The sequence below is a fragment of the Marinovum sp. J2-8 genome (genome assembly GCF_055808435.1).
This window is the reverse complement of sequence record NZ_JBVVRZ010000004.1, coordinates 57,672-113,427: the sequence shown is the minus strand read 5'-3', so window position 1 is coordinate 113,427 and position 55,756 is coordinate 57,672. Positions and strand designations below refer to the sequence as shown.

Here is a 55,756-nt window from a genome sequence, read left to right as displayed (position 1 = left end):
GGCCGCGCGAGGTGCAGAACCCGTTCTGGTTCACCTGGCACCGGGTTCTGACGAGTGCGGGTCTGGTGTTGATGGTGCTTGGCGCGGTGCTGATCCTTGTTTCGGATCACGACAGCGCCGGTGGCCGCCTGCACGCATGGCTTGGCTGGAGCCTTGCCGCCCTTGTCGGTGTTCAGCTTTTGGCTGTGCTGTTGAAAGGGTCGGGCGGCGGGCCGCACATGCAGGGCCCCGGCGTGGCGGGGGGCGACCATTTTCTGATGACCCGCACCCGGATCCTGTTTGAGCGCGTGCATAAATCAACAGGATATCTGGCGATTGTCGTGTCCGTTGGCAGCATCACCACCGGGATGTGGATCGCCAATGCCTATGTCTGGATGTGGCTCGCGCAGATCGGGATTTGGGGCGGGCTCACGATCGGGTTTGTCGTGTTGCAGCGCATGGGCCGGGCCATCGACACCTATCAGGCGATCTGGGGGACGGATGCGTCGTTTCCGGGCAACCAGCGCCCCCCTATCGGTTGGGGTATCCGGCGCGGTCCCATCGTGGCGCAGGACCAGACCGTCAGCATCAAGAAACGCCGCGCCGCCGCGCGCGGCCGCCCCACGAAACCACATTGAAGGCCTGTGCAGATGTTTGCCACCATGATCGAGACCCTGGATCTCAGCCAGTTTGATCTCGTTGTTATTGCGCTCGGGGCTGTTCTTACGTCGGTTGTGCATGGGGCGTCGGGCATTGCGGGCGGGTTTTTGATGGCGGCGGTTCTTGTTCCGATCCTCGGGGTCAAGGCGGTGATGCCGGTGCTCAGCGTCACGATGCTGATCACCGGCGCGACGCGCAGCTTGATGAACCCGCGCTTGATCGACTGGCGGACGTTGATCACCTTGATCGCGCCTGCGGTGCCGGCGGTTTTGATCGTTGGCAGTTTCTATGGCAATCTGTCGGGCAGTTTCGTGGCGGCGCTGCTGGGCTGTGTCATGCTTGTGTCGCTGGTTGTGCGGCGGGTCGCGGACCGGTTGAAATTTCACGTTGGCCGCCGGGATCTGGCAATTGTCGGGGCCATCTGGGGCGGGTTGACCGGGGCGTCCATCGGGCCCGGTCTGTTGGTCATCCCGTTTCTGCTGAACTATGGCCTGCGGCGCGAAACGCTGGTGATTACCATGTCGGCCTCGGCCATTGTGCTGCATGTTTTTCGCATCACGGCCTACACCGGGGCCGGGCAGCTATCGACCGATTTGGCCCTGCTGGGGGCGATGATCGGCCTGCTTTCGCTGCCGGGCAACTGGATGGGGCGGGCGGTTTTGCGCCGGATCTCGGATGATCAGCATGTGCGCTGGCTTGAGATATTGTTGCTGTTGGGCGCGGTCAATTTTTTCTGGGTCGCGATCAGGTAGGCGCGCCAAATTCGGCCTCAAAGGCGGTTTGCCAGTCCCCGGCGGAGCGGCGCAGATGTTGCACCAGCTTATCCAGGACAACGCCGCCGCGACGTTCCTTTGAGACAATGCAGCAGAAATCAATCCGAATGTCCGGCCGCCAGGGCAGGATGCGGATGTTTTGCGCGCGAAAGGCCGTGGCGGTCAGCGGATCACAGACCAACACCCCCAGCCCGGCAGCGGCCAGCCTGAGCCCGGTCAAAACCAGATGCACCCGCACCGGCGGGGGCGGGGCATCGTCCACGTGGTCGCGGCGTTGCAGGCGGCCGCCGATTGTGGCGGTGGTTGCGAGGATCAATTCCTCGCTGGGGACATCATCAATCGACAGAAAGGGCCTGTCAGCCAGGCGGTGAAACGGCGCGACCACCGCCACCGCGCGGGTAGAGACCAAAGGCACGACATCCAGCGCCGAATTGGCGATGGGCATCGCGCAAAATCCGATCTCGGCCTCGGCATTTGCGACCACCATTTCGATGTTTTCCCGCCGCACCCGTTCCAGATGCAGGGTCGAATGGGGATTGGCCTCGCGCAGGGCGGCAACCGCGTTGATCAGTATGTCCGAGTTGAGGGCCGGCGTCGTCGCGGCGACCCGCAAACGGCGGCTTTCGTAATGTCGTATGCCGCGCGAAATCTCTGGCAGGGCGTCCAGCGTGGTCAGCGTTCTTTCGAGCTGTTCGAACAGAAGCTGCCCTTCCTTGGTCGGCGTGAGCCGCCCGCCGCTTTTGCGATCAAAGGTGCGAAAGCCCAGCGATTCCTCAAGCAGTTGCAGCTGGCGGCTGATCGTGGGCTGGGCGACGTGAAGGAATTCAGCCGCCCGCGTCATATGCCCGATCTTCATCAGGGCATGAAAGGCGCGCAGCTGCTGAACGTTGATATTCTTCACAAAACGTCTCTCGTCCTGGATGTGGATGGCGGATCATTGGCAGGTTACACCAGATGTTCCGCCCCTGTCCGCAAGAGTTTACCGGTCAGGCCACGATCTCGACCCAGGCCGGGGCGTCCCTGGTCGGCAGGGTCAGAACTTTTTCGGGGTCTTTGTTGGCATCGCGAATGTCATAGAGTTCGACCTGTTTGTCACCCAATGCCGCAAGGACAAGAAAATGCCCGTTCGGGGTGATGTCGTGACAACGCGGGTTCTTGCCGGTTTGAACAAGCCGACGCCCGGAAATCTGCCCCCCCAGCGTGTCAATGTCGAACACCGCCAGCGTGCTGCCGCGCCGGTCGGCGGCAAAGAGCCGTTTGCCATCCGGCGAAACATGGATTTGTGCGCCCCAGGGGGCCTCGTCCAGATCGTCGGACACATAGCTGGCCGACATGATCTTAACCAGCCCGCCGGTTTTGGCGTCGATCCGATAGGCGGTCACCTCGCCGTTCATTTCGTTCATGAGATAGGCGTAGCGCCGGTTCGGGTGATAGGCGACATGCCGCGGACCTGCGCCGTTGGGGCGATAGGTGGCCGGCGGCGAATTTTCCGACAGCGTGCCGCTGCGATCATCAAATGTCAGGTTCAGCACGGTATGCGACAACATGCAGGGCACGGTGACAAAGCGATTGGAATAATCGGCCAGCATCTGATGCGCCCGGAACGGCGTTTTCATGGTGTCGGTGGGATAATCCTGAACAACACCGCGATCCCCGATCGGATAGACCGCGATCATGCTGGACGGAAAGGATGCGCCGAACAGGAACCGGCCGGTCCGGTCGGTTGCAATATGGGCCATACGCGCCGCCACCGGGGTGGTGGCAATCCGGTTCAGACGGCGCGTTTCCGGGTGAATCGCAAAGGTTTCGATCCAGTTCTGTTCGCCGCTGTCCCCTTCTTCGAAGGTTGACGCATAGAGGTATTTTCCATCCGGCGACCGCGCCAGCGGCAGACCCTTGCCCCGAAGGTCGACGGTTTGCACATGGTCCAGCGTGCCTGCGTTGGCGTCCCCGATAAAAACCTCGATTGCGCTGCCCTTCAGGCAGGCAACATAGGCGGCGAAAGGCGATTTTTCGGTCATCTGATCCTCGTCGGTGTGATGGTTTCAGCCCCAGCGCCGGGCAAAATCCCGTGGCAGGATATGCATGACATCGGGCAAAAGTTCGGTGGTAAAGGCCCTGTCCTGTTCGAAGGTGTCGAGCGAAAGGCGGATCACCTGATCCATGCGATGCGGCACATAGAGGTAGTTGAGGTCTGCATCCGCCTGCATCGTGATCGGACGTTCCCCGACATCATGGCGGTGGAGTTCCGCCCCCGTCGCCGCGTCAAACCACGAAACGGACTGGCCCTGATTGTTGATTGTGATCAGGCGGTTGCGCTTGCTGTCATGCATGATGCGCATCGGGTCTTTCGGGGTGGCAAAGGTGTTCACGACCTCAAGGCTTTCGGTGTCGATCACCGAAATCGTATCGCTGCCCCGGTTGGTGATATACAGCCGCGTTTCATCGTCGCGCAGCCAGCGGCCTTCGGGTTTGACACCGGTGCGGATCGACACAGGCGGGGCGTCGTCATAGGGGTCAAAGGCAGTGACGTCACCAGAGACCAGATTGACCGAAAACGCCTGTCGCCCGTTTTTGCGCAGGGCAAACAGATGCGCACGTTCGCCGCCGACAGGTTTCGCATGGTCATACGGGCCGAAGTCGCGCGGGTTTTCCCACACAAGCAATGTGTCGGTCTGTTCGGACAGCACATAAAGCCGCCCGGCCTCGTCCAGTTGAATCCCATGCGGGCGGGCATGTTCGCCAAGGGCAAAGGTATGCACGATGGCGCCAAGCGCAATGTCGACAACGAACACGGACCGCCCATGGTCGCCCGGTGTCTTTGAATTCGGGACGCCGTAGTGGCCGACATATGCATAGCGATTGTCGGCGTCGGCGACGAATTCATGCGGCATTTCCGGCAGGCCGAGACGGTGCAGCCGCGTACCGGTTTCGATGTCATACCAGCTGATGCAATTGCCGCCTTTTTCGACGATCATCATGATCTGACCCATATGCGCCCCCTTTCAAATGCCAAGCAGGGCAGACAGTAACGCCTTCGTTTGCAGACAGAAAATTGTAATTTCGCCCAAAGCTATACGCATTTGGAATGAATTTGGTGGAATTCGCCGGTTGGGCAATGGATTCCCCGAAAGCTATGCGTTTTGTGCATTGGGGAACCAAAAACTCCAATTTTTCATATGAATTAAGGGCTGGTACGCTTCCCCCGGGAGAGACGTCGGCGCGCCATCGGAGACTTGGCGCAGGGCCGGCACACAAGGGAGGATCTCATGATGAAAAATCTGATGACACGACTGGCGCTGACGGTTGCGCTGATGTTCGGCATGGCCACCGCCGCGCTGGCGCAGGGGGATTGGCCCAGCAAACCGCTGACCGTGGTGGTCACATTTGGCGCCGGCGGCAACGCCGATTTGCAAACACGGCTTGAGGCGAAATACCTGGAGCCGATCCTGGGCGTGCCGATCAAGGTCGTCAATGTGCCGGGCGGCGGCCATGTGCCCGGCGTGATGTCGTTTCTGAAGGGCGACACAGACGGATATACCTGGATGCGGTTTGCGCCGCCCTCGACCGTGATTGCCCCGCTGGTGCGGCGGGCGCCCTATGATCCGCTGACGGATTTTGCCCCGGCCTGGATGAACACCCAAGGGTCGACCGTGCTTTATGTGCGCTCTGACAGCCCCTGGACCACGCTGGATGAATTCATTGCCGCAGCGCAGGAAACCGATCTTGTGATGGGGATCAACAACATCGGCGCGCCGCCGCATCTGTCGGCTGTGAACCTGTCGAACCAGTTCGATGTGAATTTCAAGATGCTCGCAATGAAGACGATCCCGGCGTCCCTGACCGGTCTGATCGGCGGTCAGGCGGATGCCGCCATCGGGCAGACCACCCATGTGGCGATGTTCCCCGATGAGCTGCGGCCGCTGGTCATTCTGGATGAGCGCAAGGATTATTTCGACACCCACCTTCCCGGTGTCAAAACGCTGGAGGAGCTGCACCCCGGTATGACGGCGGGCAATTGGCTGAAATCCGGCTGGACGGCCAAGGCCGGGACCGATCCCGCGATCATCGAAAAGATGACCGCCGCAGGCAAACAGGTGTTCGAGAACCCCGATTTTCAGCGGGAATTCGCGGGGCTGAGCACGCTGGTGCCGGTCTATGGCACCAAAGAGGTGCTGGCCGATATCGAACGCGGGCTGACCTTCTATGCGCCGCTGCTCGACAGTCTGGGCATGCTGAAGAAATAGACGAACCTCCCTGGTGGCCCCGGGCCTGCGGGCATCCCGACGGGCGTGGGGTCACATTTTTTCAACGAGGTACATCATGACCAATCGCGCTGCCAATATCGGCTTCAGCCTTGTGGTGATCATCGCCTGCATCGTGTTCGCACAGATGGCGTTGCAATTCGAAAACCCCGGCGCATTGGCCGGTGCGCAGGTTCCGACCGAGGTTTTTCCGCTGATGATGCTGGGGTTTACCGCGCTTTGTGCGCTTATCAATATCGTCAACTTCCTGCGCGGCGATCCCGAAGGGGACGCCGACAGGCCGTTTGATTTCCGGCCCGCCGTGGCGATGCGCGTCATATCAATTGTCGCGCTTTTGTTGATCTGCGTTTTCTTGTGGGACTGGATCGGGTTCATCCCGATGTCGGTTGTCCTGCTTCTTGGCATTGCGGCGATCATGCAGGTGCGTTCGCCGGTCGCCTATATCTTCCTCGCCGCTTTTGGACCCCTTGTCTGGGCGGCCTTCAACTTTGGCGTCGGGACGCCGTTGTGACCTATGGGATTTGATGCATTCTTAACCGCGCTGACGCAGATTGCCGATCCATTTGTGCTGGCGCTTCTTGTTCTTGGCGTTTTTCTGGGCACGATCATCGGCATTCTGCCCGGTCTTGGCGCGCCGATCGCGATCACCATCGCGCTGCCATTCACGCTCTATATGGAGGCGGCCCCGGCCTTTGTTCTTTTGCTCGCGATCTATTCGGCGGCGATGTACGGCGGGTCGGTTTCGGCCATCACGCTGGGCATTCCCGGCACCGGGGCGGCGGCGGCGGCGGTGGAAGACGGCCATCGCATGTTCAAGGCCGCCGCGGCGGCGAGGCATTGGGCCTGTCGCTGACGGCTTCGGTCATTGGCGGGTTGTTTTCCACCGTGGTGCTGGCGCTGTCGGCCCCGTTGCTGGCCAGCATCGCCATCAAATTCGGCCCGAGAGAGTTCTTTGCGATTTCGGTCTTCGGGATCATCGTTGTGGTCCGTGTGGCTGGGCGAAGTACGGTCAAGGGGCTGATGGCGGCGGGCATGGGGGTGTGGCTGACGACCTGGGGCATCGACGAATTGAACGGCGCAGAGCGCTATCTGTTCGGCAGTTACAACCTCTATGAGGGCCTGCCGTTTGTGTCCGTTCTGGTCGGGGTGTTCGCGATTTCCGAACTGTTGCTGAACGCACAGCGCAAGACGGATCCGCCGGTGTTCGACAAGGCCAGCCTTGCCGCCAGTTTTCCGTCGTTCAAGGTGTTGAAGGATCTGCGCGCCACGCTGGCGCGGTCGTCCATCGTTGGCACGGTGATTGGCATTCTGCCGGGGGAAGGGGCGGCCATTGGTGCCTTTTTCGGCTATGCCGAGGCGAAGCGGAAATCGAAACATCCAGAGCTGTTCGGCACCGGCATCCCCGAGGGCGTCGTGGCCCCCGAAGCCGCGAACAATGCGACGGTTGGCGGTGCCTTGATCCCCACGCTGACGCTTGGCGTGCCGGGAAGCCCGGCGGCGGCGATCCTGCTTGGCGCGCTGTTGATCCAGGGCCTTGCGCCGGGACCGCGGCTGTTCAGTGAAGCGCCGGATTTGATGTATGCGATCTTTGTCGGCCTGTTTCTTATCAACATTGTGCTGATCTTTGTGGGGCTTTTCACAATTCGCATGGCCGCGCGGATCATCATGATCCCGTTGCATATCATCGTGCCGACGGTGATGCTTTTGTGTCTTGTCGGGGTCTACAGCGTAAAGAATGACCTCTTTGGCGTCTGGGTTTTGATCGCGGTCGGGGTGTTCGGCTATATCCTGCGCAAGCTGAACTTTGCCGTGGCGCCCTTTACCATCGGTTTTGTCCTTGGTCCGATTCTGGAGCGGTCGTTTCGCCAGTCCTATCTTTTGGCTGATGGGACGTTGATCGGGTTCTTTGAAAGCTGGATTGCGGTCATCATCTATGTGGCGCTGTTCCTGAGCATCGCGGGCGGGCCGATCATGGCGGTGGCGCGCAAACGGATGGGCAAGGTCGAAGACCAGTAGGCCGACGGGATTTGTCAGAGACGAAGATGGGAACGGTCGCAAAGCCGTTCCCATTTGCATTTTTATGCAGGGCGCATGTCGGAGACTTTTGAACGTATCACAGCGGTGTTGGCCGTGTAGTCACGACCCTTTGCCGCCTTCTGTCGCCTGTTCCGGGTGCGGCAAATGTTTGCATTCCTCGAACACGCGCAATTGGCAGGTGCGGCAAATGTCGCCATCGGCCTGGGCTGTGATGCGGGCGATGGCCTGGCCCTTGCTGAGGTGCAGATTGGCTTCGCCCAGGATGTCCAGCACATGGGCGCGGCGCAGCGTTGACAAAACGCCCTTGTAGGTTGCCACGATATGCACGTCGCCGCCGGATTTGCGGGCGCTGCGGATCAGCTTTATCAGGAAATCCGCGCCGGACAGGTCGATGGAGCCGACGCCGCGCAGATAAAGGACAATCCGTGCCCGCGTCCCGAATTGGGCCTCGATTGTCTCGATGCGCTTTGCGATGGCCTCGACCGAGGCAAAGTAGATCGGACCTTCGATCCTGAGAACGGCGATCTGTGGACATTGCGGCAGGTTGTATCGCTTGGCCCCGCGCAGGGTTCTGCGCCCGTCGGTGATGGCCGGGGCCAGGACGGCGACCAGCGGCGAGGCGCTTTTGCGCAGAAACGCAAAAAGCGAGGTGACGACGCCGACGACAATGGCGAATTCCAGCTCGACCGCGATCCCGGCCAGAAAGGTCAGGCAGAGCACAACCGTGTCGCTGGTGCGGGCATCAAGGATGTGTCGGATCTCGGCGAAATCCACCAGACGCCAGGCCACAAAGAGGATGGTTCCGGCCATGACCGGCACCGGGATATAGGCGATGAAGGGCGCCAGCAAAAGCAGCAGCGCCAGCAGGAACAGGGCGGCAAACATGGCGGCAAGCGGCGTTCTGGCCCCGCTTTCGGCGTTGAGCGCCGAGCGCGTGAACGACCCCGATCCGGCGTAACACTGAAAGAAGCCGCCAATCATGTTTGACAGGCCCTGGCCGACGATTTCCTGATTTAGTCGTATTTTTCGTTGCGGCGGTGGGCAAAATCGCGGCCAATCGACACCGCTTCGAGCAGCGCGATAAAGGCGATGGCCATGGCCGCCGGGGCAAGTTCGGCCAGCGGGACACCGGCGAAATCCGGCAAATGGAAATTGGGCGTGACCGAGGGCAGGGGGGCGAACATCGCGATCCCGCTGGCCTCTGCGCCCAGGGCCAGACCGATCAGCGACCCTGCGACCAGCGCGATCAGGTAATGCGGCAAGCGGCGGCTTAGTTTTGAAACAAGGATCAGCACCACCAGCGTCGCGACCGACAGCAAGACCGCGCGCCAATTGGTCTGGTCCGCCGCTTCGGCGACGCGCAACACACGCTCGACAACGCCGCCGCCCCGTTCGACCGAAAGCCCCAGCGCCGGGGCCAGCTGGGATGCCGCGATTAAGAGGGCCGCGGCGGCGGTAAAACCGACGATGACCGAGTGCGAGACAAAGGTGATCAAGGCCCCCAGCCGCGCCAATCCGGCGGCCAGCTGGACAAGGCCGACCATGACCGTCAACGCCAGCGCCATTTCGATATAGGCCGGCGTGCCGGCGGGGGCGAATTGCGACAGCGAGGCAAACAGCACCGCCGAAATTGCCGTGGTCGGCCCCGACACCATGACGCGCGACGATCCGAAAAACGCCGCGATCACCGGCGGGATCATCGCGGTAAACAACCCATAGGCGGGCGGCAGGCCCGCGATGATGGCAAAGGCCACGCCCTGGGGCAGGACAATGGCCGCATTGGTGAACCCCGCCGCCGCATCGGCGAGGGTGGATTTCCGGGACACCGCGCCAAACCATGGGCGGCGCGGTGACAGGTAGTCGGTCAGGTTGGACATCGGCTCTCGCACACGGGTCATGCCGCGCATTGGGGGGGATCAGGGCACTTCGATCGCGGCGGGTTTCACGACGTTTTCAAGAAACGTCTTGCCCTCGGAATGGGACATGTAGCCCGGAGAGGGGAAATCCATTTCCAGATCCCATGCATCACCGGTGTCCTGCATGTTGGCGAGTACGCGGGCGTCCAGTTCGGCCTGAACCTCGGCATAGGCCGGGTTGTTGACAAGGTTCACCACCTCGTCCGGGTCGGCATTCTGGTCGAAGAGATACAGCGGGCGATCCTGCTTGCGGACATAGAGCCAGTCCTTGGTGCGAATGCCGCGTTCCGGTTTGACATGGCGTTCGCTGCGGCCGCCGAAATCGGCTTTCATCAACTCGAATTGCACATGATCGCGGATCGGGTCATCACCCGCCCCTTCGAGCAGCGAGAGGTAGCTGCTGCCCTGCACGCCCTCTGGCACCTCGGCACCGCAGGTTTCCAGCAGCGTCGGCATGGTGTCCACACCCACGTCGATCAGCGAGCTTACCCGCTTGCCCGCGGCGAAGCGGTCGGGATAGCGGATCAGAAGCGGCACATGCGCCGAGGCGCGATAGGCCTGCCGCTTGATCCCGCAATAGGATCCGTGCTGGCCCAGCATGTCGCCGTGATCCGAGAAGAAGATAACAATTGTATCCTCTGCCAGACCTTGGGCATCCAGCCAGTTCAACATGCGCCCGACGTTGTAATCGACGTTGGAGATCATGCCGTAATACTCGGCCACGAATTTGCGGATCTGCGCCTCGGACTCGATCTCGGGGTCTTGTCCTGTAACCTTGTCGGTCTTGGACAGTTCGCCGAAATTGGCGTCGCCGTCGAAATCCAGCGCGGTGCGTTCCTGTGCGCGGCGCTTTTGCAGTTCGGGGTTGGGCGTGCCCTTGGGCAATGTGATCTTTTCCGGGTCGTACATGTTCCGCCAGTTGTCCGGCATGTCCATCGGGAAATGCGGCGGGCCAAAGCAGACATAGGCAAAGAACGGGTCATCCGACGCACGGGCGCTTTCCATGAATTCGATGGTGTGATCGGTCTGGAAATCCGGCTCGTAGCGTTTGCAGCGATAGGGCTGATCCGTGTCACGATAGAATATCGCATCCATGTAGTAATGGCCGCGATTGTAGCCGACGAAATGGTCAAACCCCATCCGATCCGGCCCCGGCGGCACGAACCCGGGTTTTGGCCCGCCAAAAAGATGCCATTTGCCGATATAGCCCGATTTATAACCCTGATCGTTCAGGATCGGGGCGAGCGAGGGTTGATCTGTGTTGATCGGAAAATGGTTGGAATAGAGGCCTGCCTGATGCGCATATTTGCCGGTCAGAAGCGAGGCGCGGAACGGCGTGCACAGCGGATAAGAGGTAAAGGCCTCGTCAAAGCAGACGCCCTCCATCGCCAGCCGGTCCAGATGCGGTGTCTTGACGTCGGGGTTGCCGGAAAAAGATGCGCAATCATAGCGCATCTGATCGGCATAGATCATCAGGATATTGGGTTTCTTGGTCATCTCTTGCCTCATGCCGTGGACGGGCGGTTGACGCCGCGCACATAGCTTTGCGATGCGTCAAAGAAGGGTTGGTAATCCCATTGATAGCCGGTGTTTGTCGACAGCGCCTCTTGCAGGAAGACGCGGGTCTGCTTCAACCGGGCGGCGCGCTGGGTGACGGCCTCGACGTCGTAACGTCCCAACAGGCGATCTTTCAGGGTCGCTTTGGTGTCGGCATGGGCCGGGTCAGCGGACAGATCGTGTTGTTCGTCGGGGTCGTTGGCCATGTTGAACAGAAGTTCCGGCGCATTGCGGGTCCAGACATATTTCCAGTCGCCCTGCCGGATTGCCAGCCAGGGTTCAATGACGCCGGGACCGTAATATTCGGCAATCGCCTCGTCCTTGGTGCTGTCCGATGTGTCCATCAACAGGCCGAGGAAACTGGCGCTTTGGTCGCTGCCGAATTCGTCGGAGGCCGCTTTTGCGCCGCCCAGTTCGGCGAATGTCGGGCAGAGGTCCGCCAATGTCACGCATTCCGCAACCCGGCCCGGTTTGATCCGTTTGGGGTTGTGCCAGATCATCGGCACCTGCAACGAGCCTTGATAGAAGCTGCGCTTGAACCACATCCCGCGTTCGCCCAGCATGTCGCCATGATCCGAGGTAAAGACAATGACCGTGTCGTCATACAGGCCAAGGTGCTTCAGCTCGGCAATCAATTCGCCGACATAATCATCGAGATGCGAGATCATGGCGTAATAGGCGCGCCGTGACAGTCGGATGGTGTCTTCGTCCGGCGGGAACTGGTCAATACCGTGGTGGATTTTCAGCCATTCGGTCGTGGGGTGGGGCGTCTCGTCCTCGGGGATGCGGGGCAGGGCGATGCCGGTGTCTGCGTAACGTTCCCAGAATTCGGGAACCGACTGATAGGCTTCGTGCGGCTGGGTGTAAGATACGTGAAGGAACCACGGCTGATCGTGGTTTTCCAGCACGTCATGGCGGAAGAATTCCAATGTGCGGAACTGCACCTCGGCATCATAAAGCAGCTGGTTGTTGGTCCGGCAAAGGCCGCTGACGGCAAGCTTTTTGACCGATGTGCCTTCGCGGTGGACCGGGCCCCAGGACCATGGGATCGTCCAGTCAAAGCCGGCCGGATACATGTCAGTGGTCAGCCGTTTGTCGAACCCGTGCAATTGATCGGCGCCGATGAAGTGGCATTTGCCCGCACAGATCGCCCGATAGCCCGACGAGCGCAGGAAATGCATCATTGTGGGCATTTCAGAGCTGAATTCCGCACCGTTTCCCCAAACCTCGTGGGTCGAGGCCTGACGCCCGGTGAATTGCGAGGCCCGCGCCGGGCAACAGATCGGCGAGTTGGAATAGGCGTTTTCCATCACCACACCGCCCGCCGCCAGCGCATCAAGGTTCGGCGTCTTGGCCTGGGCATCGTCGCGGTACATCGACAGGACAAAAGCGGTCAGCTGGTCGGCCTGAATGAACAGGATATTTGGTTTGTCGCTCATGCCGAAATCCCTTCGTCGATGGTGAGGCCACGGGCCGTCAGCGCGGCACGGCGGGCAAGGTCATGGGCCTGCATGATGGCGCTTGGACGGGCGACGCCCTTGCCTGCGATGTCGAATGCGGTGCCATGGGCCGGCGTGGCGAGGATGAAGGGCATGCCGCCAAAGTAGGTCACGCCATCATCGAAGCCCATCAGCTTGGTCGCGATCTGGCATTGATCGTGATACATCGACAGAACGCCGATGTGGCCCTCTTCCTTGACCGTCAAAAAGATCGTGTCGGCGGGGTAAGGCCCCGAAACATTGAGTTGCAGCTTTTTCGCCTTTTCGATGGCGGGGCCGATGATGTCGATTTCTTCGCGGCCAAAAGCCCCTTCGTCGCCGTTGTGCGGGTTCAGACCAGAAACGGCGATCCTGGGGTTGGCATAGCCAAAGCGGCGCAGCTCGCGGTCAAAATAGCGCAGGACCGACAGGATGGCGTCTTCGGTGATCTCGCCCGCGATCTGTGAAATCGGGATATGCGAGGTGACGCGGGTGGTCCAAAGGTCGCCGATGGTGTTCATCTCGGTCGAGCGTTCGGTAAAGCCCATGTAATCGGCGATGCCGGCCTTGTAGCCTTCGTAATGATAACCCGCCTTGTGGATCGAGGCCTTGTTGACCGGCGCCCAGACAAATGCGTCGAGCATGCCCGCCTTTGACAGATCAGCGGCGTAACAGCCGATCTGATAGTCGGCCAACCCGGCCTGTGCCGAGGTCACGCCGACAGCGATGTCGCCGAATTCCAGCTTGTCATAGTGGTGAAAGACCACCGGTTCGGGGCTGTCGACCGCATCCTGAAAGCTGTCGAATGTCGGCAGGTCGGCGTCAATCCCGGCCACCTCGCGGCCCATGTCGAACACCTTGCGGTGGCCGACGATGACACGTTTGCAGCCTTGGGTGATCTCGGGATGGGCCAGCGTGCGTGCCACCAGCTCGGGGCCGACGCCGCCAGCATCACCGAGGGTCGAGAAAATTACGGGTCGATCAGTCATCTGCCTGTCCGTTTCGTCTGAAATTTGGGGTTTGCGCCGCACGGGGTGCGGCGCAGGAATTATTCGTCGTTGCCGGTCAGCAGCGCGGCCTGATTGGCGCGATAGGCCCCGATTGCCTTGGCGATCAGCGGACCACAGACCCCGAGCACCGAGAGCAGAAGAAACACCAGCGCAATGGGCTGTTGCAGGATCGCCCAGAGGTTGCCGTCATAGATCAGGTAGCTTTGCTTCAGCGATGTTTCGATCAGTTCGCCCAGGATCAGGCCCATCACGATGGGTGCGGGGGCAAACCCGTGCCGGTTGAGGAAGAAGCCGAGAATGGCAAAGAACACCATCACGCCGACATCGAACATGCTTTGTTGCAGGCTGAAGGCGCCAAGCGCGGCAAGGCAGATCACACAGGGCCACAGGATCGTTGTCGGGATCAGGGTGATGCGGCTGAAGAATTTGGCGCCGACCATGCCGTAGATCAGGAAACAGATATTGGCCCCCAGCATGGCACCGAAGATCCCGGCCAGCAGGTCGGGTTGTTCGGCAAAGAGCGCGGGACCGGGGCGCAGGCCCAGGATCAGCATCGCGGTCAGGATGATCGCGGTGGACCCGCCGCCCGGAATGCCGAGTGCAAGGGTCGGCACCATGGTGCCGCCGGTCGCGGCATTGTTGGCGGCCTCTGGCGCGGCCAGACCTTCGATTGCGCCTTTGCCGAACTGATCCTTGTTCTTGGACCAGCGCATTTCCTCGTTATAGGCGATCATGGCAGCAACCTTGCCGCCCTCGGCGGGCAGGATGCCGATGAAGGTGCCGATCCCGGTGGCGCGCAAGACGGTTTTCCAGATCGCCTTGAAGTCCTGAAGCGAGGGCAGTTTTGTCACGCCGTCGGCGACAAGTTCGCGTTTGACCTTGGTCTGGGTGGCCTGGCGCAGCAATTCACCACCGGCAAAAATGCCGATCATGATCTGGACGACGGCGATGCCTTCGTAGAGGTCAGGCTGGCCAAAGGTGAACCGTTCGACACCCGTGGTCAGATCGGTGCCCACGGTGGCCAGGATCAGACCAAATGCCCCGCCGATGAAGTTCTTGACCATCGAATTGCCGCTGATCGAGGCCAGCATCGACATGCCAAACACCGCCAGCGCAAAGAATTCGGCCGGTCCAAAGTGATAGGCGACCTGCGCCAGCAGGGGCGTGGCCACGATCATCACCAGAATGCCGAGGATGCCACCAATCGCGCTTGAGAAGGTGGCGATGCCAAGCGCGCGGCCGGCCTCGCCCTTTTGGGCCATTGGATAGCCGTCGAAGGTGGTCATGGCCGCGGCTGGTGTGCCGGGGGTGTTGATCAGGATCGCGGTGATCGACCCGCCGTATGTGGTGGCGCAATAGACAATGGCACAGAGCGCGATGCCGGTTGTCGGGTCCATGCGCACCACAAAGGGCAGCATGAGCGCAATCAGGATCACCGAACCGAGGCCCGGCAGCGCCCCGACGATCAGGCCCACCAGCGTTCCGCCGGCGATGATCATCAGGTTGTAGGGGTCCGCAAGGAATTGCAGGACAAGAAGGAAGGGTTCCATTTTTCGGACCTCAGGGCAGGGGGACGTTCATGATGAGACGGAACAGCACGTAGACAAAGCCGGTGAAGCCCGCGAAGCTGAGCGCCATAAGCTTCCACCGCCGTTCGCCCCACAGAAGGGAAAGCGCGGGCAAAAACAGCACCAGCGCCGGAAAGGTGCCGATCATCGCCATCAGGATCGGCAGCACGATCAGCAGGCCGGCCGTCAAAAAGACAATGGGCGGGATGGATTTCGTGCGTGCCACAAATTCAATGTCAGCAGCAGACAGGCGGGCGGCATTGATCGCCCGGATCAGACCCAGTGCAAACATGATCGCCAGAATGGCGCGGGGGAACACGGTGGGCTGGATACCCTGCGCCAGCAACGGTGGCACACGGTCGAATGTGAAGGTCACGCCATAAAGCGCGGCGGCAAAGGCCATGACGGCCAGAGCCTCTAGAAACTGGGTCCGCTGGATGGACCGGTGGTGTGTATCGGTCATGATTTACCTGGATCAAGGGACATGGGAGCGGCCTGGCCCGACAGGGGGCCGGCCAAAGAGAATTATCCGCCCATCAGGTCCTTGGCGACGGACTGATAGCCTTCGTACATCTCGTTGAATTCGGCGCCGAATTCTTCGCGGCCTGCGATGCTTGTGGCATCCTGGCCCGATCCGGCGAGGTATTCGAGGAACCCGGCGCTGTTCATTGATGCGATCAAGGCGGCCTCGAGCTTTTCGATCACCGGTTCGGGGGTGCCTTTCCGCACGCCGATGCCGCGCACCACGGAAATGTTGATCGGCAGGCCAACTTCGTGACCGGTTGGAATGTCGGGCGAATTGACCGAACGGTCCGGCGCAAGGATCGCCAGCGCTTCGACCTGGCCTGCCTTGTACTGGGATTCGAATTCGTCAAAGTTCAGCAGCGCGACATCAACATTGCCGTTGATCACGTTGATGATGATCTCGCCGGATTTTTCAAAGGGCACATAGACCTGATTCTGCATTTCCAGCGCATTGCGGAACCGCAGGGCGCTGACATGCGGGTTGCCGCCGACCTTTGTGCCAGGCCTGTTTGACCGAATTGTTCTGCACGAAATCGAGGAATTCATTGGCGTCGGCGAAGCGGCCGGCCTTGACCACCACGAATTCCGGATCGACCGTGCCGCGCACCAGCGGAACGATGTCGTCGCGGGTCAGATCGACCTTGCCGCGCATCATGGTCAGGGCGGTGCCGGCATTGACGATGAACAGCGTCTGGCCGTCCGCCGGTTTGCTTGCCACGTATTTCAACGTGTTGGTCGCGACGCCGCCGGTTTTCGACAGGTGGATAAAGTCGCCGCCCAGAACCTCGCCCGCTTTTTCCGTGGCGAAACGCAGGAAAATGTCCGAACCGCCGCCGGGTTTTGAGTTGTTGATGACTTCGATGGGACCGTTGGGAAAGTCTTCGGCCTGGGCGGGGACAGTGGCGATTGCCAGCGCAAGTCCGGCAAGTGTTCCGGTCAACGTCTTGTAAGTAAACATGTATTCCTCCTCCGTGAGTGTCTGTTCCTGGGTGTGGATGCTTTTGAATAACAAAGGTTCGCACTTGACACAGCTCTTGGTATACGGTTTTTGGTACACCAAAGCAAGAGCTGGAGAAGCAACATGACGAAAATTAAATCAATCCGCACCCGAGTCTGGAATTGGACCGGGCCCACGGTCCCGCCTTCGGGGAACTTCTGTACCAATGCATCCGATGCGCTGTGGATGAAGGGCGATGCGATGGCATCGTTCCGGTTTCACCAGTGGCTGACGGTCGAGGTCGAGACCGAAGACGGCACCATCGGTATCGGCAACGCCGCACTGGCCCCGACCGTGGTGAAAAAGGCGATCGACGATTGGTATGCGCCGCTGGTGGTGGGCGAAGATCCCTTTGACTACGCATATATCTGGGAAAAGATGTACCGCCGCACCCATGCCTGGGGCCGCAAGGGCATTGGCATGACCGCGATCAGCGCCATCGACATCGCGATCTGGGATCTGATGGGCAAATTGGTCGGCAAGCCGGTGTTCAAACTGCTGGGCGGGCGCACCAAGGAAAAGATTCCGGTCTATTACTCCAAGCTCTATGCCGCATCGGTCGAAGACATGCAGGCCGAGGCCGCAGAAGCGATGAAGAATGGCTATACCGCCTATAAATCGCGATTCGGCTATGGCCCCAAGGACGGCATGATGGGCATGCGCGAAAACCTGAAACGCGTGGAGGCCCTGCGCGAGGTGATCGGCTACGACAACGACCTGATGCTTGAATGCTACATGGGCTGGAACCTGGATTACGCCAAGCGGATGCTGCCGAAGCTGGCCAAGTATGAGCCGCGCTGGCTGGAAGAGCCGGTGATTGCGGATGATGTCGAAGGCTATGCCGAGTTGAACGCGATGAACATCGTGCCGATTTCGGGTGGCGAGCATGAATTTTCGATCATCGGCTGCGCCGATCTGATCCGCAAGAAAGCCGTCAGTGTCCTGCAATATGACACCAACCGCGTCGGCGGCATCACCGCAGCCCAGAAGATCAACGCCATTGCCGAGGCGGCCCAGATCCCCGTGATCCCGCATGCCGGGCAGGTCCATAACTATCACCTGACCATGGCCAATGCGAATTGCCCGATCAGCGAATATTTCCCGGTCTTCGATGTCGAGGTCGGCAATGAGCTGTTTTATTACATCTTCGAAGGCGACCCGGAGGCGGTTGATGGTTTCCTGCAACTGGATGACGACAAGCCGGGTCTGGGGATCACGATTTCTGACAAGCACCTCCAGCATTTCGAGATCACGGAATGAGCTGGTCTGGTATCTGGCCCGTCGCGCCCACGCCGTTCAACGACGATGGCACGCTCGACCTCGGTGGTATGAAACGTGCGCTTGATTGCCTCATTGATCAGGGCGCGGATGGGATCTGTATTCTGGCGAACTTCTCCGAGCAGTTCCTGATTTCCGATCAGGAACGCGAGGTGCTGACGCGTCTGTCGCTGGAACATGTGGCGGGGCGCGTGCCGGTGATCGTGACGATCAGCCATTATGCGACGCCGATTGCGGTGGAACGCGCGCGCTTTGCCAAGGATCTGGGCGCGAATGCGGTGATGATGATGCCGCCCTATCACGGGGCGACCCTGCGCGGCACGCCGGAGCAGACGTTTCAGCAATTCGCGGCGGTGGGCGCGGTCGGCATTCCGATCATGGTGCAGGATGCGCCGATGTCGGGCGTGGAGCTTTCGGTGCCTTTGTTGGTGCGCATGGCGCAGGACATCGAGGAAGTGCGGCTGTTCAAGATCGAATGCCCGCGCGCTGCGGGTAAATTGCGTGCGCTGATCGCCGAAGGCGGGGACGCCATCGAAGCACCGTTTGACGGTGAAGAGGCGATCACGCTTCTGGCCGATCTGGATGCCGGGGCGACGGGTTCGATGACCAGTGGCATGATCGTCGACCAGATCAAGCCGGTGATCACCAAATACCACGCCGGCGACATCGCCGGGTCGACCGAGGCCTATGGCCGCGTGGCGATGGCGATCAACCACGAAAACCGGCAGTGCGGCTGGCAAAGCTGCAAGGCCGCGATGGTCGAGGGCGGGGTGATCGGATCAGAGTTCTGCCGCCACCCGATCCCGGCCCTGCACCCGGCCATCCGGCAACGGATGATCGACCTGTTGAAACCCTTGGACCCGTTGGTCCTGAAGTGGGGAAAGTGAGCATGATAATTGGGAAAAACCTGTCACCGGCGCTGTTGCCGGATGATTTGAAATAAGCTTTGGCATGGCGCTTGCGGGTCGATTGCGGCAAAAGGTTCAATAGGAGGGTCAGTTGGTAATGTCCTTGAAAGATCTTATTGGTGGCAGTCTTGCCGCCGAACGGCCCAAAAGCCTTGCCGAGCAATCGGCTGATAAACTGCGCGAATTGATCCTGCTGGAAAAGCTTCCGGCAGGGTTGCCCATGAACGAGCGCGAATTGTCCGAGCTTCTGGGCACCAGCCGCACGCCGGTGCGCGATGCGATTCGGCTGTTGGAGGTGGAAGGCCTTGTTGATTATGTCGACGGCCGCCTGCGGGTGGCAGATCCGTCGATAGAAACCCTGTCACATTGGCTGATGATCCAGGGCGCATTGGAGGGGCTGGCCGGCGAACAGGCCTGCCGGAACGCCACCGACGCCGAGCTGTCGCATATCGCATCGCTTCAGGATGAAATGATCGACCTGGCGGAACAGGATGACGGCCTTCGACGGTTCGAGATTGATATGGAATTTCACCGCGCCATCGTGGCGGCGGCCCATAATCCCCCGTTGATCGAGACGCATCAGCAATACAACACGCGTCTGTGGCGGGCGCGCTTCGTCTCATCCCAGCGGCGGCCCAACCGCAAGCAGCAGATGGCGAAACACCAGCGCATCGTTGACGCCTTGCAGGCACGGGACGGGGCCACCGCATCGGCGGCCTTGATCGACCACCTGCGCAATGCGATCGGCAATATCGAAGCCGCACGCGCGGAATTGCAGGTGGCTGCGGGCAAATGACCGGGCCGCCACGCGATGCGGGCAGGTCATAGGCCGCGATCCTGAGGGGTCTTGAGGTGGGGGGCAGCGACGGTTTGACCCGCCGCTGTCTTGATCTCTGTGGGGCTTAGAATTTGCCGTTGTCGTGCGCCATCTCTTCGGGGATCGTGGAAACGACATCCCAATGCTCGACGATGCGGCCCGCTTCGACGCGGAACAGGTCAAAGAACGCGGTCGGCGCATCGCCCAGGGTGCCTTTGGATGCGGTGAAGACAAAATTGCCCTCGGCGACCACGATGTGAAGATCGGTATAGACCATCGACACACCTTGTTCCGCCATGGCCGCCAGCGCCGCACCCAGACCGGTCAGACCGTCGCCGATCAGGCTGTTGTGCTGGATATAGGTGTCGGTCGAAATGAAATCCGTCACCCGGTCGGTGTCGCCCGCCATCAGGATGGTTTGCACGAAGTCGGTGACGAGGGCCTTGTTTGCCTGGGTGGCGTCCGTGTCGGTGATTGCGGTTGTGCCATCGACCTGGCTGTGGCCCGAGGGGTTGGGCGCGGCGACCGGCGTCAGATTGTCCCAATGTTCGGCGACCTTGCCATCCGCGACCCGGAACACGTCAAACGCCACCAGGGTTTCGGCCCCAAATGCCTGGGCATTGTCATAGGTGTTGTGCAGCACGACATAATCGCCTTCGCTGATCACACGGTGGGTGGTGACCTTGATCCCGCTGTCCTGCAACGCCGGAATGAAGCCGATCACCGGGGCCGCGCCGGTCGGAACGGCAACATTGTGCTGGATGTAATCGGGGGCAAGCAGCTCTTTGGCGGCTTGCGGATCGAAGTTGATGAAAATTGCGGAAACGGCGTTCAGCGCGATTTCTGTGGGGGTCATGATCTGGTCCTTTCAACTCAGTTGATTGAATGTGGTGTCAGTGGTATCAAAACCGCACCAAGTATCAATTACGCACTATTTAGGAACCAGGTATGCTTCAGGTAACCGCGTTGACGAAAGAACAGGCCGAGCTTTGCCCGATACGACAGGTGCTGTCGAAAGTGACAGGCAAGTGGCAGGTTCTGATTGTGCTGGCGCTCGAAGATGGATCGCTGCGGTTTGGCGCGTTGCGGCGCGCTGTTGGCGACATCACGCAGCGGGTTTTGACCGAAAACCTGCGCAGTCTTGAACGCGACGGATATCTGACCCGGACGGTCGATGCCGGCCCGCCGGTTGCGGTGCATTACGAGCTGACCGAGCTGGGGCAGGGGGTGCTGGGGCCGCTCAAGTTGCTGGTGGACTGGGCGGCGACACACCACGACGATATTCGCAAATCCCGCCAAGCCTTTGACGAACGATAGGTTTTAAGGCGCGTTCAAAGTTGGTTTCGCCCCGTGCCACCGATCTGTGTGCCCCCGCGCCGGGCCGCGCAAACCGTAGCCGCGCGCCTTGGACAGGTCGCACAGTGGGTCACAGGGGGTCATGCGGCGCCCTTGTTCGTCGGTAGACGCAGCACATCAAGCGCCATGACATCGGTCATGTTAAAGGCCCCCATGCCCCCGTCGATGGCAATATCGGTGCCCTTGATCCAGTTCGATGTCGGCGACAGCAGGAATGCGGCGATTTCCGCGATTTCGGCGGGCGTGCCGGGGCGTCCGGCGCGTGCGACGTTTCTGGCCATTTGCGCGCCAAAAGCCTTTTGAAAATCACCAAGGATGCCGGTGGCGATGCCGCCGGGGCTGAGCGAGTTGACGCGCAGATCGCGTTGCACCATCGCCTCGGTCTCGGACACGGTCCACAGGATCATCGCCTCTTTCGAGAGATTGTAGCAGCGGGTGGCGTCGATCCCTTCGGATTTGATGAAACTGGCAAGCTGGTCGCGCCGGGTCAGGCTGGCAAGGCGCTTGACCTGGTCCACCCCGTCGCGCCAGCCGTGGCCCGCGCGGCTGGCCATATTGACGATAGAGCCGCCCTTTTGCAGATGCGGCAGCATGGCCTGGGTAAAGGCGCGTGTGCCAAGGAAATTCACCTGAAGGATCGCCTTTTCCAGCCCGGTGCGCGGCGGCAGACCCGCATTGTTGCACAAGCCGTCCAGCGGGGTGTCAACGGCGGCGGCGGCCTCGGCTATGCTGTCGGGGTCGTCCAGATCCAAGGCGATGAACCGGTCGACGGTGTCGCGGGTTTCATGAATATCGAAGCCGATCACCGCATGGCCCTGCGCCCTGAGAATGCGCGCCAGTTCGGCACCGATACCGCTTGCGACACCCGTGACGGCATAGGTCAGTTTCTGCATGATCGGCTCCTTTTGGGTTCGCCGCACCCTAGGCGGGGCCCTGTGATCATGAAAAGTCTTGAAAAAGCGCTATGTATAAGTCTTTCTGATCGCTATGAAGCCGCAACACATTCAAGTTCTGGTCGCAATCGCAGAGCACGGCAGCCTGCGGGCCGCGGCCAAGCATCTCGACAAATCCCAGCCTGCGCTGACGCAATCCCTGCGCCAGGCCGAGCAGGAGCTTGGGGTTTCGGTGTTCTCGCGCACCTCTCGCGGGGTCGAGCTGACAGAGATCGGCGAGCGTATTCTGGTGCGGGCGCGCACGATTGCGTCGGAAATCGAACGTCTGGACGAAGAGGTCGCGCAATTGCGCGGCGAACAGGTGGGGGCGGTCAATGTCTGTCTGTCGCCGCTGGCGGCGATGCGGATCATGCCCCGCGCCCTGACGCTGTTTCGCAAAACCCATCCCAATATCGAGGTCCGCCTGTCGAGCGGCCTGTTTCCGGGCGCCATAAAGCCGCTGCGCGAGGGGCGTATCGACCTTTTGATCGGTCCCGAACCGCCAATTGGCATGACACGTGAGCTGACGATCGAGCATCTGATCGACACGCCAATTCAGGTGGTGACCTCGGACAGCTCACCGCTGCTGAAGGCACGATCCCTGGGCGAGTTGGCCGAAGCGCAATGGATCATGATCGGCGCGCCGACCGGTCCGGGGGATATTTTTCGCCAACCTTTTGTGGATCACGGTCTGACGCCGCCGATGGCTTTGACCACCTCCGAAATCCTACTTCGGGGCATTGTCGCTGGTCGAAAGTCTGGGCGCGGTCTGTACCTTTCCGGCGCTGTTGATGGACGGGGTCAGACGAAGCTGGAACATCGCACCGATCCCGATCCGAGAAGAGATCGCCCCGCTCAGGATTTCGTTGATGTCGCGGGCGGGGCACCCCCTGACCCCTGCTGCCGACGCGCTGGCAATGTGTATTCGGCGGCGCGTGACATCGCTTTGAGCGATAACCGGGATCAATCGCGATTTCAAAAACATCACTGATGCTTATCGCTGGGGCCGGGTAACGTCTGTCCACTGGCCACTCGGCCACATTCAGGGAGGACATTCATGACCATTCGCACATTTTGTGCCGCCGCAACGCTGGCCACCACCGCATTCGCAGCGCCAGTTGCGGCCGAAACCGAACTGAGTTTCAATATCTTCTTTCCGAAGACACATTTTGTCTGGCCGGTGTTTCAGGCCTGGTCCGATGACATCGCCGAAGCGACCGATGGCGCGGTGCGCATCACCTTTCCCGCGCAATCTGTTTCGCCGCCGCCGGGTGTGGTTGATGCGGTGCGCAACGGCGTGGCCGATGGCGGGTTTATCTTCAACGGGTTCCTTGCGCATTCTGCCCCCGGCACGATGGTCACGCAGATGCCGTTCATCAGCCTGGGTGACAGTGCCGCCGCATCCGAGGTCTTCTGGCAGTCCTACGTCGACACCTTTGCCGAGGCAGAGGTGCTGCGCGGCGTCGAGATGGTGTCGGGCTTCCATCTGGGGCCGACGTTCCTGTGTTCGGTCACCGATACGCCGATCACCACGCTGGAAGAGCTGCGGGAGCGCCGCGTCTGGGCTTTGCCCGGCACGATTGCCGATACGCTGGCGGCGATGGATCTGGCGATCACGGCCTCTCCTGCGGTTCAGGTGCAGGAACTGGCCTCGCGCAATACCGTTGACGCCCATCTTGGCCTGTCGATGGAAACCATCGTGTCCTTTGGTGTCGCGCCTTATACCCAGTCCTGCGTTGACATGTCGCCGGCGCTGCAATCGGCGAATTTCTCGATCTTCTTCAACCAACGCGCCTGGGACCGCCTGTCGGACGATCACCGCGCGGCGATCACGGATCTGTCGGGGCTGGCGCTTGCCACCCGGCTGGGAGAGGCGACCAACACCGCCGACGCAGCAGCACGCAGCCAGCTGGAAGCGATGGGCGTGACATTTGCCCCGATCGAGGCGGAGCTTTTGGCCGCAATGCGCGACGCCGCAGCAGGGGTCGAGGCCAAATGGGCCGAAGACATCCAGTCGCGCTATGGCATTGACGGTCGGGCGGTTGTCGAAGCGGCCCGCGCGGCTGTGGCCGCCAAATCGGGCGACTGACCATCGGTTTCCGGGCCGCCGTGTTCCGGCTGGCCCGGAAAATTCCACACACCGGGAGGGGGCACCATGCGGTTCATTCGCAAAGCCACGATCATTCTGGGCGCAATGGCGCTTGTCGCAATGGTTGTGATCACCTGCGCCGAAGTGATCCTGCGCTATTTCTTCAACAGCCCGGTTTTCGGGTCGGCCGAGATGATCCAGATGCTTTTGGGGGTCGTCGTCTTTGGCGGCATGTTCGCGGTGACCCGCGACCGGGGCCATGTGAACGTGTCCCTGTTCGAGCCCTTGTTGCTGAAACATTTTCGCCGGGGCTATCGTGGCATTTTCGACGTGATGACCTTGGTCGGGACGGTGGGCGTTGCGGGCATTCTGGTCTGGCGGGTCTGGGATCTGACCCATTACCCGGAAAACAGCATTGTGCTGCGCCTGCCGATGATCTGGATCATCGCGGCGATGGCCGGTCTCGCGGCGCTGGCCATTGTCGCGGCCTTTGCCGCGATGCGTGAAGACCCGCGCAAGTCCCCGCCACATTCCCCGCAATCCGACGACCCGCAATCCAACGAATTGAGCTGACTTATGGAACTTGCACTGACCGGCTTTGGCATTTTGCTGTTTCTGGCCTTTATCGGCGTGCCGCTGGCCTTTGCCACGCTTGCGGTGGGGTTTTTTGGATTGATGTATCTGCGCGGGATGAGCGCCGCGCTGTCGGTGTCTTCGCAGTGGATCGTGGAAACCTCGTTGAATTACAGCCTGTCGATCATCCCGCTTTTTGTGCTGATGGGGGCGTTCATCCATCGTTCGGGCATCAGTCGCGATCTTTTTGCGGCCTCTTATGCCTGGCTGGGCCGGTTCCGGGGTGGGCTGGCGCTGTCGGGGGTGCTGTCCTGTGCGGGCTTTGCGGCGGTGTGCGGATCGTCCCTGGCCACGGCGGCCACCATGACCCGCGTGGCCGTGCCGCCCATGCGCGAATTCAAATACAACGAGGGTTTCGCCGCAGGCACCATCGCCGCCGGTGGCACGCTGGGGATCATGATCCCGCCCTCTGTGCCGCTGGCAATCTACGGGATTGTCGCGGGTGAGGACATCGGCCTGTTGTTCATCGCGGGCATCCTGCCCGGTATCCTGTTGATCGTTCTGTTCATGGCGGCCGTTGTGATCGTCACCGGCCTGCGCCCTGATTTCGGCCCCAAAGGTGTGGCCATGTCGTTGCGTGACACGCTGCGCGCCTCCTATTCCACCTGGCCGGTGATCCTTCTATTCAGCGTGGTTCTGGGCGGGATCTATGTCGGGATCTTTACCCCGACCGAAGCCGCCGCCGTGGGCTGTGCCGGGGCCTTTGTGTTCGGGGTGTTTCGCGGGCACTTCCTGGATCGCGAGAGCCTCTGGGGGGTGTTTCAAGAGACGGTCACCACCACGGCGATGATCTTTGCCATTGTCTTTTCGGCGCTGATCCTGGCGCAATTCGTCAATCTGACCGGCATGCCCTATGACCTGCAAGCGCTTGTGCTGGGCTGGGGGTTGGGTCCGACGGGGCTGGTGTTGATGATCTGTGCGATCTGTGTGTTGCTTGGCATGGTGTTTGAATCCATCGGCATTCTGCTTTTGATCATCCCGGTGTTCCTGCCGTCGCTGTCGTCACTGGGGGTGGACCTGATCTGGTTCGGCATTTTGGTGATTATCGTGATCGAGCTGGGGCTGATTTCCCCGCCGATTGGCATGAACGTCTTTGTGGTCAAATCGGTGGCGCCGGAAATCCCGTTGCTGTCGATCTTCCTTGGGGTGCTGCCCTATCTCATCGCGATGGTGCTGGGCGGTATCTTGATCCTCAACATCCCGGAAATCGCGACATTCCTGCCCAACGCGATGCGCTAAGAAAGGCGTCCCATGACCGATATCGTCGAAACGCAGCTTTTCATTGATGGTGCCGCGCGGCCCGCATCAGATGGGGGAACCTATGCGATCCACAACCCCGCACGCCCCGCCGAACTGGTTGGTCGGGCGGCGGCGGGCACGCCGCAGGATGTCGAGCGCGCGATGCAGGCCGCCCATCGGGCCTTTCCCGCCTGGGCTGCGCTTGGCTATGACGCGCGGGCAGACATGCTGCGCAAGGTTGCCGCCGCGATCACCCAGGACATGAAAGAGGTCGACAGCCGCGCGCGTCTGTTCACCCGTGAACATGGCAAGATCCTGCGCGAAACGCATCTGGAGATCAGCCGCCTTGGCGAGCGTTTTCTGCAATGTGCGGGCTATGCCAGCCGTCTGGCGCAGGACGAGGTGATCAGCGCCGCGCCAAACGACACCATCATCACCCGTCAACCGCGCGGTGTTGCGGCATTGGTGGTGCCCTGGAACTGGCCGCTGGCGATCCTTGGGGCGAAGCTGCCGCAGGCGCTGATGGCGGGCAATACGGTTGTGGTCAAACCCTCGGCCAATTCGGCCCTTGCCCCGGCCATGACGTTGCACCGCATTGCCGAGATGCTGCCGCCCGGAGTGGTGAATATCGTCACGGGATCGGCCAGCCGGATCGGGGATGCCATCATCGGTCATCCGCTGGTGCGCTATGTGAATTTCACCGGCTCGGTTGAAGTCGGGCGGCATGTGATGAAAGTGGCGGCGGACAATATCACGCCGGTCACGCTGGAGCTTGGCGGCAATGACGCCGGGATTGTCTGTCATGACGCCGACCTGACGGGTGATGTGTTTCAACGTCTCTACCGCGCGGCTTTCATGTCGACCGGTCAGATCTGTTACGCGCTGAAACGCCTGTATGTGCACAGGTCGCGTTTCGAAGAAGTGGCCGAAGGATTGCGCGCGGCGGTGGATGCCCAGGTGATTGGCGATGGCTTGTTGCCCGACACCACGATGGGGCCGATGAACAATGCCAAACAGCTCAGGGTGGTGACCGACATGATCGCCGAGGCGCGCGCCGCCGGGCAGGATGTGCAGGAGCTGGGGCAGGTGCCCGATCCGGCGCTTTATCGGGATGAATTCTTTCAGCGGCCAGTTTTGGTGTTTAACGCCGATCCCGCACTGTCCGTCGTGCGCCAAGAGCAGTTTGGTCCCATCCTGCCGCTTGTGCCTTTTGACACTGAGGATGCGGCCATCGCCATGGCAAATGATGACCAATTCGGCCTCGCCTCGTCGGTTTGGACCGCCGATAGCGACCGTGCGGTCGCGCTGTCACGTCGGATCGAGGCGGGTTATACCTTTGTCAATGCACATGGGCCGTCAGCGATGGACAACAATGGGCCGTTCGGCGGATTTAAGAAATCCGGCATTGGCCGGAACTTCGGCTATGAGGGCGTGACGCAGTTTCAAGGCCACCATTCCATCGCCGGTGGGCCGGGGACACTTGTCTGACCGCCGCGCCCAAGCGCATGAGGGCACAGCGGCGCGCGCAGTTACACTGTGATCTGCCACACTGTAATCAGTTACAATGTGAGCAGTCACACGGTGATCGGCGCGCCGGTTGGCTGCGGGGGATCGTGCCGCAGGGTCGGGGGTGTCCCGGCGGCCCTAGACCGCCAGCGGTCGCAGACCGAGGATGTCACGCGCCTGTTGCCAGGTTGCGACCGGTCTTTCGTATTTTTCGCAAAGTGCCGCTGCGCGCTGGACCAATGCCGCGTTCGAGGGCGCCAGCGTGTCGCGATCAATGCGCACGTTGTCCTCAAGCCCGGTGCGGGTATGACCGCCGGCGGCGATGCTCCATTCGTTGACCTCGATCTGATGGCGGCCGATGCCGGCGGCGCACCATTCGGCCTCTGGTGCCAACCGCTGCATGGTGCGTACGTAATAGTCGAACACGTCGCGGTCGACCGGCATTGCGTTTTTCACGCCCATGACGAATTGCACATAAAGCTTGCGCGGCAACCGCCCGTCCCTGTGCATTGCGACCGCCTGATGGATGTGGCTGAGATCAAAGGCCTCGATCTCGGGCAGGATGTCATGCTCGCGCATCTCGCCCGCCAGCCAGTCGACCAGATCCGGGGAATTTTCATAGACCCGGGTCGGGAAATTGCACGAGCCGACCGAAATGGATGCCATGTCCGGGCGGACAGGCAAAGCCCCGGCGCGTTCCTTGCCCGAACCGGACCTGCCGCCGGTCGAAAACTGGATGATCATGCCGGGACAATGCTTTTCCAGCCCTTCCTTGAGCCGCGCAAAGCGGTCGGTGTCCGAGGTCGGCTTGCCCGCATCATCGCGCACATGGGCATGCACGATGGCGGCCCCGGCTTCGAACGCCTCTTGCGTGCTTTCGATCTGTTCCGCGATGGTGATCGGCACGGCGGGGTTGTTGTCCTTGGTGGCCACTGATCCGGTGATGGCGACGCAGATGATGCAGGGTTTGGTCATGGGAAAGCCTTATACATCAAAGAAGATGGTTTCATTCGGCCCTTGCAGGTGAATGTCGAAACGATAGACGCCGTCGGCCTCTTTTCGGGCCAGCAATGTCGGCAACCGGTTCTGGTGTTCGACGCGGGCCAGGACGGGATCGGCGGCATTCGCCGCGTCTTCGTCTTCGAAATAGATGCGGGTGTGCAGGCCGATATTGATGCCCCGCGCCACGACCCAGGCCGTGATGTGGGGGGCCTGCATCCGCCCGTCGGGAAAGGGGACCGCGCCGGGTTTGACCGTTTCGAAGGTGAATTCGCCGGTCACCATATCGCCGGGCGACCGGCCCCAGCCGGTGAAATTGGGATCAGCCGTGCCGCGCGTTTCATTGGCCGAGGGGAAAAGGCCCGCCGCATCCGGTTGCCAGATTTCGATCATCGCATCCCGCAGCGGCGTGCCGGTACCATCGAACACCGTGCCCTTGACCGTGATCTCCTCGCCCTGAACCGGGCCGGTCTTCATCGAGGTGCCAAGATCGCCGCCGTAGATGTCGATGCCGGTGAAATTGGGGGTGCAGCCGATATGGACATAGGGGCCCGCGGTCTGGCTGGGGCTTTCGCGCAAATAGTCGAGCTTTTGCATATCACATTCCTCGCGTGTCGCGGATCGGACCGCAGAACCAGTTTCCACTATTGCAGCGCATCGTCATAGCCCTTCCTTGCGGTTCTCGAAATAGGTTTGGCGACGCCCGCGCAGCACCATGTCGAATTTGAAGGCGCGGCTGTCCATCGGCACCGTGCGGTTCATGTCGAGCAGGGCGGTCAGCGCATCCACCGCCGCCTGTGATTTGACGGTGCTCAGGATCGGACAGAGCGGGATGTGGGGGTCGCCCTCGAAATACATCTGGGTGATCAGGCGCTGTGCAAATCCATGGCCAAAAAGCGAGAAATGGATATGCGCCGGGCGCCAGTCGTTCATGCCGTTGGGCCAGGGGTAGGGGCCGGGATAGATGGTGCGGAACTCATATGATCCGTCTTCCGCCGTGATCGTGCGCCCGCAGCCGCCAAAATTGGGATCAAGCGCGGCGAGGTAGCTTTCTTTCTTGTGGCGATAGCGCCCACCTGCATTGGCCTGCCAGAACTCGACCAGGGCCCCCGGCACGCCGCGACCGTTTTCATCCAGCACCCGGCCATGCACGATGATGCGTGGGCCAATCGCGCTTTCGCCGGGTTGGGCGTAGTTCAGGATCAGATCATTGTCCAACGCGCCAAGCATGGCGTGGCCAAAGATGGGCGAGGTCTCTTCGCTGAGTGTCGATGGAAACGACAGCAGCGCGGATTGGGGGCTGCGCCGCACGCTGGTCTTGTAGCGGGGTGTCAGCGCGTCGGGTTGCCAATCACGGTCGCGCGGGATGAAGCCGCCCGCTGTTGGTGTTTTCGGATGGCTCATACGGGAACTCCCATCTCTGCAAAGGTCTGTTTCGCAAGTTTGATCGCATGGTTGGCGCGCGGCACGCCGGCGTAGACCGCCACATGCATGAAGGATTGCAGCACGTCCTGCGGGCTGGCGCCAGTGTTGGCGGTGGCACGAACATGCATCGGGATTTCTTCGAAATTGCCGGTGGCCGCCAGAAGCGACAGGGTGAGCATCGACCTTTCCCGTTTGGTTATGGCGTCATCCGCCCAAAGCGTGCCCCAAGCACCTTCGGTGATCATCGACTGAAAGGGTTCATCGAATGTGGTCTTGTTGGCCTCGGCGCGGTCGACATGCGCGTCGCCCAGAACCGACCGGCGCGTGGCCATGCCTTTTTCAAATCGCTCAGACATCGGCGTGCTCCTTCAGAAACGGGTTCAGGATGGCAGCATAGGCTGCGGGATCTTCGACGCAGGGCAGGTGGCCCGCACCATCAATCACATGGAACGCCGCGCCGGGGATCAGCGCGGCGGTGGCGGCGACAAGGTCGGGTGGGCTGGCGCCATCATGGCTGCCTGCGATGACCAGCGTAGGCAGACGCAGGGCGCGGGTTGTGTCGGTCAAATCGGTGGCGGCAATCGCGGCGCAGCAACCAAGATATCCGGCCTCTGGCGTGCGGGTCAGCATGTTGCCCCAAAGGGTGGCGTCCTTGCTGGCGCGAAAGCGGGGGCCGAACCACCGGTCGAGGATCGCGGCCTCCAGCGCGGGCAGGCCATTGGTCGCAATGGCGGCAATGCGATCATTCCAGGATGTGGCGTCGCCCAGTTTCGCGGCCGTGTTGGACAGAACCAATGCGCGCAGCAGATCGGGACGGCGTGCCGCCAGATTCTGGGCGATCATGCCGCCGATGGACAGGCCGACAAAGGTCACCGGCCCGCAGTCCAGCGCCGTGATCAGCGCCTCGGCATCGCGGGTCAGGTCGTCGATGGCATAAGGCCCGGTCGGACATTCCGACAGCCCATGACCGCGTTTGTCAAACCGGATCAGGCGCAAGCCGTCGGGAAGCAGGGGGATCAAGGCATCCCAGAGCCGCAGGTCGGTGCCCAGCGAATTGGCAAACAGAACCGGCGCGCCTTTGGGATCGCCTGCCTCTTGCACATGCAATGTCACCCCATTTGCATTCACGGCCCGCATCAATAGGGCAATCCGACATAATTTTCCGCCATCGCCTTTTGTGCGGCGGTATTCGACCGCAGGAATTCGATCTCGGCGACCTGCATTTTCAGGTCGAATTCGGATTGATGCGGATAGGTGTGCATCAAGGACGAGAACCACCAGCTGAACCGTTCCGCTTTCCAGACGCGGGCCAGCGCCTTTTCTGAATAGGTATCAATGCCTTTGCTGCTGCCGTTTTCGTAATACTCGCACAGACCGTTATAGAGATAATGCACGTCAGAGGCGGCGGTGTTCAGACCCTTGGCACCGGTCGGCGGCACGATATGCGCCGCATCACCACAGAGGAACAGCCGCCCCCAGCGCATCGGTTCGGTCACAAAGGACCGCAGCGGCGCAATGGATTTTTCGATGCTCGGCCCGGTGACCAGCTTGTCCGCCTGGGCAGAGGGGATGCGGCGCTTGAGCTCTTGCCAGAACGCTTCGTCGGTCCAGTCTTCTGGTTTGTCGCTTAGCGAGCATTGGATGTAATACCGGCTGAGGTTCTGGTTTCGCATTGAGCAAAGCGCAAACCCACGGGGCGAATTCGCATAGATCAGTTCGTGATTGACCGGCGGCGTTTCCGACAGGATGCCGAGCCAGCCAAAGGGATAGAGTTTTTCGTATTCCTTCCGCACATCCAGCGGGATGGTCTGGCGGCTGACACCGTGAAACCCGTCACAACCGGCAACGAAATCGCAATCCAAACGATGCGCCGCGCCGTCAACGGTGTAATAGACATGCGGCGTGTCGGTGTCGGCACCGTCGATCACCACGTCTTCTACGTTGAACACGATCTTGCCGTCGGCCTTTTCGCGCGCTTCATACAGGTCGCGCGTCACCTCGGTCTGGCCATAGACCATGACCGGGGTGCCGGTATGTTCGGTGAAATCAATGCGAAACATCTCGTCGCCATAAGACACAAGCGTGCCATCATGGGGAATGCCCTCGGCATGCAGGCGATCGGCGCAACCGGCTTCTTCCATCAGGCTCACCAGCCCGCGTTCCAGAACACCTGCGCGGATGCGCCCAAGGACATAGTCCTTTGTCTTGCGCTCCAGAACCACGCTGTCGATCCCCCGCTTGTGCAGAAGCTGCGCCAGCAAAAGCCCGGATGGCCCGCCCCCAACGATTGCGACCTGGGTTTTCATATCACTCTCCCGACATTGATGATCCTGTTTGACATGGCTTTGCGGATATTCAAAATGACATTATACGCTATTTGGTTGCCAAAATTGGAATGAATATGGATCGACGTATCAAGTTCCGCCATCTGGATGCGTTCAGTGCCATCGCCCGCGCCCGCAGTTTCAAGATCGCCGCAGAGCAGTTGAACCTGACGCAGCCGGCGATTTCGAAAACGCTGAAGGAGCTGGAGGATATTCTGGGCGTGGTGGTGATGGAGCGCAGCCGATCCGGTGTGGCCCTGACCCCGCAAGGCGAGGTTTTTCTGCAATTCGCGGAGCAGAGTACCGCTGCGCTGCGGCACGGGTTGCGCAGCATTCAGGCCGCCAGCAGCGCCGCAGGTCAGTTGAAGCTTGGCGCGTTGCCCAGTGTGGCGTCGTCCCTGTTGCCGGATGCGGTCCGTGCCTTTTGTGCGAAAAGCCCCGATACCTTGATCGAAGTGCACGAGGGGCCGCATCATGACCTGACCGCGCGCTTGCGCAGTGGCGGGCTTGATCTGGTTGTCGGGCGTCTTGGCAAACCCGACACGATGGTCGGTCTCAGCTTTCAGCAGCTCTATTCGGAAGAGGTGGTGGTGGTGGCCCGCCCCGACAGCCGGGCGCAGGATCTTTGCGATATCGGCGGGCTGGACGGGTTTCGCGTGCTTTATCCGCCTGCGGATTCTGCGATCCGCCCATTGGTCGCACGGTTGTTGATCGCGCGGGGGGTGCCGCTTTTTTCCGACCGGATAGAGACGACGTCACCGGCATTCGGGCGCGGCATTGCGCTGGCGGATCCCGATACGGTCTGGATCATCAGCAAGGGGGTGGTTGCGGATGACATCGCGCAGGGGCGTCTGGTGCCGCTGAACCTTGATCTGACTGCCACCCGGGGCGCGGTCGGCATCATGAGCCGGGCCGAAGAGGTGCCTTCGGTCGCGACGCGTATGTTTGCGCGCCTGCTGAGCGCGTTGTGCCATGGGCGATAGCCGCCCAAAGCCTGGTCCCATCCTGCGACTTCTGTACACGCTGTGGCGTATAAAGTGGCGTTATACGCCACAGCGCATATAGACATTTTATTCGCTTTAGCGTATCTTTGCGGCATGAGCGATCTGGCCCGCACCGCAAGACAAATCGGCACTCTCATCCAGCGCGCCCGCAAGGCGCAGGGCTGGACCCAGAAGCAGCTTGCCGAACGTGCGGGGCTGCGGCAGGCGACGATCTCTAGCATGGAGAGCGGCGAAAAGCCCGCAAAACTGGACTCTCTCCTGGCCGTCCTGTCCGCGCTTGATCTGGAATTTCGGATCGGCGCGCGGTCCAAAGGGGATGCCAGCGACATCGAAGAGATATTCTGATGGGGCGGCGTCCGGCCTTTGCGCCCTTGCGGGTCTATATGAACAACCGCCGCGTCGGAACCCTGAGCCGGGCGGCCAGCGGTGCGATCGGGTTTTCCTATGCGGCGGATTGGCTGGGCTGGCAACATGCGATGCCGGTGTCCTTGTCGTTGCCGCTGCGCGAGACGCCATATCGGGGTGAACCGGTTATCGCCGTTTTCGAAAACCTGCTGCCGGATTCGGATCACCTTCGTCGTCTTGTGGCCGAAAAGGTCGGTGCGCGCGGGACAGATGCCTATAGCCTGCTGACCAAGATCGGCCATGATTGTGTCGGCGCGCTTCAGTTCGTCACTGGCGAAGAGGATGCCCCGGATGCAACCGGCCAGATCGGGGGAGAGGCGGTCGATGCCGCCGCCATCGAGAGGCTGCTGACCGGGTTGAGTCAGGCGCCGCTTGGTCTGACCCGTGATGACGCGTTCCGGATCTCGATTGCGGGGGCGCAGGAAAAAACCGCGCTGCTGTGGCATCAGGGCCAGTGGATCAAGCCGCATGGCGCAACACCCACGACACATCTGTTCAAGACGCAGATCGGCAAGCTGCCGGGGGGATCGACCTGTCGAACAGTGTCGAGAACGAATTCTATTGCCTGAAACTCACCGAAGCTTTCGGCCTGCCGGTGAACAAGGCGGTGATGGAAACCTTCGGAGAAACCGACGCTTTGGTCATCGAACGCTTTGATCGCCGCTGGACGCAGGATGGCCGCCTGTTGCGTCTGCCACAGGAGGATTGCTGTCAGGCGCTGTCAGTCCCGCCGACCCTGAAATATCAAAACGAAGGCGGGCCGGGGATGGGGGATGTGCTGGGGCTGCTCCGGGGCAGTGACACCCCGATCGAGGATCAGGACATCTTTCTCAGGGCGCAGATCGTGTTCTGGCTGATGGGGGCGACAGATGCCCATGCCAAGAATTTCAGTATGTTTCTTGGCCCCGGCGGCAGTTACCGCATGACCCCGCTCTATGACATCGTCACTGCGCAGGGGGCGTTTGACGCCCGCCAAATCGAGCGCAAACAGATGAAGATGGCGATGTCGGTCGGGACCAGCCGACATTATCGGTTTGACCAGATCCATGGTCGCCATTTCATGCAAACCGCGATGCGTGCGGGCCTTGCGGCTGGGCGCGCCAAGGCGCTGATCGAAGAGGTCGAGGCCCGTGCCACTGCGGCGCTCGACATTGCGGCGGATGCGCTGCCAAACCAGTTCCCGCAGGCGATTGTCGAAAGCGTCAGCAGGGCGGTGCGGGGGCGGCTGGGCGGTCTCAGCCTGTCCGGCGCGGTGTGACCACCCGGCCATGGTCGGCCATGATCATGTGACACCCCAGTCAAGGGTCATGGCGGCCCGCATGGTGTCGCCGCTGTGAAGGGTTTGCAGGCCGGGATGGCCGGGCAGGTGAAAGGCGTCGACCGGATGCGAAACGGGTTCAAAACAGAAGAATTCCGCGCCAACCGCAGGTGAGAACACCAGCGCGGTGCTCAGGGTGTTCGTCGCGGTCAGGGTGCAGGACATGGCGTCGTGGCCCTGTTGGATATGCGCGGGGCCATGCCAACCGGTATAGCCATTGTTGATCCATGTGTCGGGCAAGGCGCGGGGCCGCGAGAAATCCCAATTGGGGGCGGTCGACAGGCTCAGCTGCTTGGTCGGGAGGTAAGCGGCATCCTCTAGCCAGACCGTTTCGGCGTTGAAGCCAAGGCGGGTTTTGGCGCTGCGCGGAAACCAGGGGTGAAACCCACAGCCAAAGGGCAGCGGATCGGGGCCGGTATTGGTGACGCTGAGCGTGACGATCATCGCCCTGGCGGTCAGGACAAAATCCTGAACCGCATGGTAGTGCCACGGGCCAAAAGACCCGTGTTCAAGCGTCAGGCGGGCGGAATTGCCGGATTTTTCGGCCACCCACGGTCTTTGAAACCCGTCGCCATGGATCGGACAGGCCTCTCCGGTCAGGTTCGGGGCAAGGTTGTGGCGGATGCCATCCCAATCGAAACCACCACCGGATATGCGGTTGGAAAAGGGGACGAGAATATTGCTGGCCAGCGAAAACGGAGTGTCCGCATCACCGGCCCAGGGGCGCAACACCGGGCGGCTGTCCACGTCCAGCCGGGCAATCCCACCGCCAATCGACGGGGCGAGGGCCAGCTTGGCCAGCCCTGCGCCGAGAATTGTCAAATCTACCATCCGCCGTCGATATTGTAGTTCTGGCCGGTGATCCTGTCAGCGGCGGAAGACACCAGAAAATGCACCAGATCGGCCACATGTTCGGGCAGGATGCGGGTTTTCAGGCATTGGCGTTCCAGCACCCAATCATTGTATTCCTGCAATCGGTCGCCAAAAATGCGTTCTTCGGCGTCGGACACAATGGCACCCGGCGACACGGCATTGACGTTGATCCCATGCGGACCCAGTTCGCGCGCCATGGATTTTGTCAGCCCCAGCATTGCCCCCTTTGACGTGATATAGGGCACATAGCCGTCCCATTGGCCGGTCAGGGTGACAGAGGTGAAATTCACCACCTTGCCATAGCCCTTTGCCTTCATTGTGCCCGCGCAAAGGCGGGTCAGCACAAAGGCTGCCGAGGAATTGACCCGGATCTGGTCTTCATATTCGGTGAGGGTGAAGTCCTCATGTGGTTTGTTGATGATCAGGGCCGCGTTGTTGATCAGGATGTCAAAACCGCCGGATTTTGCGATCAATGCGCCAACGGTCTTTTCGGTGCCTGCAAGGTCGTTCAGGTCGCAGCCAAAGAAGCTGACATCCCGGCCCAGGGCCGCCGCGCGGGCATCTGCATCGGCGCTGTCGGGACGGTCCAGCACCACGACGCGGGCGCCTTCGGCGGCCAGTTTGCTGGCCTGAGCGCCCCCCAACGTGCCCAGACCGCCGGTCAAAAGAACCGATTTTCCTGTCAGATTTGCCATGTTTTTCCTCCTCACAACACGTCGAGAACTTCGTCCATGTTGGTGTCTGTTGTGCGCTTATCCAACACCACCTCACCGCGGGCCATGGCGACGATCCTGTCGCAACATTCAAAGACGTGATGAATGTTGTGGCTGATGAAAATGCCGGTGATGTTCAGGTCTTTGAGACTTTGAACAAAGTCGATCACCTTGTTGGTTTCCTTGACCGCCAGATGGTTGGTCGGTTCGTCCAGGATCATGACCTTGGATTTGAAATGCATCGCCCGGGCGATGGCCACACCCTGGCGTTGACCGCCGGAAAGTTCGCCCACCAATGCATCGGGCGAACGCAGATGCAGCCCGGCGCCGGCAATCGCCGCGACGCTTTCCTCGGCCATTTTCCTGTGGTCCATCGCCCCAAGGCCAAGCATCGAAAACTTCAACGGCTCGCGTCCGATGAACATGTTGCGGGCGATGCTCATCGTTGGCACCATGGAATTATATTGGTAAATCGTCTCGATCCCAAGATCCATGGCGTCACGCGGATTGCGGATGCTGACCTTTTGATTGTCGAGAAAGATCTCGCCCTCGCTGGCCTGTTGCGCGCCGGACAGAATGTTGATCAGGGTCGATTTTCCCGCACCATTGTCACCGATCAGCCCGACGGCTTCGTTTGGTGAGAAATCCAGAGAGACCCCTTTCAGCGCATGCACGCCCGAGTACCATTTGTGCAGGTTGCGCACCGAGATAATTGGTTGGGTCATGGCTCAGGTCTCCACCTTGATGGCCTTGGCGCGTTTGCCGAGCCAGGTGTTCACGACAACCGCAAAGATGGTCAGGAAGCCGATGGCGAATTTGAACCAATTGGCATCGACCTGCGACAGGACTAGCCCATTGTCGATCACCCGGATCAGGATTGCGCCGATCACGCCCCCCAGAACGGCGCCAATCCCACCGGACAACGCGGTGCCGCCGATGACAGCCGCGGCAACGGCCTGAAGCTCCCAGCCTTCGCCGATGGACGGCAGGGGCGAGCCAAGGCGCAGCACCTGGATCATGCCGGCAAATCCGGCAAGCATGGAACACAGCATGAAACAGGCGATTTTGACACGCGCGGTCGGGATGCCCATCGCCTGGGCGGCGGGCAGAAAGCCCCCGGTGGCACGGATCCAGTTGCCGAAATTCGTCCGGCTCATCATCAGCGAGGCCAGCACCGCAACAAGGACGAACCAGACAAAGGACATGCGGAACAATTCGCCGGGGCCGACAAAGACGGTGAACAGCCAGTTCGGCAGATCATTGGGCAACAAGGGCGGGAAACCACCCGAAATCACAATGGTCAGCGAGCGGGCGATGAACAACATGCCCAACGTCGTGATAAAGCTTGGGATATTGTATTTGATCGTCAGGAAACCGTTGACGAAACCAATGGCGGCAGACGCGGCCATGCCCGCAATAAACGCGAGGATGAAGGGCGCGCCATCGGCCATCAGAACGGCCATGGTCATGGGCATCAGGGCAAAGACCGACCCGACGGACAGATCGAACTCGCCGCAGATCATCAGGATCGTAACGCCGATGACCATCAATCCGATTTCGGGCAGGATGCCCAGAATGCCGCGCAGGTTGTTGGCGTTCAGGAAGATCCCGTCCGACTTTACCTGAAACACGACAACCAGCAGGACCAGCAGGACCAGTGCCGCCAGTTCAGGCTTTTCCATATAGATTTTGAGCAGGCGTTTCATCTGCTGCATGTCCTTTTTCCGTGTGACGGCCCGACCGCGCGCGATGTCGCGGCCGAACCCATTGCAGTGCAGAATGCGCTTAGCGCAGACCCTTGACCGACAGTTCCATGATGGTGTCGGCATCGGCCGGGGTCACGATGCCCTGGCCGGTGTCGACATTCGCCGGGGCCAGATCAACGGTATGCGCCAGATAGGCCTGCATGACCGGAATGAAGCCCTGCATATAAGGTTGCTGGTCGACCTGGGCCTGAATATAGCCCGCCTGCATCTGCTGCACGGCCTCGGGGACAAGGTCGAAACCACCCAAAAGCACCTCGCCCGGGGCAATGCCGCGATCCTTCAGGACACGGGCGACAGAGGCATGCCAGAAACCGGTGTCAAAATAGGCGGTGGTGTCGGGGTTGGCGTTCAGATAGGCGCCGACGCGGTTGGCCGTGACCGCAAGGTCCGTGCCTGAATCGATCCGCTCATAGCTGATGTCGCGATCCGGGTTGGCGGCCTTGTAGTCGGCCATGAAGTCGAGAACACCGCCACCGCGGGCCTCGGACCAGTTCTGGCCCGGGGCGGAAATGCCAACCAGCACCTTGATTGGCCCCTCTGCCGGGAAATGGGCCGACATCGCCTTGCCAAGCGCATAACCCGCAGGGCGGAACCCCTGACCGACAAATGCGGCACGGGCGTTGCCGGCGGCGCCTTCGCTGTCGTCCACATTGACGGCGATGGTGATCACACCCGCATCAACAGCGCGCTGAATGATGTCATCAAGGGCGCGGTCATCCACGATCGAGGTCAGCAACGCATCCGGGCTGCGCGCCAAAGCGGCCTCCATATTGGCGGCCTGCTGTTCGATGGATCCTTCGGTCTGGGTAAAGATCATTTGGCAATTGGCCCCGATCTTGCCACAGGCATCGTCAAAGCCCTTTTTGACGGCCTGCCAGAACGTGTTGGACGCCGATGAATGGTGGGTGAACACGATGTTCATTCCTTCGGCCTGGGCCGTGCCGCCCATCAACAGTGCCGCCAGCGCGGCAGAGGTCATCAGTTTCTTCATCTTGGGTCTCCTCCCTGGAGCATGTTCAAATCAGATGTCGCTGACATCCGATGTTTTCCGGTATGTCGTGAAAGCCCGGTCCAGATCCGGGTTCAGCGCCATCCCCAACCCCGGACCGGGGGGCACGGTGATCCGGCCGTTTTTGACCGGCGGCAACGCGGTCACGAGGTCGCGATACCAGGTGCGATAAAAGGCCCGGACGCTTTCCTGCACCAATGCGTTTGGCGCGTTCAAAGACAGATGGGTCGAGGCACAGAGCACCACCGGCCCGGTGCAATCATGCGGGGCAATGGGCAGGTGCCATGTCTCGGCCATGGCGGCGATTTTGCGCGCCTCGCTCAGACCGCCACACCAGCTGATGTCGAGGTTGAAGATCCCGGCCACGCCGGTTTCGATCAAATCGCGAAAGGCCCAGCGGCTGCCAAGCGTTTCTGACGCCGCAATCGGGGCCTTGCTGGCCGCGCCATAGCGTTTCAGGCTGGACAGGCTGTCCATCTTGATCGGGTCTTCGTGCCAGAATGTGCCATAGGGCTCCAGCGCGCGGGCGATTTCGATCGCGGGCAGCAACTGCCACATCAGATGGAATTCGACCATGATGTCCATCTTGTCGCCCACGGCCTTGCGGATCTTGTCAAAGGGCACAAGCGCCGATTTCAGGTCGGAGGGCGAGATATACTGACCACGGGTTTTTTCGGCGGCCACATCAAAAGGCCATATTTTCATGGCCGTGATGTCGTCTTCCAGCAGCGACACGGCCAGTTCATCGGCGCAATTCATAAAGGCGTTCAGATCATCATAGCCATCTGCCGCTTCGGATTTCAGCGCGTAATTGTCGGTGTTCTGCCCGCTGGCTTTCTTGATGTATTCGGTGCCTGCACAGGTGTTGTAGGTGCGAATATCCTGCCGCGTGAACCCGCCCAGAAGCTGGGCAATCGGCTGGCCGGTGGCCTTGCCGAACAAATCCCACAGCGCGATGTCAAAGGCGGAATTGCCACGGGTTTCCACACCGGTTGAGCGAAATCCGAGATAACCCACCAGATCCGCCGAAAGCCTGTCGATTTCCAGCGGATTGCGCCCGATCACAATTGGCGCGACGGTTTCGTGGATATAGGCCTCTACGGCCTTGGCACCAAAGAAGGTTTCCCCCAGACCGACAAGTCCCTCATCGGTATGGACCTGGACCCAGAGCAGGTTGGGGCGTTCTTCGACGCGAATGGTTTCAAGTTTGGTGATTTTCATGGCGTCACCTCAGGTCAGACCAGCGTCGAGCAGCACCTTTGTGCTGTCGTCGAAGTGGAGTTTCATGAGCCGGGCCGATTTTTCCGGGTCGCCCGTGGCGATGGCGTCCGCGATGTCGATATGGTTTTGCACGTTCTCCTTGCGCGCGTCGAAGCTGCTGCGGGACCGCCAGCCGATTGGCCAGCTTTGGCGTGCCACACCCTGAAAGGCGCCGACGATCATGGCAAACACCGGATTGCGCGAGGCCTGGGCGATTGCCATGTGGAAGGCCAGATCGTTTTCCATGACCTGATCCGCATCTTCGATGTGTTTCATCATTTCCATGGCGTGCTGGCGAATGCGCTGGGCTTCGGCGTCGGTGCGGCGCAGGCTGGCAAGGGTGACCGTGCGGGTTTCGATGGTCCGGCGCACGTCATAGACCTGCTGAACGCTGATCTGTTCGGTCAATACGCCGTGTTCGATCATCAGCGACATCGCCCCATGATCCAATTGGGCCACCGTGGCGCGTTTTCCGACGCTGAGGTTGATCAGCCGCATCGCAGCCAATGACCGGAAAGCCTCGCGAATGACGCTGCGCGATACGTTCAACTCACGAGAGAGGCTGTTTTCGCTTGGCAGACGATCCCCCGGGCCCAGTTCATTGGCGCGAATATGTTGGGTGATCACGCCAATCGTCTCGCTGACCCGGTTGCTGTTGGTGCCGGTCTCCTCGGTCATTTGCGCTCTCCTGTTTTCAATTTGCCGCTATCCTGTCAGACAGGTTTGTTGTGTTCTATTGCTAGGTTTGCTTTAAGCTTGTGTCAACACTTGCGTGAAAAGGGGGCGAAAATGATGGTAGAGAACTTGGTGGAACTGGTTTTTGCGGCAGAGGATATCGTGGGCGAAAGCGCGGTCTGGGACGTGCCGCGCAGGCGACTGTTATGGGTTGATATTGTTGGGAAAACCATTCACGCGCTGGTGCCGGAAACCGGGGCGCATCAACGCTGGTCCACGCCGGATTTCGTGACGTCAATCGGGCTGCGCAAAGACGGCGGTGCCATTGTCGGGCTGAGCCGCGAAATCTGTCTTTGGGATTTTGACGATCACTTTCGGACCCTGGCGAGAATCGAGCCGGATCTGCCGGGCAATCGTTTGAACGAAGGTGTGGTTGGGCCTGACGGGGCGTTCTGGATTGGCACGATGCAGAACAATATCGCGCCTGACGGCAGCCCAATGGACATGACCGCAGATACCGGGCGGCTCTATCGGTGTTTGCCGGATGGGGGCGTCAAACCGCTGTCAAATGACCTGTTCGGTCTAACCAACACCTTGGTCTGGCCCAAGAGCGGCGGATTGATCACGGCCGATACCGGCGCGAATGAAATCTATCGCTATGACTATGATCCGCACAGCGGCCAATTGTCCAACCGTCGCCCGATCGTCTCTGGGTTTGACCGTGGGCTGCCCGACGGATCAGCCATGGATGCCGAGGGATATATCTGGAATTGCCGTGTCGTGGGGGGCGGGTGCCTGCTGCGTTTTGATCCCGACGGCCATGTTGATCGGGTGGTCGATTTACCCTGTTCCTGGCCAACCAGTTGCGCGTTTGGCAGAGAGCAGCTTGACACCCTTTATGTCACATCGGCGCGGTTCACCATGGAGCCGGCGCAGCTGGCGCAAAATCCGCAAGAGGGCGGTGTTTTCCGTCTGAAACCGGGGGTTTCGGGCCTTGAGACCCATCGTTTTGGATAGGTGCCGGTTATTAAAGGCCCCTCCGCCCCCCGCGCGGCACATGCTGGCGTCACACCGGGTTAGGGTCAGCCGGTCCCGGACGATCTGAGCCTTTCAACGGGGCGAGGGCCGCCAGTCACCAGCCCCCCCTCGCCAGCGTGGTCTTCAAACCAACGGGTGAATTCCGCCTGTTCGGCTTGTGTGAGGTGCAGCAAATGCTTGGTGCGTCGCCACAGAACATCCTGCGCGGTTTGCGCCCATTCTTGCTGGCGCAGATATTGCGCTTCGGCGGCGTATAACGCCCCACCGAAATGACGCCCCAGTCCAGAGACCGAGGTCGCCGCACCCACCACATGCCGCATCCGCGTGCCATAGAGCCGGGCGTAATGCAGCAACACTGGTCGTGGCAGCCAAGGATAGGCGGTCTTCATCTGGTTGACGAAGACGTCGAAATCCGCAGAATCCATATCGCCGCCGGGCAGGGGGGCCTGCGCCGTCCAATCGCCGCCAAGGGCAGGAAAGGTCGGGGCAAGACGCTGTAGCGCCTTTTGCGAGAGTTCGCGGAAGGTGGTGATCTTGCCGCCAAAAATGTTCAACAGCGGCGCGCCATCGGTTTCATCGAGATCCAGAACGTAATCCCGCGTCACGGCAGAGGGGTTGCCCTGGCCGTCGTCAAACAGCGCCCGCACACCGGAATAGGCCGTCTGAACATCATCGCGCGAAAGCTGCTCTTTGAAGTAACTATTTACCGCGTCGATCAGATAGGCGATCTCGTCCTCACCGGCCTGAACCTGATCGGCGGGGCCGTCATAGGCAATATCGGTGGTGCCAATCAGAGCTTTGTCGCCTTCGTAGGGATTGACAAAAATCACCCGCTTGTCGTGGTTCTGGATCAAAAACGCATGTTCCCCGCGCCAGAATTTGGGCGTGATGATATGGCTGCCTTTGACCAGCCGCACCTTGCGACGGCTGGACGCGGCGGCGACATTGGTGATGATGTCAGTGACCCAAGGCCCGGCCGCGTTGACCAGCACATGCGCCCGGAAATCCCGTGTCTCTCCGGTCGTGGCATGGCGGGTGGTCACGTGCCATTTGCCGCCTTCGCGCCGCGCCGACACACAGGGAGACCGGGTTAAAATGGTGGCCCCGCGTTCCGCCGCATCCAGGGCGTTCAGCACCACCAGCCGCGCATCATCGACCCAACAATCGGAATATTCAAAACCCCGGCGAAAATCGTCGCGGATGGCATGGCCTTCGGATGCGCGGTGCAGGTCAAGCGTCCGCGTGCCGGGAAGTTTGGCGCGCCCGCCCAGATGGTCATACAGGAACAGCCCCAACCGCACGAGCCACGCCGGGCGATCCCGTTTGGAATGCGGCAGGACAAAACGCATCGGCCAGACGATATGTGGCGCATTGCGCAAGAGCACCTCGCGTTCGATCAGCGCCTTGCGGACCAGCGAAAATTCGTAATATTCCAGATAGCGCAACCCGCCATGGATAAGCTTGCCTGACCGCGATGAGGTGCCTTCGGCCAGATCATCCTTTTCGCACAGCGCCACGCGCAGGCCCCGACCGGCAGCATCCCGCGCGATACCCGCCCCATTTATACCGCCGCCGATCACAAAAAGATCGACCTCCTGTGCTTCTGTCATGTGCTGAAGATCCTGTCTGAAAGGGTTCTGGGGGCCGGGTGGTGGCGACAGATGCGCCGCCGCCAGGACGCGCCGAATATGGTTCTATTTCTGGTCCTGAAGCCCGTAGCCCGCAAAGGCATCATGGGCTTCGGCAATATCCTGATCGCTCAGCAACACCGGCCCGCCGATGGACAGCGACAGGTAATATTGCTGCGCGATGGCCTCCAGCTCTACCGCGCGCCACAGGGCCTTGGGCAAATCCGCCGCCACGGCAAGCGCGCCGTGATTGGCCATAAGACAGGCTGTGCGGTCTTTCATCGCCTCCTGGATCAGCGCTGACAGCTCTTTGGAGCCAAAGCGCGCATACCCCGCACAGCGCACATCATCCCCGCCAAAAGCCGCAATCATGTAGTGACAGCGCGGAATGGGTTTCCGGGCGATCGACAGCGCAGTGCAATAGGTCGGATGGCCATGGACCACGGCATTCACATCCGGGCGCGATTGCAGGATATCGAGGTGAAAGGGCCATTCGGTCGAAGGCTTGCACGGGCCGGACCATGTGCCGTCATTCCGATCCAGCGGCATGTCGGCGATCAATTCGGGCGTCAGGTCTTCGTAGGGGATGCCAGAGGGCGAAATCAGCATTGAATCGCCACAGCGCACCGACACATTGCCGGATGTACCCTGTGTCAGCCCAAGAGGTTCCAGTTTCCGGCAGGCCGCGACAACCGCCTGACGGAGGGTGGTTTCAGTGTCTGTCATGATCGTCTCTCAGCACGGGTTCAGGGGCGGCTCGTTTTTGAGCCAGCGCCGGACTTCTTCGGCGGCCTTGCTGGCCGCGACCCGCACAGTGCGCAGGGACGCGCCCGCGATATGGGGGGTCAGCGTGACATTGGGTAAGGTCAAAAGCGGCGAATCCAGCGGCACCGGCTCGATCGGAAAGGTTTCAAGCATGGCGCCGCGCAGGTGACCGTCCTGGAGGGCGGCGATCAAGGCGTCGTAATCCACCAACGGCCCCCGCGCGGTATTGATCAGCGTGCTGCCCGGTTTCATCGCCGCAAAGGCGGCAGCGTCCATCATCCCGGTGGTTTCGGCGGTCACGCGGGGATGCAGGGACACAATGTCAGACGCGGCAAGGAGCTGATCAAAGGACACCATTTCGACCCCGGCGCGCAGATCCTCGGCGGTCAGTTGCACATAGGGGTCCGACACCATGATCCGACAGCCGAAGGCCCGCAGAAGCGACACAACCCGCTTGCCGATTTCCCCATAGCCGATGACGCCCACCGTCATATCGCACAGCTCATCCCCGGTCACATCCGCACGGTAAAGATCGGTGCGATAGTCGCCTTTGCGCAGGGCCTCGTGCCCGCGGGCAAGGTTGCGCACCTCTGCGATGATGCCGCCGATGGCAAATTCGGCGACCGCGCTGGCATTGCGCCCCGGGGTGTTGACCACGGTGATCCCATGCGATCGGGCGGCCGCCATATCGACATTGACCGGCCCGCCGCGGCTGACGGCGACCAGTTTGAGATTGGGCAAAGCGTCCATCATGGCCGCCGACAGGGGCGCGTGATGGATCACCGCAACCGGCGCGTTGCCGATATGCGCCACCACTTCGTCGGGGTCGCCCTGGAATTCCTGAATGCCCTCGATGCGCGAACCGGCATACCCCTGTTCCAGTGGTGCATCCGGCCAGTCATAATCCATACGGCGCACGGAAACCTTGTCTCCGCAGGCCGCGAGGATATGCTCTTCAAAGGTTTCCGACAGCATGAACCTGTCGCCAATGATCGCAATTTCCGTTTTCATGAGACTTGTTTCCTTGTGTTTGCCTGGCTGTGCCAAAGCGGCTGAAGGGTGTTTCGCCCCGCCCGAAAGGCCGGGAATAAACCGTCATAAAGCGCGGTCAGTTCCGGGTCTGGCGGGATGGCATCGCGCAAAAGCGGTGTGACCCAGGTGGTGTTTGCCGCTTCCAGAGAGTCAAAGACGCCCGATTGCACCGCCGCGATCATTGCGGCCCCGGCGGCGCCGGCCTCTTCCTGGGCGACGGCGCGCACGGGACGGTTGAGCGTTGCGGCGAGGATATGAACAAGCTGGGCCGAGCGCGCAGCGCCCCCCGCGACGCGAATTTCAGCCGGGATCGCGCCCATTGCCGCGTAACAATCGCGCGCCGCCATGGCCAAACCTTCGTAGACGCCGCGCACCATTTCCGGCCAGCCGACGGTGCGGTCCAGCCCGGTGAAGCTGGCGCGGGCCTCTGGGTCCGAAAACGGCCCACGCTCGCCGGTGGGGGCGATATAGGGGTGAAAGGTTACGGCGCCGGGCCGGGCATCGGCCACCAGCGCATCGAAATTGCGCAGAATATCGGATGGCTCTGTCGGGTGGCCGCGGATGTCAGCACATCACCGGCAATCCCGGCGATCCAGTCGATGTTGATCGCGGCGGCCATATTCGTCTGAACCTGGCCAAAGGCCCCATCGGCCAGCGCGACGGTATATCCTGTCTTGTCCGGGTTTTGCACAATCTCGTCGACATTGGCGGCATAGCGGGTGTGAACCCCGGTTGACCCCAGGATCGACAGCCCCGGTCGCGTCGCCGCATCGCACAGTCCAGTGGCAATCCCCGAGGTCACGATATCCATATATCCAAGGCAGATCGGCAATCCGGCGGGCAACCCGGTTTCGGCGGCGGCGCCGGGGCTGAGCCGGTGCGCGGTTTTGCTACCGTCGATGATTGGCGGCAACAGGTGGCGCAGCTCTTGCAGATCCAATGCGGCAATCACGTCGTCGCTATAGGCGCGGGTGCGGATATCGCCAAAGTTCAGCACAGCTTCGCTGACGTCGGCCACGGTTTCGCCGGTCAGGCAATAATACAGCCATTCCTTGCAATGCAGGGCGTGCGCCGCTTTGCCGAGCATTTCAGGCGCGGTTCGGCGCAGCCAGGGCAGTTGCGCGCGCATCTGGCACAGGTTCACCCCGGTTGCGGTGGCGCGATAGATCCTGTCGTGCTGGTCTGATCCGGTGATCCTGCGGGCGTCGGCCCCGGCCCGGGAATCGAGCCAGAGCATGGCCTCGCCTACCGGGGTGCCATCGGCGTCGATCAACCATGTGCCGTCCCCCTGCGCCGTCACGCCCATCGCGCGGGCGCGGCTGGCCAGATCGGGGATCATCTCAGACAGCTGGAACAGCATCTGCGCGGCCAGTTGCCAGGTCTGGGCCATGTCCTGGGTGGCGGCGCCGTTTGGCGCGCTGTGGTATCGGTTCTTGACGCCCGCCACCGCCAGCTGTTGCCCCGCAAGGTCAAAGGCCACGGCCTTGATCACCGAGGTGCCGGCATCCAGACCGATCAGAATATCGCGGGTCATCACGTGCCTCCATTCGGGGTGCGGGTCGGGATGCGGGCGGCGTCCTGAAGCGCGGTGAAACGGCGGTATTGCTGGCTGTGCCACTGCTGGGTTGCGCCGGTTGCCGGGGTAAAGTGGGTGTTCAGGCTGGACATTTCGGCCATGGCCGTGGCCAGCGTGTCAAAATGCCCGGCGGCCACCGCCCCCAGCATCGCGCTGCCCAGCAGCACGGGTTCGGGGGATGTGGGTTCGGCGGTGGGGATGCCCGCCGCATCGGCCAGCACCTGTTTGACAATGGCACTGGCACCTGCGCCGCCGCTGATGACAATTGTGTCGGGGGTCACGCCACAGGCCGTTTGCGCATCCAGGATCTGACGCAGCCCATAGCCGATCCCGCAGAGCCCCGCGACATAAAGCGCGATATGCGAGGTCAGATCGCGGCGCAGATCAAGCCCGGCAATGATGGCGCGGGCCGAAGGATCAGACAGCGGCGCACGATTGCCAAGGAAATCCGGCACCACAATTACATCGCCCGCCAGCTGCGCGGCGTCCTGGGGGCCATCAATCCGCCGGGTCGCTTCGGCCAGCAGATAGTCGATCACCGAAAGCCCGCGTTCCTGGGCGGCGGCCTTGGCCGTGGGGTAATGCGGGTGCATCTGCACCAGATGGGCGATGGCCTCGCCAGCGGCGGATTGCCCACCTTCGATCAGCCAAAGATCGGGCAACATCGCCGAAAAATACGGCCCCCAGACACCGGGCACCGTGGTTTTTTCAGACGCGGATGTCATGGTGCAGGCCGAGGTGCCAAAGACATAGGCCATGCGCGTTTGGGCCGGGGCGCCACCCGCGCCGACGGTGCCGACACCGCCGGCATGGGCATCAATCAACCCGGCGGCGACGGGTATCCCCGGGATCAGCCCCAGCGTTTCGGCCGCCTCCTGTGTCAATCCAGACCCAAGCGCCGTCCCCGGCGCCACCACATTTGTCCCGATCCGGGCAAAGCCATCGTCACACAGATCAGATAGGCCAATCTGTTGGAAATAGCTGGCATCAAAGCCGCCTTCATGGGCGAGATAGGTCCATTTGCAGGTCAGGGTGCAGCTTGACCGGGTCAGATCGCCGGTGGCGCGCCATGTCAGATAATCAGTAAGGTCCATGAAATGCCCGGCCTTGGCATAGGTGTCGGGCAGATTTTCCTTGAGCCACAACAGCTTGGGCGTTTCCATTTCCGGCGAGATACGTCCGCCGACATAATCAAGCACCCGATGTCCGGTGGCATTGATGCGCGCGGCCTGATCGGCGGCGCGTTGATCCATCCAGACGATGATATTGCGGGCGGGATCGCCGGTTGGGCTCAGGCTTGTGGGTGTGATCCTGCGACAACCCCACAAGCGAACAGGTGGCATCAAATCCGATGCCCGCCACGGCCGCGGGGGGCAGGGCGCTGGCGGTCAACGCCTGTTTGACGGCGATGGCAACCGCGTTCCAGATATCGTCAGAGGATTGTTCGGCCATGACCCCATCGCGCCAGATCCGAATGTCGTGTTTGCCAGTGCCCAGCATCCGCCCATCGGGGGCAAAGACACCGGCGCGCGCGCTTCCGGTGCCGACATCAACACCAAGAAAGACAGGGGATTGTTTGCGGGTTCCTGTCATTGCGGCCTCACAATTCGACGCTGTTGGGCAGGATCACGAGATCGCGGATCGTGACATTGCGGGGCCGCGTCAGCATGAAATGCACGCAATCGGCGACCTCTTTAGGCTGCATCAGGCTGCCGTTGGCCAGGGCTTCGTCCATTTTTGCCTGTGGCCAGTCATCCAGCAAAGCGGTCACAACCGGGCCGGGAAGGACCGCACCTACGCGGATGCCATGCGGGGCCATTTGGCGGCGAATGGTGTGGGTGAACGCCTGAACCGCATGTTTTGATGCGGTATAGATCGGCTCCCACATCACGGGAACAACGCCGGCGATCGAACTGGTCATAAGGATATCGCCCGTTCCGCGCGCCTTCATATGCGGAAGAACGGCGCGGACGGTGCGAAAGGCGGCGTTGATGTTGAGGTTCAGCACCCGGTCCCATTCATCTGGGTTGCCCTCGGATACATCGCCACCGACATAGCCGCCGGCATTGGCGTGAAACACATCCAGATGCCCCATCCGATCCAGAATCCGGGGCAGCATTTGATCGACGCTGGCGGGATCAAGAAGATCGGTGACAATGGGCACCGCGCCCTTGCCCAGTTCCGCGCAGACGGCTGTCAGCCGGTCCTCGGCCCGATCCACAAGCGCCACCCGCGCCCCGGAGGCGAGGCAGACGCGGGCGCATTCAAGCCCGATGCCGGAGGCCGCCCCGGTGATGGCGATGGTTTTGCCGTCAAGTTTCTGGTCCATTGGAACTTTCCTGTCAGGGCTGTCAGCGAACCGACATCATTGGCCGGCCGAAAGGCTGGTTTATTCGGGTGGTCAAGCCAGAGCGCGACGCTGCGGGCGGCGCTTTGGCGGAGGCGGGTTGCGCCAGTGGGGAGCGCGCGGCGCAAGAGCTGCGCCGCGCAGTGGATCACGTGTCAGTCCTGAGATTCATAATCATTGGGACCGGCGATATCGTTGCCAAGCGTGATGCGGACACGGTCAATTTCACCTGTGAATGCAAAGCCTTGCTTGCCCTCATAGACCGGGCTGACCGGCGAGCCGGCATCGCGCCCAAGGCTGAAACCTTCCCAATCCATGAAATAGCGATAGGTCTCGGGCAGGGCTGTCTTGCCAACTTCCTGGCCATTGATATGCAGGCTGCCTTCGCCCTGGCGCACGCCGGTTTTGTCGAATTTGTAGAGAATATCTATCCAATCACCACCGGTCGGCACCGCTCCTTCGACACGGAACATTTTCTGATAATAATTGTACTCATGGATGATGCGACCATCCTTGACGTAGAGCGTATAGCCGCCACAAAGCCCGCCACAGGCCGCAATCACACCTTCGCCGCCGTCGGGCACCCGCACCCGCGCGGCGATTTCAAAGGAGCGATCCAAGGTAAAGGGTGCCGCCCCGCCGGGGATGTTGGTCATGCCGGGGAAGAAGACGAATTCCTGCTGAATGCGCGGGGATTCTTCGCGCGGGCGTGACATGGCGCGACGTTCGGCAAAGCCGCGGTCATCCAGCGGCAACACGTCATATCGTCCGGCTTCGGCCCACCAGAGTTCCACCAGCTTGCGCAGGCGTTCCGGTTCCTTCTGGGCCAGGTCGGTGCTTTCGGAAAAATCCTCTGCGACGTGGTACAATTCCCATTGGTCGTCTTCATAATCGGAATAGCGCTTGTGATATGCGACCGCCTTCCAACCGTCATGCCAGATGGCGCGGTGGCCGAACATTTCAAAGATCTGCGCGCTTTTGCGGGTTGGGGCGCTGGCGTCGTCAAAGGAATATTTCATGCTGGTGCCATGAATATTCATCTGCGGAATGCCCTTGATCTGGGCCGGGGCCTCGGTGTCGATCACCTCAAGAATGGTGGGCACGATGTCCATGACGTGGTGGAACTGGTTGCGGATGCCGGTGTCTTTCAGCCCTTTGGGCCAGTGCACGATCAGCGGATCCTGCACACCACCCGCATGGGTGTTTTGCTTGTACCGGCGCAGGGGGGTGTTTTCGACCTGGGCCCAGCCGATGGGATAGTTGTTCTTGGCATACATTGTGCCGATCTGATCAATCCGTTCGAGGTTATAGTCGAAGGATTCCGCATCCATGTTTTCATAGAAGGTTGTGCTGGTGGAGCCGTGAATCTGGCCTTCCTGGCTGGCGCCATTGTCGGACATCAGGAAGATGATCGTATTGTCCAGCTTGCCGATTTTTTCGAGGTGATCGAAGACACGCCCCAATTCGGCATCTGCGTGATCAAGGAAGGCGGCGTAAGCCTCCTCAAACTTGCAATACACCCGCTTTTGGTCGTCGGACAGGCTGTCCCAGGGTTCGACGCCTTCGTTGCGGGGCACGGCATTGGTGCCTTTGGGAACGATGCCCATTTCGATCTGGCGCGCCAGACGCCGCTCGCGGGCCACATCCCAGCCTTCGTCGAACCGGCCTTTGTATTTGTCGAGATATTCCTGCGGTGCCTGATGCGGCGAATGCATCGCCCCCAGCGCGTAATACATGAAAAACGGCTTGTTTGGCGCCAGAGAGGCGTGATCGGTCAGGAATTTGCAGGCGTTATCGGCCAGATCCTCGTTCAGCGTATAGCCTTCTTCGGGGGTGCGTGGCGGTTCGATATGCTGGTTGTCGCGGACAAGAGAGGGGCGGAATTGATCGGTCAGCGCCTCCAGGAAGCCATAGAATTTGTTGAACCCACGCCCCAGCGGCCAGTGATCAAAGGGGCCAACCGCCGACATCTGATCAGCGGGGGCCAGATGCCATTTGCCGACCGCATAGGAATTGTACCCTTCGGGCGCCAGCATATCGGCCAATGTGCCGGCATTATGCCGGATTGCGCCGCGTTTGCTGGGGAAACCGCTGTCGGCATTGGCGATGATCGACATGCCGACAGCGTGATGATCCCGCCCGGTAAGAAGGGAGGCCCGGGTGGGAGAGCATAGAGCCGTGGTGTGGAAGTTGTTGTAGCGTAAACCGCCCCCGGCAAGGCGGTCGATATTGGGCGTTTCGGCGTCGCCGCCGTAACACCCAAGACTGCCGAACCCCAGATCATCAAACAAGATCACGAGGATATTCGGGCTGTCTTCCTTTGGACCTTTGATTTCCGGCCACCAAGGCGTGGAATCCTTGTAGGTCCGGCCGATTTGGCCCTTGAAAACTTCGTTCACCGTATCGCTTGTGATGCTCATGTTTGATGTCCTTCTGTGGGAATTCTGACTTATTTTCGCAGCGCTTTTGCGGCCATCAGCACCTCAAGTGCGACGGGCTGCATGGATTTGAGATCGGGCACTTCGTCATAGGCCCCGGCAGCAACCAGGACCTCGGCGCCGGCAATCAGAGTGTCGATTGTTGCGCCTGATTTCATGTCTGCGATCGCTTCGTCGAGGGTTTGGAAATCGCGCAGGCTAAAGGCATAGGCGGCGGTTTCCTTGGTGCCTTCGATGCCGGTGTCCTGGTAATATTGCAGCGAAAGATCGACGGCCTTGTCGGGGTTGGCGCGGATGTATTCATTGGCGCGGTATGCGGCCTCGACGAATTTTGCTGCGGCGTCCGGGTCGTCCTTCCAGAACCGGCTGGTGATGATCCAGGGCGCGATGACCGAGGTGCCGGCAATTTCGCCGTCGCAGATCACTTCGTATGTGTCTTTGTCCATCACGATGTCGAAATCCGCGCTGGCGGCTGTGGTGCCTGCGCCCACTTCGCCATTGCGCAGCGACTGGCGTGTCACCGGCGGATCCAGCGGCACGATTTCAAGATCGCCATGCGCCACGTTGAAATGGTCGGCACAGGCAAACAGCACCTGGCTCCAGGTGGAATTGGGCACGGTGCCGATGCGCACCTTGGCCAGCGCCTCGCCCGGGGTCATGCCCGCCATCGCGTCCTTGCGCATGATCAGTTTGATGTTGCGGCTTTCCTTTTGCATCGTGCCAAAGGAAATCAGCTGGAATTTGTCCCAGCCCGAAATCGCCGGCGGCCCGCCTGTCCAACCGGCCTGCCAGTCGCCGGAAACGCCGGACGCCAGCGCCGCGCCGCCATTGGGGAAATAGGTGGTTTCAACGTCCAGCCCATTGTCGCTGAAATAGCCCAGATGTTCGGCCAGCCACATCGGATAGCCCGCTTCGTTGGGTTGGCTGTTCAGATGCAGGCTGGTTTCGGCAAGGGCACCGCCGGCGGTCAGCGCGGCGATAGCCACACCTGCGGCCAGCTTTTTGAATGATGTGAATTTCATGGGTTTTCTCCTCCTGTTGGGTCGTTTTGGTGGCGTCTGTGCCGGTCGGATTGCCGGTTCAGGCCGCCATGATTTCTTCGCGCACCAGCCCCCAGATCTCGCGGCGGGCTTCGATGAAATCGGGATGTTCGGCGGCCTGTTCGATATCGCCCTGCTTCCACACCACATCGCGGGGGAGGCGGATTTCCTTTTTGATGCGGCCCGGGCGGCGTGACATGACGATCACCCGGTCGCTGAGGTAAACCGCCTCTTCCACCGAATGGGTGATGAACAGCACGGTATATTGCATCTGGTGGCTCAGGCGCTGGACCTCCTCCTGAAGAATGGTCCGGGTCTGCGCATCAAGCGCGCCAAAGGGTTCATCCATCAACAGGATCTCTGGCTGCATGGCCAGGGCCCGTGCAATGGCAACACGTTGCTGCATGCCGCCCGAAAGCTGGCTGGGATAGCTGTCGCGGAACTGGGTAAGTCCCATGATTTCAAGCTGTTCGCGCAAACGACGCTCTTGTTCATCGCGCGGCACTTTTGTCATTTGCAGGCCGAATTTGATGTTTTCGGCGACGGTTTCGGATGGGAACAGGGCGAATTTCTGAAACACCACGCTGCGGCGGGGGCCGGGTTTTCCGGCAGGTTTGCCATCAATCAGGATTTCGCCCCGCGTCGCATCCTCTAGCCCGGCACCGACGGTCATCAGGGTGGATTTGCCACAGCCCGACGGCCCGACGACGCAGACAAATTCGCCTTTCTGAACGGAGACCGAACAATCATCGACCGCCAGCACCCCGGTGCCTTCGGGCCCATACCATTTGGTGATGTTGCGCAGTTCCAGCTTGGGGGTGACGGTGGTATCGATCATGGGGCTTTTCCTTGAAATGCTTGGGCTGGTGTCTGGTGCGGGGTGAACGGCGGTCATAGGCGGTCCCACGGCATCAGGTGGCGTTCGAGACGTTGCACGCCCATGTCGATCAACACCCCCAGAACCCCGATGGCGATGATCCCGACAAAGATGGTCGAGACAGAGTCATTCCCGTTGTCCCTGTGCGATCAGGAACCCCAGACCGGTTTTCCCGACCACCAGTTCCGCACCGACCAGCGCCATCCAGCCGTTGGAGATGGCAATCCGAATGCCGGTGAAAATGCTGGGCGTGGCCACCGGCACGACAACCCGGCGCAGGGTCTGGTGCTGGCGGGCGCCAAAGACCCGCGAGGCCTGGATCAGGATGTCGTCCACATGCTGCACGCCAAGCTGTGCATTGATGACGCAGGCAGGGAAGGCCGCGATGAACACCACCATCGCCTGGGTTGTGGTCGACGCCCCGAACCAAAGGATCGCAATCGGAACCCAGGCAAAGGGCGGGATGTAGCGCAGCGTTTCAAAGACCGGATTCACCACCGCGCGAAACCATGGCGCCCAGGCAAAGAAGATGCCGATCGGCACCCCCAGAAGGATGGCCAGAAACACGCCATAGGACCACCGCTCCAGCGAGGCGAAAACGTGACCCGAAAGCGCCGCGCCGGCAAAGGGTTCTGTTGTCAGATTGGCAAAGCGCGCAATGACATCAAAGGGCGAGGGCAAGACTTCGGGGCCGACCCAGCCGAAAACGGACGTGGCCAACACCCAGACAAGGCCCAGAATTCCAAGCGACACCGCGCCATAAACCAAAGGCTGCGGAAGAAGCGAAGAGGGGGAAGTTTTGACGGTCATGTGCCTTATCCTTTCTTCTGGGGAAGCGACCAGGGCGCAAGAAGACGCGTCGCAAGTTTCATCAGGACCGAAAGCAGCACACCAAGCAGGCCGATCAGCAGCATCGCCACCACAAGCACATCAGTGTCGAGCATCCGCGATGCATTCAGCGCGACATACCCAAGCCCCGCAGTTGCGGCGAGCAGCTCTGCCGCGACAAGTGTGGTCCAGGCATTGCCAAGCGCGATCCGCGCCCCGGCAATCAGCGTGGGCAGGGCGGTGCGGCACACGATCCGGGTCAGGATCTTGTGATCATTCGCGCCCAGCGTCCGGCCAGGCGTCGATAAGCAGCGGATCAACCGAGCCGACGGCCTGCATGCTGTTCATCAACCAGGGCACAAGCGCCGCAATGAAGACCACGAATATGCGCGCGGGCTCTCCGATGCCCATCCAGACAAGTGTGAGGGGAATCCAGGCCAGCGGCGGCACCGGGCGGATCAGCTGAAAGATCGGAAAAACAAGCCATTTGACACGCGGCCACCAGGCCATTGCGATGCCAAGCGGCACGCCGACGATCCCGCCAAGCGCCCAGCCGGCCAAGACGATGGAAAGCGAGCTGAAAACATGGCCCAGCAGGGTACTGCCGATATAGGGCTTGACCCACATGCGCCCGAACCGGTCCAGAACATCGCCCGGCGATGGCAGGAACAGGGACGACACCGGCCCGTTGCTGCGTGTGATCCACGCCCAGGCAGCGATCCAGGCCGCACAGGCCACCACACTGACAATGAACAGGTTACCGTTGGCTAATCGCCGCATCGGTCTCTCCCCTTACCGATTTTCCTCCTGGCCCGACTCGTCGAGCTGAAAATGAAAATGTCAGTAAACCGTTTAACTGTCAACGCAGTTTGCGAATTTGCCGTGCTTTTTCG

Annotated in this window: 56 protein-coding genes and 3 pseudogenes (1 of these 59 running past the window's edge); 19 read left to right on the top strand and 40 right to left on the bottom strand. The window is 60.9% G+C overall.

Annotation, left to right across the window (positions count from 1 at the left end):
- On the top strand, positions 1–617 hold the 3' portion of the coding sequence (locus AC0L4F_RS13480; RefSeq protein WP_244689062.1) for a cytochrome b561 domain-containing protein. 160 nt of this gene lie to the left of the window's left edge; the window shows 617 of its 777 coding nt (coding positions 161–777); its start codon lies beyond the left edge, outside the window; its stop codon occupies positions 615–617.
- A 12-nt stretch (positions 618–629) separates the two neighbouring features.
- Entirely contained in the window at positions 630–1,391 is a 762-nt protein-coding gene (locus tag AC0L4F_RS13475; RefSeq protein ID WP_244689060.1) for a sulfite exporter TauE/SafE family protein, read from the top strand.
- On the opposite strand, the gene AC0L4F_RS13470 is transcribed toward AC0L4F_RS13475, so the two are convergent.
- The 3 genes from AC0L4F_RS13470 to AC0L4F_RS13460 all read right to left on the bottom strand — a co-directional run bounded on the left by AC0L4F_RS13470 (position 1,384) and on the right by AC0L4F_RS13460 (position 4,405).
- On the bottom strand, positions 1,384–2,313 hold the full coding sequence (locus AC0L4F_RS13470; RefSeq protein WP_244689058.1) for a LysR family transcriptional regulator: 930 nt from the start codon (positions 2,311–2,313) through the stop codon (positions 1,384–1,386). The genes AC0L4F_RS13475 and AC0L4F_RS13470 overlap by 8 nt on opposite strands.
- Before the next feature lie 85 nt (positions 2,314–2,398).
- The gene (locus tag AC0L4F_RS13465) at positions 2,399–3,433 is read right to left on the bottom strand and encodes a lactonase family protein (RefSeq protein WP_244689056.1); all 1,035 of its coding nucleotides are present in this window, start codon (positions 3,431–3,433) and stop codon (positions 2,399–2,401) included.
- 24 nt (positions 3,434–3,457) lie between these two features.
- Positions 3,458–4,405, bottom strand: coding sequence for a YncE family protein (locus AC0L4F_RS13460; protein WP_244689054.1), 948 nt, complete (start codon positions 4,403–4,405; stop codon positions 3,458–3,460).
- 276 nt (positions 4,406–4,681) lie between these two features.
- Between AC0L4F_RS13460 and AC0L4F_RS13455 the strand changes: the two genes are divergently transcribed.
- The 3 genes and pseudogenes from AC0L4F_RS13455 (at position 4,682) to AC0L4F_RS13445 (ending at position 7,693) form a co-directional block, all read left to right on the top strand.
- Positions 4,682–5,659 carry a Bug family tripartite tricarboxylate transporter substrate binding protein gene (locus AC0L4F_RS13455; protein WP_244689052.1) on the top strand — a complete coding sequence of 326 codons (978 nt, stop codon included), beginning with the start codon at positions 4,682–4,684 and terminating at the stop codon, positions 5,657–5,659.
- 76 nt (positions 5,660–5,735) lie between these two features.
- The gene (locus AC0L4F_RS13450; RefSeq protein WP_244689050.1) at positions 5,736–6,188 is read left to right on the top strand and encodes a tripartite tricarboxylate transporter TctB family protein; all 453 of its coding nucleotides are present in this window, start codon (positions 5,736–5,738) and stop codon (positions 6,186–6,188) included.
- Positions 6,189–6,191: 3 nt separating this feature from the next.
- A pseudogene (locus AC0L4F_RS13445) lies at positions 6,192–7,693 on the top strand (tripartite tricarboxylate transporter permease).
- 120 nt (positions 7,694–7,813) lie between these two features.
- On the opposite strand, the gene AC0L4F_RS13440 reads toward AC0L4F_RS13445, so the two are convergent.
- The 9 genes and pseudogenes from AC0L4F_RS13440 to AC0L4F_RS13400 all read right to left on the bottom strand — a co-directional run bounded on the left by AC0L4F_RS13440 (position 7,814) and on the right by AC0L4F_RS13400 (position 16,726).
- Positions 7,814–8,434, bottom strand: coding sequence for an STAS domain-containing protein (locus AC0L4F_RS13440; RefSeq protein WP_244689720.1), 621 nt, complete (start codon positions 8,432–8,434; stop codon positions 7,814–7,816).
- A gap of 45 nt (positions 8,435–8,479) precedes the next feature.
- Positions 8,480–9,591 (bottom strand): annotated as a pseudogene (locus AC0L4F_RS13435) (SulP family inorganic anion transporter); the annotation flags it as partial.
- 39 nt (positions 9,592–9,630) lie between these two features.
- Positions 9,631–11,127 (bottom strand): sulfatase family protein, encoded by a 1,497-nt coding sequence (locus tag AC0L4F_RS13430; RefSeq protein WP_244689043.1) that lies wholly within the window; start codon positions 11,125–11,127, stop codon positions 9,631–9,633.
- Between the two features lie 8 nt (positions 11,128–11,135).
- Positions 11,136–12,626 carry a choline-sulfatase gene (gene betC / locus AC0L4F_RS13425; RefSeq protein ID WP_244689041.1) on the bottom strand — a complete coding sequence of 497 codons (1,491 nt, stop codon included), beginning with the start codon at positions 12,624–12,626 and terminating at the stop codon, positions 11,136–11,138.
- Positions 12,623–13,654: a PdxA family dehydrogenase gene (locus tag AC0L4F_RS13420; RefSeq protein ID WP_244689039.1), complete on the bottom strand. Its 1,032-nt coding sequence runs from the start codon at positions 13,652–13,654 to the stop codon at positions 12,623–12,625. The genes betC and AC0L4F_RS13420 overlap by 4 nt, the downstream gene beginning before the upstream one ends.
- Positions 13,655–13,713: 59 nt before the next feature.
- Positions 13,714–15,225, bottom strand: coding sequence for a tripartite tricarboxylate transporter permease (locus tag AC0L4F_RS13415; RefSeq protein WP_244689037.1), 1,512 nt, complete (start codon positions 15,223–15,225; stop codon positions 13,714–13,716).
- 10 nt (positions 15,226–15,235) lie between these two features.
- Positions 15,236–15,706 (bottom strand): tripartite tricarboxylate transporter TctB family protein, encoded by a 471-nt coding sequence (locus tag AC0L4F_RS13410; protein ID WP_244689035.1) that lies wholly within the window; start codon positions 15,704–15,706, stop codon positions 15,236–15,238.
- Between the two features lie 62 nt (positions 15,707–15,768).
- A complete protein-coding gene (locus AC0L4F_RS13405; protein WP_244689033.1) occupies positions 15,769–16,209 on the bottom strand; it encodes a tripartite tricarboxylate transporter substrate-binding protein in 441 nt (146 codons plus the stop codon).
- Positions 16,181–16,726, bottom strand: a complete 546-nt coding sequence (locus AC0L4F_RS13400) for a type 2 periplasmic-binding domain-containing protein (protein ID WP_244689032.1) — start codon at positions 16,724–16,726, stop codon at positions 16,181–16,183. The genes AC0L4F_RS13405 and AC0L4F_RS13400 overlap by 29 nt, the downstream gene beginning before the upstream one ends.
- Positions 16,727–16,849: 123 nt before the next feature.
- On the opposite strand from AC0L4F_RS13400, the gene AC0L4F_RS13395 reads away from it, so the two are divergent.
- The 3 genes from AC0L4F_RS13395 to AC0L4F_RS13385 all read left to right on the top strand — a co-directional run bounded on the left by AC0L4F_RS13395 (position 16,850) and on the right by AC0L4F_RS13385 (position 19,747).
- On the top strand, positions 16,850–18,025 hold the full coding sequence (locus AC0L4F_RS13395; RefSeq protein WP_244689031.1) for an L-rhamnonate dehydratase: 1,176 nt from the start codon (positions 16,850–16,852) through the stop codon (positions 18,023–18,025).
- On the top strand, positions 18,022–18,930 hold the full coding sequence (locus AC0L4F_RS13390) for a dihydrodipicolinate synthase family protein (protein WP_244689030.1): 909 nt from the start codon (positions 18,022–18,024) through the stop codon (positions 18,928–18,930). Before AC0L4F_RS13395 ends, AC0L4F_RS13390 begins: the two co-directional genes overlap by 4 nt.
- Positions 18,931–19,048: 118 nt before the next feature.
- Complete coding sequence (locus tag AC0L4F_RS13385; protein WP_244689029.1) at positions 19,049–19,747, top strand: GntR family transcriptional regulator; 699 nt, start codon at positions 19,049–19,051, stop codon at positions 19,745–19,747.
- A gap of 106 nt (positions 19,748–19,853) precedes the next feature.
- On the opposite strand, the gene AC0L4F_RS13380 is transcribed toward AC0L4F_RS13385, so the two are convergent.
- Positions 19,854–20,624 (bottom strand): nuclear transport factor 2 family protein, encoded by a 771-nt coding sequence (locus AC0L4F_RS13380; protein WP_244689028.1) that lies wholly within the window; start codon positions 20,622–20,624, stop codon positions 19,854–19,856.
- Positions 20,625–20,716: 92 nt separating this feature from the next.
- Here AC0L4F_RS13380 and AC0L4F_RS13375 point away from each other — a divergent pair, with 92 nt between their 5' ends.
- Positions 20,717–21,085 (top strand): winged helix-turn-helix transcriptional regulator, encoded by a 369-nt coding sequence (locus tag AC0L4F_RS13375; protein WP_244689027.1) that lies wholly within the window; start codon positions 20,717–20,719, stop codon positions 21,083–21,085.
- Positions 21,086–21,204: 119 nt separating this feature from the next.
- Here the strand turns inward: AC0L4F_RS13375 and AC0L4F_RS13370 are convergent, their stop codons facing one another.
- The gene (locus AC0L4F_RS13370) at positions 21,205–22,017 is read right to left on the bottom strand and encodes a coniferyl-alcohol dehydrogenase (RefSeq protein ID WP_244689026.1); all 813 of its coding nucleotides are present in this window, start codon (positions 22,015–22,017) and stop codon (positions 21,205–21,207) included.
- Positions 22,018–22,111: 94 nt separating this feature from the next.
- Here AC0L4F_RS13370 and AC0L4F_RS13365 point away from each other — a divergent pair, with 94 nt between their 5' ends.
- The 5 genes from AC0L4F_RS13365 (at position 22,112) to AC0L4F_RS13345 (ending at position 27,505) form a co-directional block, all read left to right on the top strand.
- A complete protein-coding gene (locus tag AC0L4F_RS13365) occupies positions 22,112–23,047 on the top strand; it encodes a LysR family transcriptional regulator (protein ID WP_244689025.1) in 936 nt (311 codons plus the stop codon).
- A 66-nt stretch (positions 23,048–23,113) separates the two neighbouring features.
- Entirely contained in the window at positions 23,114–24,145 is a 1,032-nt protein-coding gene (gene dctP, locus AC0L4F_RS13360; RefSeq protein WP_244689024.1) for a TRAP transporter substrate-binding protein DctP, read from the top strand.
- A 66-nt stretch (positions 24,146–24,211) separates the two neighbouring features.
- On the top strand, positions 24,212–24,718 hold the full coding sequence (locus AC0L4F_RS13355) for a TRAP transporter small permease (RefSeq protein ID WP_244689023.1): 507 nt from the start codon (positions 24,212–24,214) through the stop codon (positions 24,716–24,718).
- 3 nt (positions 24,719–24,721) lie between these two features.
- Positions 24,722–26,017: a TRAP transporter large permease gene (locus AC0L4F_RS13350; protein WP_244689022.1), complete on the top strand. Its 1,296-nt coding sequence runs from the start codon at positions 24,722–24,724 to the stop codon at positions 26,015–26,017.
- Positions 26,018–26,029: 12 nt separating this feature from the next.
- On the top strand, positions 26,030–27,505 hold the full coding sequence (locus AC0L4F_RS13345; RefSeq protein ID WP_244689021.1) for an aldehyde dehydrogenase family protein: 1,476 nt from the start codon (positions 26,030–26,032) through the stop codon (positions 27,503–27,505).
- Between the two features lie 156 nt (positions 27,506–27,661).
- Here AC0L4F_RS13345 and AC0L4F_RS13340 read toward each other — a convergent pair whose 3' ends face one another.
- The 6 genes from AC0L4F_RS13340 to pobA form a co-directional block, all read right to left on the bottom strand.
- Positions 27,662–28,498, bottom strand: a complete 837-nt coding sequence (locus AC0L4F_RS13340) for a 3-oxoadipate:acetyl-CoA acetyltransferase (protein ID WP_244689020.1) — start codon at positions 28,496–28,498, stop codon at positions 27,662–27,664.
- A 9-nt stretch (positions 28,499–28,507) separates the two neighbouring features.
- On the bottom strand, positions 28,508–29,119 hold the full coding sequence (gene pcaG / locus AC0L4F_RS13335) for a protocatechuate 3,4-dioxygenase subunit alpha (protein ID WP_244689019.1): 612 nt from the start codon (positions 29,117–29,119) through the stop codon (positions 28,508–28,510).
- A gap of 63 nt (positions 29,120–29,182) precedes the next feature.
- Positions 29,183–29,926 (bottom strand): protocatechuate 3,4-dioxygenase subunit beta, encoded by a 744-nt coding sequence (pcaH, locus tag AC0L4F_RS13330; RefSeq protein ID WP_244689018.1) that lies wholly within the window; start codon positions 29,924–29,926, stop codon positions 29,183–29,185.
- A complete protein-coding gene (gene pcaC / locus AC0L4F_RS13325) occupies positions 29,923–30,303 on the bottom strand; it encodes a 4-carboxymuconolactone decarboxylase (RefSeq protein ID WP_244689017.1) in 381 nt (126 codons plus the stop codon). Before pcaC ends, pcaH begins: the two co-directional genes overlap by 4 nt.
- The gene (gene pcaD, locus AC0L4F_RS13320) at positions 30,296–31,084 is read right to left on the bottom strand and encodes a 3-oxoadipate enol-lactonase (RefSeq protein WP_244689016.1); all 789 of its coding nucleotides are present in this window, start codon (positions 31,082–31,084) and stop codon (positions 30,296–30,298) included. Before pcaD ends, pcaC begins: the two co-directional genes overlap by 8 nt.
- A complete protein-coding gene (pobA, locus tag AC0L4F_RS13315) occupies positions 31,084–32,253 on the bottom strand; it encodes a 4-hydroxybenzoate 3-monooxygenase (protein WP_244689015.1) in 1,170 nt (389 codons plus the stop codon). The genes pcaD and pobA overlap by 1 nt, the downstream gene beginning before the upstream one ends.
- Positions 32,254–32,348: 95 nt before the next feature.
- On the opposite strand from pobA, the gene pcaQ reads away from it, so the two are divergent.
- The 4 genes from pcaQ (at position 32,349) to AC0L4F_RS13295 (ending at position 34,938) form a co-directional block, all read left to right on the top strand.
- Positions 32,349–33,254, top strand: a complete 906-nt coding sequence (gene pcaQ / locus AC0L4F_RS13310) for a pca operon transcription factor PcaQ (RefSeq protein WP_244689014.1) — start codon at positions 32,349–32,351, stop codon at positions 33,252–33,254.
- A 114-nt stretch (positions 33,255–33,368) separates the two neighbouring features.
- A complete protein-coding gene (locus tag AC0L4F_RS13305) occupies positions 33,369–33,620 on the top strand; it encodes a helix-turn-helix domain-containing protein (protein ID WP_244689013.1) in 252 nt (83 codons plus the stop codon).
- Positions 33,620–34,249, top strand: coding sequence for a HipA N-terminal domain-containing protein (locus AC0L4F_RS13300; protein WP_244689012.1), 630 nt, complete (start codon positions 33,620–33,622; stop codon positions 34,247–34,249). Before AC0L4F_RS13305 ends, AC0L4F_RS13300 begins: the two co-directional genes overlap by 1 nt.
- Complete coding sequence (locus AC0L4F_RS13295) at positions 34,135–34,938, top strand: HipA domain-containing protein (RefSeq protein ID WP_244689011.1); 804 nt, start codon at positions 34,135–34,137, stop codon at positions 34,936–34,938. Before AC0L4F_RS13300 ends, AC0L4F_RS13295 begins: the two co-directional genes overlap by 115 nt.
- Before the next feature lie 24 nt (positions 34,939–34,962).
- On the opposite strand, the gene AC0L4F_RS13290 is transcribed toward AC0L4F_RS13295, so the two are convergent.
- From AC0L4F_RS13290 to AC0L4F_RS13260, 7 genes are all read right to left on the bottom strand, one after another.
- On the bottom strand, positions 34,963–35,820 hold the full coding sequence (locus tag AC0L4F_RS13290) for an aldose 1-epimerase (RefSeq protein WP_244689010.1): 858 nt from the start codon (positions 35,818–35,820) through the stop codon (positions 34,963–34,965).
- A 2-nt stretch (positions 35,821–35,822) separates the two neighbouring features.
- Complete coding sequence (locus AC0L4F_RS13285; protein ID WP_244689009.1) at positions 35,823–36,566, bottom strand: SDR family oxidoreductase; 744 nt, start codon at positions 36,564–36,566, stop codon at positions 35,823–35,825.
- An 11-nt stretch (positions 36,567–36,577) separates the two neighbouring features.
- On the bottom strand, positions 36,578–37,309 hold the full coding sequence (locus tag AC0L4F_RS13280; RefSeq protein WP_244689008.1) for an ATP-binding cassette domain-containing protein: 732 nt from the start codon (positions 37,307–37,309) through the stop codon (positions 36,578–36,580).
- A gap of 3 nt (positions 37,310–37,312) precedes the next feature.
- The gene (locus tag AC0L4F_RS13275; protein WP_244689007.1) at positions 37,313–38,290 is read right to left on the bottom strand and encodes an ABC transporter permease; all 978 of its coding nucleotides are present in this window, start codon (positions 38,288–38,290) and stop codon (positions 37,313–37,315) included.
- A gap of 79 nt (positions 38,291–38,369) precedes the next feature.
- Positions 38,370–39,341, bottom strand: coding sequence for a sugar ABC transporter substrate-binding protein (locus AC0L4F_RS13270; RefSeq protein WP_244689006.1), 972 nt, complete (start codon positions 39,339–39,341; stop codon positions 38,370–38,372).
- A 30-nt stretch (positions 39,342–39,371) separates the two neighbouring features.
- Positions 39,372–40,580, bottom strand: a complete 1,209-nt coding sequence (locus AC0L4F_RS13265; RefSeq protein WP_244689005.1) for a mandelate racemase/muconate lactonizing enzyme family protein — start codon at positions 40,578–40,580, stop codon at positions 39,372–39,374.
- A gap of 9 nt (positions 40,581–40,589) precedes the next feature.
- The gene (locus AC0L4F_RS13260; RefSeq protein WP_244689004.1) at positions 40,590–41,297 is read right to left on the bottom strand and encodes a FadR/GntR family transcriptional regulator; all 708 of its coding nucleotides are present in this window, start codon (positions 41,295–41,297) and stop codon (positions 40,590–40,592) included.
- 111 nt (positions 41,298–41,408) lie between these two features.
- On the opposite strand from AC0L4F_RS13260, the gene AC0L4F_RS13255 reads away from it, so the two are divergent.
- On the top strand, positions 41,409–42,311 hold the full coding sequence (locus AC0L4F_RS13255; protein WP_244689003.1) for an SMP-30/gluconolactonase/LRE family protein: 903 nt from the start codon (positions 41,409–41,411) through the stop codon (positions 42,309–42,311).
- 65 nt (positions 42,312–42,376) lie between these two features.
- Here AC0L4F_RS13255 and AC0L4F_RS13250 read toward each other — a convergent pair whose 3' ends face one another.
- The 13 genes and pseudogenes from AC0L4F_RS13250 to AC0L4F_RS13190 form a co-directional block, all read right to left on the bottom strand.
- Entirely contained in the window at positions 42,377–43,942 is a 1,566-nt protein-coding gene (locus tag AC0L4F_RS13250) for a glycerol-3-phosphate dehydrogenase (protein WP_244689002.1), read from the bottom strand.
- Positions 43,943–44,026: 84 nt separating this feature from the next.
- On the bottom strand, positions 44,027–44,686 hold the full coding sequence (locus AC0L4F_RS13245) for a class II aldolase/adducin family protein (protein WP_244689001.1): 660 nt from the start codon (positions 44,684–44,686) through the stop codon (positions 44,027–44,029).
- A 9-nt stretch (positions 44,687–44,695) separates the two neighbouring features.
- Positions 44,696–45,736: a 2-hydroxyacid dehydrogenase gene (locus tag AC0L4F_RS13240; protein WP_244689000.1), complete on the bottom strand. Its 1,041-nt coding sequence runs from the start codon at positions 45,734–45,736 to the stop codon at positions 44,696–44,698.
- Positions 45,733–46,266, bottom strand: a complete 534-nt coding sequence (locus tag AC0L4F_RS13235) for an FGGY-family carbohydrate kinase (RefSeq protein ID WP_244688999.1) — start codon at positions 46,264–46,266, stop codon at positions 45,733–45,735. The genes AC0L4F_RS13240 and AC0L4F_RS13235 overlap by 4 nt, the downstream gene beginning before the upstream one ends.
- Positions 46,239–47,291 carry an FGGY family carbohydrate kinase gene (locus AC0L4F_RS13230; protein WP_244688998.1) on the bottom strand — a complete coding sequence of 351 codons (1,053 nt, stop codon included), beginning with the start codon at positions 47,289–47,291 and terminating at the stop codon, positions 46,239–46,241. Before AC0L4F_RS13230 ends, AC0L4F_RS13235 begins: the two co-directional genes overlap by 28 nt.
- Positions 47,291–48,926, bottom strand: a pseudogene (locus AC0L4F_RS13225) (FGGY-family carbohydrate kinase). Before AC0L4F_RS13225 ends, AC0L4F_RS13230 begins: the two are co-directional and overlap by 1 nt.
- Before the next feature lie 7 nt (positions 48,927–48,933).
- Entirely contained in the window at positions 48,934–49,662 is a 729-nt protein-coding gene (locus tag AC0L4F_RS13220; protein WP_244688997.1) for an SDR family oxidoreductase, read from the bottom strand.
- Positions 49,663–49,835: 173 nt separating this feature from the next.
- Positions 49,836–52,100, bottom strand: coding sequence for an arylsulfatase (locus tag AC0L4F_RS13215; protein ID WP_244688996.1), 2,265 nt, complete (start codon positions 52,098–52,100; stop codon positions 49,836–49,838).
- Between the two features lie 29 nt (positions 52,101–52,129).
- The gene (locus AC0L4F_RS13210) at positions 52,130–53,140 is read right to left on the bottom strand and encodes an ABC transporter substrate-binding protein (protein ID WP_244688995.1); all 1,011 of its coding nucleotides are present in this window, start codon (positions 53,138–53,140) and stop codon (positions 52,130–52,132) included.
- A 58-nt stretch (positions 53,141–53,198) separates the two neighbouring features.
- A complete protein-coding gene (locus AC0L4F_RS13205) occupies positions 53,199–53,996 on the bottom strand; it encodes an ABC transporter ATP-binding protein (RefSeq protein WP_244688994.1) in 798 nt (265 codons plus the stop codon).
- Between the two features lie 165 nt (positions 53,997–54,161).
- Positions 54,162–54,845, bottom strand: coding sequence for an ABC transporter permease (locus tag AC0L4F_RS13200; protein WP_244688993.1), 684 nt, complete (start codon positions 54,843–54,845; stop codon positions 54,162–54,164).
- Between the two features lie 5 nt (positions 54,846–54,850).
- Positions 54,851–55,114 (bottom strand): ABC transporter permease subunit, encoded by a 264-nt coding sequence (locus AC0L4F_RS13195; RefSeq protein ID WP_244688992.1) that lies wholly within the window; start codon positions 55,112–55,114, stop codon positions 54,851–54,853.
- A 22-nt stretch (positions 55,115–55,136) separates the two neighbouring features.
- Positions 55,137–55,643, bottom strand: a complete 507-nt coding sequence (locus AC0L4F_RS13190; protein ID WP_244688991.1) for an ABC transporter permease — start codon at positions 55,641–55,643, stop codon at positions 55,137–55,139.
- Between the last annotated feature and the right edge of the window lie 113 nt (positions 55,644–55,756).

Coding starts and splice junctions, on each gene's coding strand:
- AC0L4F_RS13390 (WP_244689030.1), top strand. CDS start 18,022: ATGAGCTGGTCTGGTATCTGGCCCGTCGCGCCCACGCCGTTCAACGAC.
- AC0L4F_RS13365 (WP_244689025.1), top strand. CDS start 22,112: ATGAAGCCGCAACACATTCAAGTTCTGGTCGCAATCGCAGAGCACGGC.
- pcaG (WP_244689019.1), bottom strand. CDS start 29,119: ATGCAAAAGCTCGACTATTTGCGCGAAAGCCCCAGCCAGACCGCGGGC.
- pcaQ (WP_244689014.1), top strand. CDS start 32,349: ATGGATCGACGTATCAAGTTCCGCCATCTGGATGCGTTCAGTGCCATC.
- dctP (WP_244689024.1), top strand. CDS start 23,114: ATGACCATTCGCACATTTTGTGCCGCCGCAACGCTGGCCACCACCGCA.
- AC0L4F_RS13475 (WP_244689060.1), top strand. CDS start 630: ATGTTTGCCACCATGATCGAGACCCTGGATCTCAGCCAGTTTGATCTC.
- betC (WP_244689041.1), bottom strand. CDS start 12,626: ATGAGCGACAAACCAAATATCCTGTTCATTCAGGCCGACCAGCTGACC.
- AC0L4F_RS13230 (WP_244688998.1), bottom strand. CDS start 47,291: ATGACCCGCGATATTCTGATCGGTCTGGATGCCGGCACCTCGGTGATC.
- AC0L4F_RS13455 (WP_244689052.1), top strand. CDS start 4,682: ATGATGAAAAATCTGATGACACGACTGGCGCTGACGGTTGCGCTGATG.
- AC0L4F_RS13250 (WP_244689002.1), bottom strand. CDS start 43,942: ATGACAGAAGCACAGGAGGTCGATCTTTTTGTGATCGGCGGCGGTATA.
- pcaC (WP_244689017.1), bottom strand. CDS start 30,303: ATGTCTGAGCGATTTGAAAAAGGCATGGCCACGCGCCGGTCGGTTCTG.
- AC0L4F_RS13345 (WP_244689021.1), top strand. CDS start 26,030: ATGACCGATATCGTCGAAACGCAGCTTTTCATTGATGGTGCCGCGCGG.
- AC0L4F_RS13355 (WP_244689023.1), top strand. CDS start 24,212: ATGCGGTTCATTCGCAAAGCCACGATCATTCTGGGCGCAATGGCGCTT.
- AC0L4F_RS13375 (WP_244689027.1), top strand. CDS start 20,717: ATGCTTCAGGTAACCGCGTTGACGAAAGAACAGGCCGAGCTTTGCCCG.
- AC0L4F_RS13450 (WP_244689050.1), top strand. CDS start 5,736: ATGACCAATCGCGCTGCCAATATCGGCTTCAGCCTTGTGGTGATCATC.
- AC0L4F_RS13245 (WP_244689001.1), bottom strand. CDS start 44,686: ATGACAGACACTGAAACCACCCTCCGTCAGGCGGTTGTCGCGGCCTGC.
- AC0L4F_RS13205 (WP_244688994.1), bottom strand. CDS start 53,996: ATGATCGATACCACCGTCACCCCCAAGCTGGAACTGCGCAACATCACC.
- pcaH (WP_244689018.1), bottom strand. CDS start 29,926: ATGAGCCATCCGAAAACACCAACAGCGGGCGGCTTCATCCCGCGCGAC.
- AC0L4F_RS13285 (WP_244689009.1), bottom strand. CDS start 36,566: ATGGCAAATCTGACAGGAAAATCGGTTCTTTTGACCGGCGGTCTGGGC.
- AC0L4F_RS13240 (WP_244689000.1), bottom strand. CDS start 45,736: ATGAAAACGGAAATTGCGATCATTGGCGACAGGTTCATGCTGTCGGAA.
- AC0L4F_RS13210 (WP_244688995.1), bottom strand. CDS start 53,140: ATGAAATTCACATCATTCAAAAAGCTGGCCGCAGGTGTGGCTATCGCC.
- AC0L4F_RS13395 (WP_244689031.1), top strand. CDS start 16,850: ATGACGAAAATTAAATCAATCCGCACCCGAGTCTGGAATTGGACCGGG.
- AC0L4F_RS13265 (WP_244689005.1), bottom strand. CDS start 40,580: ATGAAAATCACCAAACTTGAAACCATTCGCGTCGAAGAACGCCCCAAC.
- AC0L4F_RS13405 (WP_244689033.1), bottom strand. CDS start 16,209: ATGCAGAATCAGGTCTATGTGCCCTTTGAAAAATCCGGCGAGATCATC.
- AC0L4F_RS13200 (WP_244688993.1), bottom strand. CDS start 54,845: ATGACCGTCAAAACTTCCCCCTCTTCGCTTCTTCCGCAGCCTTTGGTT.
- AC0L4F_RS13190 (WP_244688991.1), bottom strand. CDS start 55,643: ATGCGGCGATTAGCCAACGGTAACCTGTTCATTGTCAGTGTGGTGGCC.
- AC0L4F_RS13255 (WP_244689003.1), top strand. CDS start 41,409: ATGATGGTAGAGAACTTGGTGGAACTGGTTTTTGCGGCAGAGGATATC.
- AC0L4F_RS13220 (WP_244688997.1), bottom strand. CDS start 49,662: ATGGACCAGAAACTTGACGGCAAAACCATCGCCATCACCGGGGCGGCC.
- AC0L4F_RS13410 (WP_244689035.1), bottom strand. CDS start 15,706: ATGACCGATACACACCACCGGTCCATCCAGCGGACCCAGTTTCTAGAG.
- AC0L4F_RS13305 (WP_244689013.1), top strand. CDS start 33,369: ATGAGCGATCTGGCCCGCACCGCAAGACAAATCGGCACTCTCATCCAG.
- pcaD (WP_244689016.1), bottom strand. CDS start 31,084: ATGCGGGCCGTGAATGCAAATGGGGTGACATTGCATGTGCAAGAGGCA.
- AC0L4F_RS13460 (WP_244689054.1), bottom strand. CDS start 4,405: ATGGGTCAGATCATGATGATCGTCGAAAAAGGCGGCAATTGCATCAGC.
- AC0L4F_RS13400 (WP_244689032.1), bottom strand. CDS start 16,726: ATGTTTACTTACAAGACGTTGACCGGAACACTTGCCGGACTTGCGCTG.
- AC0L4F_RS13380 (WP_244689028.1), bottom strand. CDS start 20,624: ATGACCCCCACAGAAATCGCGCTGAACGCCGTTTCCGCAATTTTCATC.
- AC0L4F_RS13300 (WP_244689012.1), top strand. CDS start 33,620: ATGGGGCGGCGTCCGGCCTTTGCGCCCTTGCGGGTCTATATGAACAAC.
- AC0L4F_RS13430 (WP_244689043.1), bottom strand. CDS start 11,127: ATGACCAAGAAACCCAATATCCTGATGATCTATGCCGATCAGATGCGC.
- AC0L4F_RS13385 (WP_244689029.1), top strand. CDS start 19,049: ATGTCCTTGAAAGATCTTATTGGTGGCAGTCTTGCCGCCGAACGGCCC.
- AC0L4F_RS13215 (WP_244688996.1), bottom strand. CDS start 52,100: ATGAGCATCACAAGCGATACGGTGAACGAAGTTTTCAAGGGCCAAATC.
- AC0L4F_RS13340 (WP_244689020.1), bottom strand. CDS start 28,498: ATGACCAAACCCTGCATCATCTGCGTCGCCATCACCGGATCAGTGGCC.
- AC0L4F_RS13280 (WP_244689008.1), bottom strand. CDS start 37,309: ATGACCCAACCAATTATCTCGGTGCGCAACCTGCACAAATGGTACTCG.
- AC0L4F_RS13415 (WP_244689037.1), bottom strand. CDS start 15,225: ATGGAACCCTTCCTTCTTGTCCTGCAATTCCTTGCGGACCCCTACAAC.
- AC0L4F_RS13260 (WP_244689004.1), bottom strand. CDS start 41,297: ATGACCGAGGAGACCGGCACCAACAGCAACCGGGTCAGCGAGACGATT.
- AC0L4F_RS13350 (WP_244689022.1), top strand. CDS start 24,722: ATGGAACTTGCACTGACCGGCTTTGGCATTTTGCTGTTTCTGGCCTTT.
- AC0L4F_RS13270 (WP_244689006.1), bottom strand. CDS start 39,341: ATGAAGAAACTGATGACCTCTGCCGCGCTGGCGGCACTGTTGATGGGC.
- AC0L4F_RS13370 (WP_244689026.1), bottom strand. CDS start 22,017: ATGCAGAAACTGACCTATGCCGTCACGGGTGTCGCAAGCGGTATCGGT.
- AC0L4F_RS13465 (WP_244689056.1), bottom strand. CDS start 3,433: ATGACCGAAAAATCGCCTTTCGCCGCCTATGTTGCCTGCCTGAAGGGC.
- AC0L4F_RS13420 (WP_244689039.1), bottom strand. CDS start 13,654: ATGACTGATCGACCCGTAATTTTCTCGACCCTCGGTGATGCTGGCGGC.
- AC0L4F_RS13275 (WP_244689007.1), bottom strand. CDS start 38,290: ATGAAACGCCTGCTCAAAATCTATATGGAAAAGCCTGAACTGGCGGCA.
- pobA (WP_244689015.1), bottom strand. CDS start 32,253: ATGAAAACCCAGGTCGCAATCGTTGGGGGCGGGCCATCCGGGCTTTTG.